The following is a 57,671-nucleotide window of genomic DNA, read 5'->3' on the forward strand; positions in this document are numbered from 1 at the left end:
CTCCCCCGTGGCACTGACCACTGTGCCGTCCTCGTTGATGGTGAGCACCGGGGCGTCCGGGGCATCTGTATTCAGCGTGAACGTCAGGCTGCCGGGCTCGGAGACATTACCTGCCTGATCAGTCTGACGAACAAGGAAGATATTCTCGCCTTCAACCGCAACAGGTGCTTCATTGGTCCAAGTGGTACCTCCATCGGTGCTGTGCTCTAGCGTGGCACCCTCTTCCACACCGCCTACGGTGTAGCTGCCATCGCTGGTTATACCGTCCACGTCACCGGTGTCGTTGTCCAGGCTGACCGTCGGGGCGTCCGGAGCGGTGGTGTCGACCGTGACCGCGCCGAGCGTGCCGTTGTCACTGGTGTTGCCGGCCGCGTCGGTTTGTCGGGCGACCACGTCGCCGTCGGCGTATTCGCCTTCGGGGAGTTCGAAGCTTTCGCCCTCACCGGCGGTCCAGGTGTCGCCACCGTCGGTGGAGTATTCCCAGCTGCCGTCGGCGATCAGATCGCCCACGTTGACGGTGCCATCGCTGGTCATGCCGTCCACGTCACCGGTGTCGTTATCCAGGCTGAGGGTCGGGGCGTCCGGGGCGCTCCCTTCGTCTGGCACATCGACTATGGTCACTTCAGCATTGATATTCGCGGACTGCTCTTCGTTGGTCACAGCATCCACGACATTTACGGTGAAGCTGTCTACACCCTCGTTTCCGGTCTCTGAATCCGGCGTGTATGTGTAAGAACCGCCGGTATTTATGATCAAAGTGCCATATTCACCAACGACCTCTATCTCTCCATTCACTGGCGTGAACTCAGTACCATTGAAGGTGATGGACTGAACTTCCAAGTTGCTGGTATCTCCGCTGGCCGCTTCATCGATAAAGTTACCTTCGGCAACCCCACCAACGGTGATATCTTCAACTTCCAGCAAGTCAGTAGCGGTGACTTCAAGCTCACGAGTGATGGCCACACCAACACTGATCAGGTTCGGATCGGGGACCAAGGTAGCGCGATATTCGCCCGCATCCAGATTCTCCAAAGTCACCTGCCCGGAGGTACCACCCAAGCCAAGCAGGCTCAGTGAAAGCAGACCTTCGTCGAGATTATTCTCACCATCCTCGACACGTACCCACTCCCCGCTTTCAAAGCTTTCAACGATCAGAACATAGTCGCTCAGCACACCAATCCCAAGAGCTCCAGAGATATCAGCGTTGAACGTGGTCTCGTTGGTATTCTCATCCAGACTGAATTCGACCAGAGGATGACTACCAGAGCCAATATCCAGGCTGGCGAGACCACCGACAAGATCGATACCAAGCAAGTTGAACTGGCTATCGCTGTCAGTATCCGGCGTTTCTTCCGGCTCATAGCTGACTTCACGCTCCAGATTCCCAGCAACATCGATATCAACTAGGTCGAAGTCGGCGTCAGCATCAGCGTCCGCATCCGCATCGGCATCTGCGTCCGCATCGGCGTCAGCATCGGCGTCTGCATCGGCATCGGCATCGGCATCGGCATCGGCATCGGCATCGGCGTCAGCGTCAGCGTCCGCATCGGCATCGGCATCGGCGTCCGCATCAGCATCGGCGTCCGCATCAGCATCAGCGTCCGCATCTGCATCCGCATCGGCGTCCGCATCTGCATCCGCATCTGCATCCGCATCTGCATCGGCATCCGCATCGGCGTCTGCATCCGCGTCCGCATCGGCATCGGCATCAGCATCCGCATCCGCATCCGCATCTGCATCGGCATCTGCATCGGCATCCGCATCGGCGTCCGCATCTGCATCCGCATCTGCATCCGCATCGGCGTCTGCATCCGCATCGGCGTCCGCATCCGCATCAGCGTCCGCATCTGCATCGGCGTCCGCATCCGCATCGGCGTCAGCATCCGCATCGGCGTCCGCATCGGCGTCTGCGTCCGCATCGGCGTCCGCATCGGCGTCTGCATCAGCATCCGCGTCAGCGTCAGCGTCCGCATCGGCATCGGCGTCCGCATCGGCATCGGCGTCCGCATCGGCATCTGCATCCGCGTCGGCGTCCGCATCGGCATCTGCATCCGCGTCGGCGTCCGCATCTGCATCGGCATCGGCATCCGCATCTGCATCCGCATCGGCGTCAGCATCGGCATCTGCGTCCGCATCGGCATCAGCATCAGCATCAGCGTCGGCATCCGCATCAGCATCCGCATCCGCATCAGCGTCCGCATCGGCATCGGCGTCGGCATCGGCATCTGCATCTGCATCCGCATCCGCATCTGCATCGGCGTCCGCATCGGCGTCAGCGTCCGCATCTGCATCGGCGTCCGCATCGGCGTCAGCGTCCGCATCTGCATCGGCGTCCGCATCTGCATCGGCGTCCGCATCGGCGTCCGCATCGGCGTCCGCATCGGCATCGGCGTCCGCATCAGCATCAGCGTCCGCATCAGCATCAGCATCAGCGTCCGCATCGGCATCGGCATCGGCGTCGGCATCGGCATCGGCGTCTGCATCCGCGTCGGCGTCCGCATCAGCGTCGGCATCGGCGTCCGCATCCGCATCCGCATCTGCATCGGCGTCCGCATCGGCATCCGCGTCTGCATCGGCGTCTGCGTCCGCATCGGCGTCCGCATCGGCGTCTGCATCTGCATCGGCATCTGCATCCGCGTCGGCGTCCGCATCTGCATCGGCGTCCGCATCGGCGTCCGCATCGGCGTCCGCATCTGCATCGGCGTCTGCATCAGCGTCTGCATCCGCATCGGCATCTGCGTCCGCATCAGCGTCGGCATCCGCATCAGCGTCCGCATCAGCATCCGCATCGGCGTCGGCATCCGCATCGGCGTCCGCATCTGCATCAGCGTCCGCATCTGCATCTGCATCAGCGTCCGCATCTGCATCTGCATCGGCGTCCGCATCTGCATCGGCGTCCGCATCTGCATCAGCGTCCGCATCTGCATCCGCATCGGCGTCTGCATCCGCATCGGCGTCCGCATCGGCGTCGGCATCCGCGTCTGCGTCCGCATCCGCGTCTGCGTCCGCATCGGCGTCAGCATCGGCGTCAGCATCGGCATCGGCGTCCGCATCAGCATCAGCATCAGCATCAGCATCAGCATCAGCGTCTGCATCGGCGTCCGCATCAGCGTCTGCGTCCGCATCGGCATCCGCGTCAGCATCGGCGTCCGCATCAGCATCCGCGTCAGCATCGGCATCGGCATCGGCGTCAGCATCGGCGTCAGCATCGGCGTCGGCATCCGCATCGGCGTCTGCATCCGCATCGGCGTCGGCGTCCGCATCCGCGTCGGCATCAGCATCAGCATCAGCATCAGCATCAGCGTCCGCATCGGCGTCTGCGTCAGCATCGGCGTCCGCATCAGCATCAGCATCAGCATCAGCATCAGCATCAGCATCAGCATCAGCGTCTGCATCGGCGTCCGCATCCGCATCCGCGTCCGCATCAGCATCAGCATCCGCGTCAGCATCGGCATCGGCATCGGCATCGGCATCGGCATCGGCGTCAGCATCTGCGTCGGCATCGGCATCTGCATCAGCGTCTGCATCAGCATCCGCATCCGCATCCGCGTCCGCATCCGCATCGGCATCGGCATCCGCATCGGCGTCTGCATCCGCATCGCTGTCGGAATCAGAGTCGCTGTCGGAGTCCGAATCACTATCGGAGTCCGAATCACTATCAGAGTCCGAATCGCTATCGGAGTCAGAGTCCGAATCACTATCGGAGTCCGAATCACTATCAGAGTCCGAATCACTATCGGAGTCCGAATCGCTGTCGGAGTCCGAATCGCTGTCGGAGTCCGAATCGCTGTCGGAGTCAGAGTCGCTGTCGGAGTCAGAGTCCGAATCACTATCAGAGTCTGAATCACTATCGGAGTCTGAATCACTGTCGGAGTCTGAATCACTATCAGAGTCTGAATCGCTGTCGGAGTCAGAGTCGCTGTCGGAGTCCGAATCACTATCAGAGTCTGAATCACTATCAGAGTCCGAATCGCTGTCGGAGTCAGAGTCCGAATCACTATCAGAGTCTGAATCACTATCAGAGTCCGAATCGCTGTCGGAGTCAGAGTCGCTGTCAGAGTCCGAATCACTATCAGAGTCCGAATCACTATCGGAGTCCGAATCGCTGTCGGAGTCAGAGTCCGAATCACTATCGGAGTCTGAATCGCTGTCGGAGTCAGAGTCCGAATCACTATCAGAGTCTGAATCACTATCGGAGTCTGAATCACTGTCGGAGTCTGAATCACTGTCGGAGTCTGAATCACTATCAGAGTCTGAATCACTATCAGAGTCTGAATCGCTGTCGGAGTCAGAGTCGCTGTCGGAGTCCGAATCACTATCAGAGTCCGAATCGCTATCGGAGTCAGAGTCCGAATCACTATCAGAGTCTGAATCGCTGTCGGAGTCAGAGTCGCTGTCGGAGTCCGAATCACTATCAGAGTCCGAATCGCTGTCGGAGTCAGAGTCGCTGTCAGAGTCCGAATCACTATCAGAGTCCGAATCACTATCGGAGTCTGAATCGCTGTCGGAGTCAGAGTCCGAATCACTATCGGAGTCTGAATCGCTATCGGAGTCAGAGTCCGAATCACTATCGGAGTCTGAATCACTGTCGGAGTCCGAATCGCTGTCGGAGTCCGAATCACTATCGGCGTCGGCATCCGCATCCGCATCGGCGTCTGCGTCCGCATCACTATCGTCACCAAAGTCACCGATTACCGTGGTCGACTCAGAGACATTGCCCATGTCGTCGATGGCGACGACGTCGTACTCTGCACCGTCGGCCAGTGGCTCATCCGTGGTGATGGCGTAGCTACCGTCCTCGTCGGCGTCACCTGACCCGACAACGTTGCCGTCGGCATCCCGGATTTCCACCGTGCTGCCTGGCTCTGCTGTACCGCTGATCGTGGTGCCATCGGGATCGCCGTTCTCATCCAGGGTGTTGGTCACACTGTCAACGCTGGGTGCGTCGGGTGCCGTGGTATCACCGGTCACCGTGGCTGGCTCAGAGACATTACCCATGTCGTCGATGGCGACGACGTCGTACTCTGCACCGTCGGCCAGTGGCTCATCCGTGGTGATGGCGTAGCTACCGTCCTCGTCGGCGTCACCTGACCCGACAACGTTGCCGTCGGCATCCCGGATTTCCACCGTGCTGCCTGGCTCTGCTGTACCGCTGATCGTGGTGCCATCGGGATCGCCGTTCTCATCCAGGGTGTTGGTCACACTGTCAACGGTGGGGGCGTCGGGTGCATCCGCATCGGCGTCCGCATCAGCATCGGCGTCAGCATCGGCATCGGCATCGGCATCGGCATCGGCATCGGCATCGGCGTCCGCATCAGCATCAGCATCAGCGTCCGCATCTGCATCAGCGTCTGCGTCCGCATCCGCGTCGGCATCTGCGTCGGTATCTGCATCTGCATCTGCATCCGCGTCGGCATCTGCATCTGCATCCGCGTCGGCATCTGCATCTGCATCCGCGTCGGCATCACTGTCAGAGTCTGAGTCACTGTCAGAGTCCGAATCACTATCGTCCCCCGACACAGCGGGGCTGGAGGATGAGTCCGATGCAGCAATAGCGGCGCCTAAAACACCGAGCGCACCAAGCGCAAATACCCACGGGGGAACACCACCTACAGGAGCCAACGTCTCTTCGTTAACTTCCGCAAAAGCAAAGCCCTCCCATGGCGACTGGTACTGGCCAAGCCAAAGAACGCCGTTAGCGTCCTCTAATATCAGCTCGCTGCGCGCGCCGTCCTCCTCAACGAAAAAGTTGGCAATAACGATCTGCTCACCTGATTTAAGAGTAATAACCAGATCCATTCCTGACTGGTTAAAAGCCTCAATTTCTTCAGGCCCTACTGGCAACTTCACCGTACTAGGGGACTGAAGACTTATCATTTCCCCCCAAGGCTGTTCTGCCACATTTCCATCAGCTTTATCTGTAATGGCAATCATTTCGTTATTCATAACTCACCCTTTTCGTTCTAGAGCCTAAGCGTTCACGCGCAGTCTCTGAGCCCTTAATTTACTCTCGACACTAATAAAAAGTGGCTGCAATATCTGCAACCACGTTGAAATAGCTACTAGAATCTTTCAGATAAGGATATGTACACTCGACGGTTAGGAGCCAAGCATGACTTAAGTTCATTGCCTTTTACGTCTTCACAGCTAATGACTGGGTCGCTCGCTCCTCGCCCTTCGTATTTAATCCAGCGAGGGTCAACTCCACTCTTGATTAGCGCTGTTGCTACTGCTTCAGCCCTACGTTCGGAAAGCTGCATATTATAATTAGAAGGCCCTATACGGTCTGTATATCCCAGTATAGAGATCGAGGGGCTCTCGAAATATTGACGAATTTCTGCGGCAACTTGGCTAATGGCGTTTTCACCCTCGGAAGATATGGAGGCACTATCAAAGGCAAAAAGAAGGTCAGCTGAGAGGTTATATTCTTGGGGCTCCGAAAGCTCCATATATAGACGTTCGCACTGAGGGCGCCTCCACTCAGTGCTGATCATGACATCTTGTTGAAATGATACTCGATACTGGCAAACCAAATAGTCAGATTCAGATAAAGGTAAATTGATATTATACAACCAGTTATCATCTTGAAAGGTCGACCTCATATCATTAGGGCTACCAAGAAGGCGTTCAACCTCTCTTTTATTTATACTTAACCCAGACCTTTGTTCGACACTGCGAACATCAGGTACTGGAATAAAAGCGCCATCGCGAATAAAGCTTTCGCTTAGCGTAGTAAAATCAGCGCTTACGTCTGAGAACTCTTGCGCTTTAGCTAAACCAACAGCTGAGGACAGCACCCCAATCATTGAGACAAGCGCTATTGCCTTTGGCCCTATTCCCATGATTCGCCCCTTACTTACAGTTAACGCCACCTTTTCAGGCCTGTTCCGCTACAAGCCTTACGGGCAGCATTGTTTTTTTATCCAAGCAAAGCCGGTCCTTTTAATCTCATAAAGCTAAAAGCTATAAACCCATAACCTTTTTTGCATGATTTCTATGTTATGTAACGTACATAAAACTAGCGATACTTCCTCAACCTGCATAAACCGTCAAGCAAAGTGCTTGCTGCTCTGTTTCCCTTTTCAGATCGAGCACCTACGCATAAGTAAGCGCTCACTAATGACTTCTTCTTAAAAACCAAGCCTATTGAGCAGAATTTCAAAATACAAAAGATATGTCTCAAGCCACATACTAGTACATTTCTCTTAAAATAACCTACTAAATGGATTATACAAGCACTCAAAAAAGTGCAGGGATGCCCACTAAGCAAAGCCATTATTTTTCTATAAGCATTCTAAACGTCAACCTACAATGAACGTATACATACTTAAAAAAACACTAACATGCTCAGCCTCACCTTACCACTCAAAAATAAATTATAATTAACCCATTATTTTAAATAAAAAGATCTGCGCAATAGAGAAGATGATAATAAAAACCATTGCCATCTACTCTTGACTAAAAAGTAGCCTGCTAAATATAAGTCTGGCTCAAAAGATGACTGACTTGTGGTCAACAACCGAATTAACGTACAAAAAAACACCTTGAGTTACATTACGCTTCAAAAATATGGCGTAAGTGCAACAAACAAAATTAATACTTTGCTTATGCAACATCCATTCTTCTAGCTGCGTCATTCACAACGTTTTTTGTAGAGTCACTTCACCGTAGCCAACTTCACCTAGTACAAGCATGACTAATGTAATAGGTAGCTACCATTGAAAAGAGGGTGACAGGCAGGAGGGGGCAGGCTACTGAGAAGTGTTTCTATAGTCCAAGGCCCCCTATAAATATAGCTTTAGCGGCGTTTAGGCTTGCGCATTGTTTGTACCGGACGACGCTTATTTTTGTCGCGACTCCAACGGTTCTTCTCGTCCGGCGTCAGCTCAGGCACCTTACGTGTTTCAAGGTTAGCGATCGTGGCGAGATCATCGACTTCGTCTTGCGAAAGCTCGATCCACTCTCCCGCTTTAGCACGCTTATCAATAAAGATGTTGCCGTAACGCACACGCTTCAGACGGCTAACCGTAAGCTCTTGAGACTCCCACAGGCGGCGCACCTCGCGGTTACGTCCCTCAAGAATGACGACGTGGAACCAGGTGTTGATACCTTCACCACCAAACTCTTGCACATCGGTAAAGCGCGCAGGGCCATCTTCCAGCATAACGCCATCCACCATCGCTACGATGTGTTCGCGCTTTACTTCGCCCATTACGCGCACGGCGTATTCACGCTCAACCTGGGTTGAGGGGTGCATTAACCGGTTGGCAAGCTCGCCATCGGTCGTGAAAAGCAGCAGACCGCTGGTATTGATATCCAGTCGGCCAATGGCAATCCAGCGCTCGCCTTTTAGCCGTGGCAAACGCTCAAATACGGTACGACGGCCTTCCGGGTCTTTACGGGTGCACAGCTCGCCTTCTGGCTTGTTGTACATGATGACGCGACGCGGCGCTTCGTTCTCGGGTCGCAGTGTAACGGGGCGGTCATCGAAACTTACTTTATCGCGCATTTCAACGCGGTCACCCAGCTTGGCGACCTGGCTGTTGACCTTTACTCGGCCATCAGAAATAGCGGTTTCCATTTCGCGCCGCGAACCCAGTCCCGCTCGGGCAAGCACTTTCTGGAGTTTTTCACTAACGGGAGGGGTGTGGTTACTCTGAGTCATGATCGTCTGACCTCATATCATTGGTCTGCGTGCGTGCGCTGTCATCATGTGGGCGCTGCGCACGTGCCGCAAGTCGAGCTTCTAAATCAGCAAAACTTAGCGGCTGGGTTAACGCCGTCTCGGCGTGGTCGTCGGCTCTCTCAGCCGTCTTGGGTGGCGCATCCTGCACGCTTTCTGGCGCTTCGTCCAGTGTTTCTTTGGGCCTTGATTCCTCGCTCTCCTCTTCAAGGAGAGCCTCTTGTGAAACCGGTAACTCAGCCTCTTCTCTTTCCTCCCAATTAACCAATTCATGCATGGGGGGAAGTGCATCCAGTGTTTTCAGGCCAAAATCGTCCAGAAAGCTTCGTGTAGTGGCATAGACGGCGGGCCGTCCGGGCACATCGCGGTGACCAACCACACGAACCCATCCACGCTCCATTAAGGTGCGCATGATCGAACTGCTCACGCTGACCCCGCGTACTTCTTCGATATCACCACGGGTAACGGGCTGCCGATAGGCAATCAACGACAGCGTTTCAAGCAGCGCACGCGAATAGCGCTGGGGGCGTTCGTCCCAGAGGCGTGACACCCAATGCGCAAGGCGTGGCTGAATACGCAGCTGAAACCCTGACGCGGTTTCCACCAACTCTAACGCGCCCTCTTTATGGCGCAGAGCAAGGCGCGCTAATGCGTCACGCAACTCTCGTCTCGGCGGGCACTCATCGTCGATAAACAGCGTTTCGAGCCGCTCGACATCCAACGGCTCGCCTGCGGCGAGCAGCGCGGCTTCTATAATGTTGTCTAAGGTGGTGTCCTTCACGGTGCCTCCTCATCAGGCTCAAAGGCAGGCTCTTCAAAGGCGCCGCCTGCTTCCTCTAAAGCAAGCGTTTCAAAAGCGGCTTCTTCATCGACTATCGCGCCGCTGCGCGCTCGAACATGGATAGGAGAAAGCGGTGCGTTCTGGACAATTTCGATCATTGCCTCCTTCGCTAGCTCCAAAATAGCCATAAAGGTGACGACCACGCCTGCCCGCCCCTCTTCCAGGGTAAACAGGGCTTCAAAAGGCGTGTAGCGTTGGTGCGCGCTGTCTTCGCTGAGCTGCTCCATGATCTTGAGCATACGCTCGCGGGTAGACAGTACCTCACGGCTAATCTGATGGGACTGCGTTAATTCGGCACGTTTCAGGATATCGGAAAGCGCACTCAGCAGTTCATCAAGCTCTACATCCGGGTGAATCACCCGCGACTCAAGCGGGGGCAAACCCGCCTGTACACTAAACCAATCCCGCCCTACACGAGGCAACGTATCCAGCGTTTCAGCAGCGGCTTTTAAACGCTCATACTCTTGCAGGCGACGAATCAGCTCTGCCCGAGGGTCCTCTTCATCTTCGCCCTCCGCTTTGGGCGGCCGAGGCAGTAGCGAGCGCGATTTAATTTCCGCCAACATCGCGGCCATCAGCAAGTACTCACCGGCAAGCTCGATCTCCATCGCCTGCATCAGCTCTACGTACTCAATGTACTGATGGGTAATCGCGGCCACGTTGATCGTCAAGATATCTAAGTTTTGCCGACGAATAAGGTAAAGCAAGAGATCCAGCGGTCCTTCAAAGGTTTCCAGAAAAACGCGCAGCGCCTCGGGAGGAATATACAAATCCTCCGGCAGTTGAGTAATCGGCTCATCGAACAGCCGCCCAAGCGCTTCGACGACGGGCTCTTGTGCCAACGTCGCCATGCGTTCAGGATCAGCGGTGGCGTTTTGTGTGTCGCTCACTCAGTCGGTATCTCTTGGTCAGTGGGCATTAGAAGGCAGTGTAACAAAGTCAGCACCTGACGTTGCGCCTGGCGCACGGTGCGTTAGCCTGCTTCGGCAGCTTTACGATAGCGTCCTTCGTAGTCGAAGAGCTTGTCGCGAATCTGGAAATGTCGGCCCACCTTGCGCCCAACCACAAAATCCGGATGGCGCAAGCGGCGCTGCTCGCTAATAACGTCCTCTGGCTTGAGGGGTTGCCAGGGCGTGCTCGGAGCGCGCAAATGCCGACGCAAAAAGGCGGCATAAAAGGCGCGGCGCTGGGCGGGGGTTTCCAGGGCAAACCACTCAGAAAGTGTTGTGCCATCCTCATCGTAATAGGTCACTTTCAGACGCGGCAGGCCACGGCCATTAAGGGTTGCATCCAATTGCATGCCACTTACCCGTAATACACGGGCATCTTTTAATTTGAGTGCATCTTTAAGCTTGTCATCCGCATCCACCAGCAGCTGTTCGCAACCGTGACAGCGACGCGCCGCAATATCATTTTCAGCGCCACAGCTATCGCACACCTTGAAACGAAAGCGAAAATCACACTGGTGGCGCTTGCCTTTATCATCGTCAAGCAGCCCTTGGCAGCGACGCCCAAAATGCTCAATGACCAGTTCGCCGTCGCGCTTGCCCCAAAACAGATTAGCGTGGCCGCAGGCCGGGCATTCAACCTGCACCGGCTCATTGTCGCCCGGCGGTTTTGGCTCGCCCACTTCTGGTGCGTAAAGGTCCCAGGGGTTGCCCGCGTAATCCAAAATAAGGCAATCCTGCTTCCCCGGTGAGAGCCGAAGCCCCCGGCCCGCAATCTGCTGGTAAAGGCTGACCGACTCCGTAGGCCGAAGCATCGCAATCAAATCCACATGCGGCGCATCAAAGCCGGTCGTCAGTACCGAGACATTCACCAGGTATTTAAGCTCACGCGCCTTAAAGGCATTAATCAGCTCAGTACGCTCCGCCGACGGAGTCGCTCCGGTAATCAGCGCTGCCTGGTCGGCAGGCAAATACCCCATGATCTCTTCAGCGTGGGCGACAGTTGCTGCAAATATCATCACCCCATGCCGCTCAGTGGCGCGCTCAACAATCTGGCTGATAATCATGGGAGTGGCGCGATTGCCTGCCACGACGCGATTTAGCTCGGCTTCACGGTAATGGCCGTTTTCTGCCGGCGCCAGCATGGAAAAATCATACCCTTCAATCGCCATATCCAGGCGTTTGGGTTCGGCAAGATAGCCTTGCTTTACCATCAAACGCAGCGGCTGTTCGAACACGCAGTCACGAAAAAAGCTTGCGTCACTGCCGCGCACCATGCCGTGGTAATGACGATGGTAGATAAACCCCTGGCCTAGCCGGTAAGGCGTCGCGGTCAGCCCTAACACTTTCAACTTCGCGTTTTGTGCCCGCAGGTGATCAATCACTTGGCGGTAGCTTGCGTCTTTATCAAGCGACACCCGGTGGCATTCATCAATGACCAGTAGAGTGAAGCCTTCGTCATTGAACGCCTCCAGATTACGCACTACCGACTGCACCGACCCAAACACGACCTGGCGCGACGCCTCCTTGCGCTTTAAACCCGCGCTGAAGATATCGGCTTTAAGCCCATAGGCCTGATACTTGGCGTGATTCTGCTCCACCAGCTCGCGTACATGCGCCAATATCAATACGCGACCTCTCGCCAAGCGGGCCAGTTCGGCAATCACCAACGACTTCCCGCTTCCCGTAGGTAATACCACCACCGCGGGTTCGCTGGACGCACGAAAATGCGTAACAACACGTTTCACCGCGTCCGTTTGGTAAGGGCGTAAAGCAGGTGGTGGCATATAACTCCAACAGCCAGAAAATTACTTTGCTGGATCAAGCGGGCAAGAGCAACCAGGAACAGCGTTAGCCATAACGGCGGCCCAAGGGCCGCCGTTATGTGTTACGTATGGCTTAACGGTGTGTGGTATTAACCGACCCAAACACGCGCGTTGCGGAACATGCGCAGCCAAGCACCATCTTCAGTCCACTCTGCCGGACGCCAGGAGTTGGTGACCGCGCGGGTAACGCGCTCCGGGTGAGGCATCATGATCGTGACGCGGCCATCCGAGGTGGTTAACCCGGTGATACCTGACGGCGAACCGTTAGGGTTAGCCGGATAGCGCGTGGTCACCTGCCCATAGTTATCAATGTAGCGAAGCGCAATCTGATTGCTGGATTGCATGCTACGCAGGTGCGCGGCATCGCGGAACTCAGCACGGCCTTCCCCATGGGCCACCGCAATAGGCAGCAGGGAACCTTCCATGCCAGCCAGTAGAACCGAGGGCGTTTTTTCAACGCGCAGCATGGCTACCCGCGCCTCAAACTGCTCGGACTCGTTACGCACAAAGCCTGGCCAATTTTCAGCCCCTGGAATCAATGACTTCAACTGCGAAAGCATCTGACATCCGTTACATACGCCCAGCGAGAAGCTGTCTTCGCGGGTAAAGAAGGCGGCAAACTGGTCGCGTGCCCGCTCGTTAAACAGCACGGATTTCGCCCAACCACCACCCGCGCCTAACACATCGCCGTAAGAGAAACCGCCACAGGCAACGAGCCCTTTGAACTCATCAAGCGCAACACGGCCTTCCAGAATGTCACTCATGTGAACATCAATGGCTTCAAAGCCGGCTTTATCAAATGCCCAGCCCATCTCGACCTGGCCATTAACGCCCTGCTCACGCAGTACCGCAACAGCGGGCTTGGCCATATTGATAAACGGCGCGCTGACATCCTCATTAATATCAAACGTGGGCGTCGCCGAGAGGCCAGGATCACGCGTATCGAGCAGGTTGTCGAACTCGTTTTTAGCGCACTCGGGATTATCGCGCAGTGCCTGCAGGCGATAGCTGGTTTCAGACCAGGTACGCTGTGTCAGTTGGCGCGTGGTTTCCAGCAGCGGCTCTTCAAACAGGGTTACCCGCACTTGGTCGTCGTAACGCGGCCGGGCGATGACGCCACAGGTTTCAATACCCGCGACTGCAAATTGCGCCAACACCTCTTCGGTGTGCTCACGGCTGACCTGAATCACCGCCCCCAACTCTTCCGAGAACAGCGCATTAAGCGCCTCAACGGGCTCGTCAATCATCCAGTCGAGTTTGATCTCAAGGCCGGCGTGCGCCACAAAGGCCATTTCCAACAGCGTGACCAACAAGCCGCCATCGCTACGGTCATGGTACGCCAACAGCTTACCGTCACGATTAAGCCCCTGAATCACCTCAAAGAAGGCTTTGATATCTTCTGGGTCGTCGACATCCGGGCAGGTATCGCCTACCTGACCATATACCTGCGCCAGCGCAGAGCCGCCCAAGCGATTTTGACCGCTCCCCAGGTCGATCAGAATAAGATCCGACTCATCTTGATCCAGGTTGATCTGTGGCGTCAGGGTCGCCATCGCATCAGTCACAGGCGCGAAGCCGGTAATCACTACCGACAGCGGTGATGTAACGCTTTTCTCTTCGCTATCCCCTTGGTCACTCACATCCTGCCAAGACGTACGCATCGACATGGAGTCTTTGCCGACCGGCACCGCAATCCCTAACGCCGGGCAAAGCTCCATCCCCACCGCGTGAACCGCATCATAAAGCGCCTGATTTTCGCCAGGGTGATCAGCGGCGCTCATCCAGTTAGCCGAAAGCTTGATATCGCTTAGCTTGGCAATGGGCGCTGCCGCGAGATTCGTAATCGCCTCGGCGACCGCCAGGCGTGCGCTGGCGGCGGGGTCAATCAAGGCAACCGGCGGACGCTCCCCCATCGCCATCGCTTCACCGGCATGAGTGTCATAGCTGGCCGTTGTGACAGCTACATCCGCAACCGGCACCTGCCAAGGGCCGACCATCTGGTCACGCGCCACCTGGCCTGTAATAGAGCGGTCGCCAATGGTAATCAAGAAGCTTTTGGAGGCCACGGCGGGCAGGCGTAGAACGCGATCAAGCGCCTCACGCAGGTCGAGATTATCCAGCATTACACCGGAAAGCTCTGGTGCATGGCGCTCAAAGCTGCGCTGCATTTTCGGCGCTTTACCGAACAGCACGCTCATGGGCAGGTCAATCGGCTTGCTGTTGAAGTGGCCATCGCGCACTTCAAGGTGGTGGTCAGCCTGCGCTTCACCCACCACCGCATAGGGGCAACGCTCGCGCTTACACAGCGCGTCAAACGTTGCCAGGTCTTCAGCCGCAACGGCCAGCACGTAACGTTCCTGCGCCTCGTTACACCAGATTTCAAGCGGGCTCATACCCGGCTCAGCATTAGGCACCGCCCGTAAATCGAACAGCCCTCCCCGGTTGCCGTCTTTAACAAGCTCCGGCAGCGCGTTGGAAAGACCGCCCGCCCCCACATCGTGGATAAAGCAGATCGGGTTTTTGTCTCCCATTGCCCAGCAGCGGTCAATCACTTCCTGAGCGCGTCGCTCGATTTCCGGGTTTTCACGCTGTACCGAAGCAAAGTCGAGGTCGGCACTTGAGGTGCCAGAAGACATGCTCGAGGCCGCGCCGCCGCCCAGGCCGATCAACATCGCCGGGCCCCCCATCACAATCAGCTTACCGCCGACAGGAATATCGCCCTTTTGAACATGCTGTGCGCGAATATTACCGTAACCACCCGCCAGCATGATCGGCTTGTGGAAACCGCGACGCTCAATACCGCCCTCGTTGAGGGTGTCCTGCTCATAGGTACGGAAGTAACCGGTAAGGTTCGGGCGGCCAAACTCGTTATTAAACGCCGCGCCACCAATCGGGCCTTCCAGCATGATGGCAAGGGCGGACTGCATGCGCTCGGGCTTGCCATAATCAAACGCTTCCCAAGGCTGTACAAACTCGGGGATACGCAGGTTGGAAACGGTAAAACCGGAAAGGCCCGCTTTCGGCTTGCCGCCGATACCGGTGGCGCCTTCATCGCGAATCTCACCACCCGAGCCTGTCGCCGCACCAGGGAACGGCGCAATCGCTGTCGGATGGTTATGGGTTTCCACCTTCATCAGAATATGAATCGGCTCCTGATGCGTTCCGTACAGCGCACGCTCTCCCTCAGCACCGGTCAGCGGCGTGGGATAAAAACGCCCCGCCTGGCTGCCTTTGATAACCGCAGCGTTATCGCTATAGGCCGACAAGACATTTTCAGGGGAGGTTGCAAAGGTGTTCTTGATCATCTTGAACAGCGAATGGGTCTGCGGCTCGCCGTCAATGATCCAGTCCGCGTTGAAGATTTTATGCCGGCAGTGCTCAGAGTTCGCCTGGGCGAACATCATCAGCTCAATGTCGGTGGGGTTGCGCTGAAGCTCGTTAAAGGCATCGACCAGATAGTCGACTTCGTCATCGGCAAGCGCCAGGCCCAATTCACGGTTAGCGGTTACCAGCGCCTCGCGCCCGCTGTTTAAAATGTCCACGCTACCCAGCGGTGCCGGGTCGTGGTGAGCAAATAGCGCCGCCGCTTCAGCCGCATCATTAAGCACGGTTTCGGTCATTCGGTCGTGCAACAGCGCCATCAGCGCAGCCAGGCTCTCTTCGCTGGGCGCACGGCTAAACCCTACCCGATAATCAACACCACGCTCTATCCGGCGAATGCCCGACAGCCCACAGTTATGTGCAATATCCGTCGCTTTGGATGACCAGGGCGACTGGGTGCCTAACCGCGGTACGACCAGAAAACGTTGAGCGTCGGCAGGTATCTCGGCATGGGTGGGGGTGCCGTAATCCAACAGTTGCGCCAAACGCTCGTGAGAGGCATCACTGAGTTCTTCACGGTGGTCAATCAAATGAACATAGTGGGCAGACAGCGCCTCCACCTCGGGAACACGTTCACGCAGCACCGTTAGCAACCGTGTATGACGGAAGGTAGAAAGGGCGGGCGCGCCTCGCAATTCGAGCATATCCTGAAGCCTCTAGAGCAGGGAGAATTCGTGCAGGGAAATAGCAGGCCGCCAAGCGGCCCCTTAAATGACACTCATTGGGCCCTATGATACTGGAAAGCGGCGGCCACACGAAATCAACAAGGTGACAGCATGACGATGGCTGGGTATTGTGGCTGCTTGTTTCATCCCGACAAGACCTTATGCCGACATTGATCCATGCCCATTTTTTAGCGCACACTCGCCTTTATTTAACCTTTATTATCATTATCTTATTGGTACTTGCGCCCACCTTGCCCAAGGTACCACCTGGCGAGCATTTAACGCATATCCAAGCAAAAGATTTTATCACGGCTCAGACGCGCAACACGCCCACGACTTACTACGAGGGCCGCCAGGGACCCACTGGGTTTGAGTACGAGCTGATGCATCAGTTTGCCGAGTATTTGGGAGTAAGCCTCAACCTCAACGCCAAACATCACCCTGAAAGCGTATTGTCGGCCGTGCGTGAACAAGGCGATTTTGGCGCTGCCGCCCTGCCGCTACTCCCTGACGTCTCCGATGTGCACTACACCCGCCCCATCATTCAAATGCAACCACTGCTGGTGTACCGGCGCGGTTTACACGGCATAAAGGCACCCAGCGACCTGGTAGGCCTTGAGATTGGCACGCTCAGCCAGGCAGGTACCAGCGAAGCGCTGCGCGAGTTGCAGCGCGACTACGCGGGCTTAAGCTGGAAAGAGTCTCACGCATTGGATGTCGATGAACTGCTTGTCCAGGTCGAGAGCGGCGTACTCGACGCAGCGGTTATTTTTGATCATCAGTTCCGGCTTAACCGACTCTTTTTCCCCAATGTAGAGCGCGGCTTTTTAATGGGCGACCCGCTTTCCATGGTATGGGCGCTTCCTCGCGGCCGCGGTTTAGGGCTGCTTGAAGCCGCCAATGACTTCCTGCAAACCCTTCAAGAAAATGGCACGCTCGACCACCTGGTTAACCGCTACTTTGGCCATGACGACTATTTGGAGTACGTGGGTACGCGCACCTTTTTGACGCATCTGGATGCGCGCCTACCCCAGTTTACTGACCTGTTTAAGCAGGCGGCACGTGACACAGGATTTGACTGGAAACTGCTGGCGGCAGTGGGTTATCAGGAATCCCACTGGGACGCGGAAGCGGTGTCCCCCACCGGCGTGCGAGGCGTTATGATGCTCACCCACCCTACCGCCAGCGAAATGGGTGTGGATAACCGCCGAGACGCGGCGCAAAGCATTGATGGTGGCGCCCGCTATTTGCGCAGCCTGAAAGACCGCCTGCCTGAAAGCATTACCGGAGATGATCGTCTTTATATGGCCATGGCGGCCTACAATGTTGGCCTTGGCCACCTTTACGATGCACGTAAAATTACCCAAGAGCTCGGTGGGGACCCCAACCGCTGGCAAGATGTTCGCGAGGCGCTTCCCCTGTTACAGCAACAGGAGTGGCATAGCCAAACGCGCCACGGCTATGCGCGTGGCGGTGAGCCGGTCATTTATGTGCGCAATATCCGGCGCTACTACGAGATGCTGGCGTACGTTGAGCACAGCCGTCAGCAATTTTTCCAGTTAGGTCAAACCGCAACCAGCGATTCTCTCCTACTGCCATTTGAGTTAATTCCGCCGTTGAATCAATAGCCTCGCTACAGAGCCCTCCCGCTCGATCCCACGTTGCCCTTCGTGGTTAAAGAAAATTTCTGGCGTTTGGATTACGCTTTTCAAATAGCAGGTAAAAACGTACTGGCGATTACAAGCGTTTATCCTGCGTCTGCGACCAGGGCATTGCACCTCAGCACTTTATGCCAACCTGGTTGGATAAGCAGTTGGCCATGTTTGGTTAGACCAATAGAAACGGGTTAGATAGATAAGAGTTGGTTACATCGAAAACCATTAATTACTTCGCCGGAAGGCATGCACAGCCATCAGCTAACCGACCACGTACTGTTTCCTACTTGGCAGACGGCTTCCGCCAGGTTCAGGTTGAAGGGAGTGACGATGAAAGACACCGAACTGACGCAGCGTAAGAACGACCATCTGGATATCGTGCTACACCCAAACCAGGCCGCCAGTACCCTTCGTCCAGGCTTTGAACACTGGCGCTTTGAGCATTGTGCGCTGCCGGAATTAAACCTGGATGATATTGATCTGGGGACCTACCTATTCGGACAACCTCTAAAAGCGCCCATCCTCATCAGCTCGATGACCGGCGGGGCGAGTCGGGCCAAGGATATCAACCGGCACTTGGCAGAGGCCGCTCAAACGCTGGGCCTTGCCATGGGCGTGGGTTCACAACGCGTAGCCATTGAAGGCGAAGCCAACTGGGGCCTCACGGGCGAACTGCGCCAAATTGCCCCGGATATCCCACTGCTGGCCAACCTGGGAGCCGCCCAAATTAAAGGCGAACGCGGGCTTGATTATGCCCGCCGCGCGGTCGATATGATCGAAGCTAACGCACTAATTATTCATATCAACCCGCTACAGGAAGCGCTGCAAACCGGTGGAGATCGCGACTGGCGTGGCATACTCACCGCCATTGAGCGCACCGTTGCCGCACTGGACGTGCCGGTGGTGGTCAAGGAAGTGGGGGCTGGGCTGTCTGTTTCTGTGGGTCGTCAACTTGCCGAAGCGGGCGTGGCGATGCTGGACGTTGCGGGCGCGGGTGGCACCAGTTGGGCAGCCGTTGAGGGTGAGCGCGCCAGCACGCCACATGCGCGTGCCATCGCCATGGCCTTCGCCGACTGGGGAATCCCCACCTCACAAGCACTGCACGATTTGCGCCAGGCACTGCCCGGTATGCCGCTGATCGCTTCAGGCGGGGTGGCCAGCGGTATTGATGCAGCTAAAGCACTCTGTTTAGGCGCTCATCTGGTAGGTCAGGCAGCGGCGGTACTGGACAGTGCCACCACCTCAAGCGATGCCGTTATCGAGCACTTTCAAACGCTCATTGAGCAGCTGCGCGTTGCCTGTTTTTGTACCGGCAGCGCGGACCTGGTGGCGTTAAAGCACGCGACGCTTACGCAGGTTGAGGCGGGGGCATGAGCCACTACGCGGTCATATCACCACCGTTATATAGCCACGTTAACGCACTCCAAGCCTTTGCTCTGCAACTTATTGTGCGTGGCCACCAGGTGACGTTTATCCCGCGGTTTCTTGACACGCCAGAGAGCTATAAAACACGCTAGCGCCTTGCCGCAAAAAACGCTTTTAATAATTTGCTGGCCGATGGCGCCAGCACGCCCGCCGTCACCTCCACATGGTGATTAAACCACGGCTGGGCCAGCAGGTTAGCCTTGGACTCCACCATACCGGTACGAGGCTCGGCAGCGCCATAAACCAAACGCTTTAGGCGTGCATGCACAATGGCGCCCGCGCACATCATGCACGGCTCCAGTGTGACATACAGCGTACACCCTTCCAGCCGGTAATTGGCACTCTGCTGCCCGGCTTCACGCAGGGCACGAATTTCCGCATGGCCGCTAGGGTCACAGCTCAGCACCGGCGCATTGTGGGCAGCGGCAAGAATCTCTCCTTCGCTATTCACCACGACGGCCCCTACCGGCACTTCACCCGCCTCAGCCGCCAAATGTGCCTGTTCAAGGGCACGGTGCATGTAAAATTCATCGCTGCGTATCAAGGCAAACTCCGCTAAGGTAGCAAAATGATGGTAGCAACGGCGGCCTCGCCGTATGTGATGTCCGCCACTATGGGCAACAATAGATAGCACCAAGGATACCTGGAATGACCGACGCGCTGAATACGTTAGTAAACCTGCTTGAGCTTGAAGTCCTCGAAGAGACGCTCTTTCGAGGGCAAAGCCAGGACCTGGGCTTTCCTCAGCTTTATGGCGGACAGGTGCTTGGTCAAGCGCTCGCGGCGGCCTCACGTACAGTACCCGCTGAGCGTCACCCACACTCTCAACACGGTTACTTTCTTCGCCCTGGCGACCCGCACCGCCCAGTGGTCTATCAGGTGGATAACGTACGCGATGGCGGGAGCTTTACCACGCGCCGCGTTACGGCGATTCAAAAAGGCCGACCGATCTTCTTCTGTAGCGCCTCGTTTCACAGCCCTGAAGAAGGTTTTCATCACCAGCGCGCCATGCCCCATGTCGAGTCGCCGGAAGCCTTGATTGAGAGCGGCGCCGCCAAGCACTCACGCTTTCCGGGTCACCCTATCGAGTTTTTGCATATTAAAGGCAATCCAGATGGCGGCGACCCGGCCGGGCAGTGTTTATGGTTCCGCTTTGCAGGCACGCTGCCCGATGCCCCCGCCCTGCACCGGCACTTGCTCTCCTACGCCTCTGATTTCAATCTGCTGACCACCAGCTTACTGCCCCATGGCATTCAGTTCACTGACCCGAAGCTGCGTATCGCAAGCCTTGACCACGCGCTATGGCTTCATGAAGACGCACGGCTGGATGAGTGGCTTTTATATGTCATTGACTCCCCCTGGGCAGGCAACTCGCGAGGCCTGGCACGCGGTCATATCTATCGCCGTAATGGCCGCTTGATTGCCTCTACCGCCCAGGAAGGGCTGACACGCGTGCATGACGCGCCGATTCGCTAAGCTTCGTACAAAAGCCTTTAGACGTCGCTCCTTAAAAGCACAACGCCCGCAGCAAGTGCGGGCGTTGAAAGAAGCCATCAAACCGGCGTGTCAAACATCCGAAACATCACTGGCCATAAGCCTCATCGATCGTTTTGAGCGGGTAGTGAGCCGGGTACGGTTTGCGCGCTACGCCTGAATCTACTGCCGCCTGAGCCACCGCAGAAGAAACGCGCTCCAGCAAGCGAATATCGACCGGCGTGGGGATAATGTACTCACGACCAAAGCTCATTTCCGTACGCTCATAGGCATTCAACACTTCCTCGGGAACCGGCTCGCGGGCCAGATCCTTAAGCGCATGCACAGCGGCAAGCTTCATGGCTTCGTTAATCCGTGTAGCGCGCACATCCAACGCCCCACGGAAAATAAACGGGAAGCCCAACACGTTGTTTACCTGGTTTGGGAAGTCTGAACGGCCGGTCGCCATAATCACATCCGGGCGCGCTTCACGGGCAACGTCAGGATGAATTTCCGGGTCCGGGTTGGTGCAGGCGAAAATCACCGGGTCAGCGGCCATTTTTTTAACCTGCTCAGCCGACAGCAAGCCCGGGCCAGAAAGTCCAATAAACACATCAGCGCCGTCGATAGCATCATCCAGAGTGCGCATGTCAGTATCCAGCGCAAACTCTGCCTTGTACTCATTGATACCCTCACGGCCGGTATGGATAACGCCACGGCGATCCAGCATCACCAGGTTCTCTTTTTTGGCGCCACACGAAACCAGCAGGCGCATGCAGGCAATAGCTGCCGCACCGGCCCCCATGCAAACGATCTTCACGCTATCTATCGTTTTACCAGCAATTTCCAAGGCGTTCAGCATACCCGCGGCCGTTACAATAGCCGTGCCGTGCTGGTCATCGTGGAAGACGGGGATAGTGCAGCGCTCAACCAGTGCTTTTTCAATCTCAAAGCACTCGGGCGCTTTGATATCTTCAAGGTTAATGCCGCCCCAGGTATCGGCAATGCGGGCAACGGTGTCGATAAACGCCTGCGGGCTTTCTGCGTCTACTTCAACATCTACCGAGTTGATCCCGGCAAAGCACTTGAACAATACGCCCTTGCCTTCCATCACCGGCTTGCTGGCCAGCGGGCCAAGATTCCCCAAGCCTAAAATGGCGCTGCCATCGGTAATAACGGCGACCAAATTACCCTTGCCCGTATAACGGTAAGCATTTTCAGGATCGCGGGCAATTTCGCGAACCGGCTCAGCAACGCCTGGGCTATATGCCAGTGCCAAGTCCCGGGCTGTTGCGGTGGGCTTGGTTAACTCCACCGATAGCTTGCCAGGAATCGGTTTCGCATGATAGTCCAGTGCTGCCTGCTTATTTGCATCCGTCATAATGAGGGTCCAATTAGCCTAAAATAGATATAAGTGCTTCCAGAATATAGAAAAACCCAAGACGCCTCAAGCGCGCCGTCAACTCAAAAAGAAAACGCTTTTTTTAGCGATTTTTCCTTCACGTTAATTACTTTTCCCAACCATTTGCTGAATCTTATGCAGAAGCATTTTAGCTATAACGCATTGCTTATTGCTGTATCGCAGCATTTATGAAAAACCCTTCCATCTCGCCATTTGTTCATCCAAACAGGCGTTTATAGAAATTCGCCCATAAAAAAACCCACGCCGTAGCGTGGGTTTTTCTTACAAGTACCTGGTATTTTACCCGCACTTGCAGTGTGGCTGATCCGTCAGGATTAGCCGCGCTTAACAGCAGCGCCGAAACGCTTGTTGAAGCGCTCTACACGGCCACCGGTGGTCGCTTGCTTCTGCTTACCTGTGTAGAACGGGTGGCAGTTGGAGCATACGTCTAGCGAGAAATCCTGGCCAGAAGTAGAGCCTACCTGGAAGCTAGCACCGCAAGAGCAGTTAGCGGTGACCGTATTGTAATTCGGGTGAATACCTTGTCTCATCGTGATGATCTCTCAAGCGGTATGCCGCCACCTGATCCGTTGCCAGGCACCGCATACGGGTTTGGAAAAACTACTAACCGGTTAACCGCCTGATCGTTTAGATTCAGAGCGGCCGCATATTTTAGCAAAACTTATCGCCGGAGGCCAATTGCCTGACACTGTTTCTTTGCAGGTGCTAAAAGTCGCCTTGCCGTCCCCACTCCGACGCCTGTTTGATTACCTGCCCGCCAGCCGCACTCCCCCTTGCGGCTGGCAAACTGGGCTTCGTGTACGCGTACCCTTTGGGCGGCGCGAAGTGGTGGGCGTGGTAGTTGAACTGGCTGCCACCAGTGAATTACCACGCAGCCAGTTACGTGCTGTCAGCGAAGCGCTGGATGATGCACCACTTCCCAATGACTGGCTGTGGCTATGCCGGTTTGCCGCACGCTACTACCAACACAGCCTGGGTGATACGCTCCATCATGCGCTGCCTGCACGGCTGCGCCAGGGCCATCCAATGGCTGGGCGCACGCAAACGCTGTGGTTTGCCGTAACGCATACCCAGCCGGATTTAAGCCGAGCACCCAAACAAGCCGAGCTGTATGCGCTTTTATGCCAGCATCCGCACGGCCTGCCTTCGCGGGCCGTCAGCGCCCACGGCTTTAGCCGCGACCAGTTGCTAGCACTGGGCAAGAAGGGGCTGGTCACCCACCAGGAAATCACCCTGACCGCCCCCGAGACGCCGAGTGGCAGCTTACTTGCCACACCGGCACTGCCGCTCAATCGTGAGCAGGCCACCGCCCTTGCGGTGCTACACGAAAAGCTTGAAAGCTACCACCCTTGCCTGCTGGAAGGCGTTACTGGCAGCGGCAAGACAGAAGTGTATCTGCAGCTTATTGAAGCGATTGCCGCCAAAGGCAAGCAGTCGCTGGTACTGGTGCCGGAAATCGGCCTGACGCCGCAAACCCTGGCGCGCTTTAGAAACCGTTTTCGAGTGCCCGTGGTGGCACTCCACTCCGGCCTAACCGACCCCGAACGACTGGACGTTTGGGAAGCCGCGGCAAACGGGCGGGCGCTAATTATCATCGGAACACGCTCGGCGATCTTTACCCCGCTTGCCAACCCAGGCGCGATCATTGTCGATGAAGAGCACGACGGCTCTTACAAGCAGCACGATGGGCTGCGTTACCACGCCCGCGACCTGGCCGTTGCACGCGCTCATTACCACGGCATTCCACTACTGCTGGGCAGCGCCACGCCTTCGCTTGAGAGCCTACAGCAGGCGCTTTCCGGTAGTTATCGCCACCTGCGCCTTACTCAGCGGCCCAGCCGCCATCAGCCTGCCAAGCTGGAGCTTCTTGATTTACGCCACCAGCGCCGCCAGGGGGGCCTGCTACCGGGTGCTATCAAAGCGATCAAAAGCACCTTGAGTGCGGGCAAGCAGGTGCTGATTTTCATCAACCGGCGCGGCTTTGCGCCGTCGCTTGCCTGCCACGCCTGCGGCTGGATGGCGGAATGCGGCCAGTGCGATTCACGCATGACGCTGCACCGCCAGCCGCCGCTACTTGCCTGCCACCACTGCGATAGCCGTCGCGCCCTGCCGGATGCCTGCCCCGAGTGCGGCAGCGGTGACTTACGCGCGCTGGGAAGCGGCACCGAGCGTACCGAAGAGACGCTCCAGGGCCTTTTCCCCAAGGTCACCGTGCACCGTATTGATCGCGACAGCACCCGCAAGAAAGACAGCTTTGAGCAGATCCTAAAGGAGATTCAGCGGGGTGAGCCTTGCCTGCTGGTGGGGACGCAGATGCTTGCCAAGGGGCACCATCTGCCTCACGTCACGCTGGTGGTTGTGGTGAATGCTGACGGCGGCCTTTACGCCGCCGACTTCCGTGCCCTGGAGCATAGCGCGCAGCTGCTGGAACAGGTGGCCGGGCGCGCAGGACGTGCAGCCGACCAAGGGCGGGTACTGGTGCAAACACTGCATCCGGATGACCCTCACTTAGGGCTGCTGGCCGAACAGGGCTACGGAGCATTGGCGAGAAACTTGCTGGAAGAGCGCCGCCAGGCACACCTGCCGCCGTTCACGTTTATGGCACTACTACGGATCGAAAGCCCCCAGGAACCGGCGGCCCTTGCCTTAGCGCAACAGGCAGGCCAAGCGCTGCGCGAGTGGCTGAAAACGTCGGGCCTTACCACTTACTGCCTGGGCCCCGTGCCTGCGCCCATGGAGCGACGCCAAAATCGCTACCACATGCACTTGATGCTGACCGCCAATAAGCGCAGTCAATTACACGTGGCGGCCAGTTGGCTGGTGCAATGGCTTGAGGCCAACCGCGAGGCGCGCAAGGTGCGCTGGTCGATTGATATCGACCCTCAAACGCTTGCCTAGCCTGCGGCGCCGCCGTTGAAAATAGCCAGGATTGCCAAGGGCACTTATGCAAGGATCGCATCAACACCTTTGAAACTGCGCGCCAAATGCTGATAATGGCCGCTTTGCTGATGCACTTCGTAAGTGCGCACTTGCACACGCCGCCACCGACGTTACCCGGATACCTAAATGAAAGACACGATTGTTTCCCTGCTCAACGGCGCCATTGATGCGCTTAAGCACCAAGGCGTGCTGCCTGATGACCTTCAGCCCAACATCAAAGTTGACCCTACCAAAGACAAGGCGCACGGCGATTACGCCACGAACCTGGCACTCATGCTGGCCAAGCCTGCTGGTAAAAACCCTCGTGAGCTGGCCGAGGCGCTGATTGCCGCGCTGCCAGAAAGCGATGCACTTCAAAAAACCGAAATTGCTGGGCCCGGGTTTATCAACTTTTTTGCCGCCGCAGATGCCGCCGCCCAAATTGTGGCGCAAGTGCTGGATAGCGGCGACGCCTTTGGCCGCAGCATGGTGGGTAAGGCGGAAAAAGTGCAGGTCGAATTTGTATCGGCCAACCCAACAGGCCCGTTACACGTAGGCCACGGCCGCGGCGCCGCGATTGGCGACTGCCTGTGCCGCCTGCTGGAAGCAACCGGTTACGACGTCACGCGTGAGTTTTACTACAACGATGCCGGCGCGCAAATTACCAACCTGGCCCGTTCGGTACAGGCGCGCGCCAAAAATCTGGGCCCTGATGATGAAAGCTGGCCGGAAGACGGCTATCGCGGCGAATACATTACCGATGTCGCTAACGACTACCTGGCGGGTAAAACGGTCACTGCCGATGACCGTGAAGTAACCGCCAAGGCAGACGCTGATGACCTGGAGGCCATTCAAGAGTTTGCCGTTGCCTGGCTGCGTCGCGAACAGGATCTGGACCTAAAGGCTTTCGGCGTTGAATTTGACGTGTACTTCCTGGAGTCATCGCTTTATCAGGACGGCAAGGTCAACGAAGCGGTTGAAAAACTCGTCGCCAACGGCCACACCTATGAAGAAGATGGCGCTATGTGGCTGCGTACCACTGACTTTGGCGATGACAAAGACCGCGTCATGCGCAAGCGTGAAGGCGGCTATACCTACTTCCTGCCCGACGTTGCTTACCACCTGGATAAATGGCAGCGCGGCTTTACCACCGTGATTAACGAGCAGGGGGCCGACCACCACTCGACCGTTACCCGTGTGCGTGCGGGCCTTCAAGCGCTGGAAGTGGGCATTCCCAAAGGCTGGCCCGACTACGTACTGCACCAGATGGTGATGGTCACGCGCTCTGGCGTTGAAGTAAAACTCTCCAAGCGGGCAGGCAGCTACGTTACGGTGCGCGACCTGATTGATGAAGTGGGCCGTGATGCCACGCGCTTCTTCCTCGCGGCACGCCGCGCCGACTCCCAGTTAACCTTCGATATTGACCTTGCGCGCTCACAGTCCAACGACAATCCGGTGTACTACATTCAGTACGCCCACGCGCGCGTAAGCAGCATGCTGCGTAAAACAGAGGCAGCGGGCCAGCCTTTTGATCATGCCTTGGCGCTTGCCAACCTCGCGCTGCTGGGAAGCGATCAGGAAAAAGCCGTGCTTAACCGCCTGGCGCGCTACCCAGAAGTGGTTCAAAACGCGGCGAAAAACCGCGAACCGCAGCAAGTAGCGCAGTACCTGCTGGACCTGGCGGGGGATTTCCATACCTGCTACAACGCGGTCAAAGTCATGGTCGAAGACGATACGCTTCGTAACGTGCGTCTCTCGCTGGGTCTGGCAACCCGTCAGGTACTGCGTAATGGCCTGGACTTGATGGGCGTTAGTGCCCCCGAGGAGATGTAAGCCATGGCCAGCCCGCGCAAAAAGCCTGCTCGCCCTCGCCAGGGCGCTACCTCGCAGCGTAAAGCCCCTCGCTCCTCCAAAGGCAGAGGATTTCGCCTGCCGGGGTGGGTATGGGGTCTTGCCGGTATGGCCGCAGGTTTTTTCCTTGCTCAGCACCAGCACGGCACGGCGCCCTGGCAGGACACGCCAAGTGACCAGCCGCAGGCAACGGTGCTCTCCAAACCCGAAAGTGCCGAGCGTGCCGCCGCCAGGGAAAACGAAACCGCAAGCGAACCCTCGATGCCCACGTTCGAGTTCTATACCTTGCTGCCTGAAACCGAGGTCATTGCCCCAGGCGTCACGCTTCCTTCAAGCGTTACCCGCCCAGAAGTTGCCGAGCAAGTTGATGTGCAAGCCGCCGAGAGCGCCTCACCCCAAACGTCATCAACTGACGACCCTATCGCTCAGGTGATTGCGGCCAACACGCGGCCGGAAGAGCAGGCAAGTACCGCGCAGCCGACAGCCCCCGCCAGTACCAGCGCGCCTAATCGCTACGTATTGCAGGCCGCTTCGTTTCGTGAGCTAAGCGATGCCGAGCAACTACGCAGCCGGTTACGTAATTTGAGCCTACTGGCGCAAATCAGCGAAGTGCAAGCGGGCGGCGATACGTGGCACCGTGTCCAAGTAGGCCCTTACGAAGACACACGCGAGTTGAACCGCGCCCAGGATTTAATGACCACGCAAGGCATTGAACCCTTGTTGATACAGTTGCAAAACTGATTTTAATAACCGGGCCTCAAACGAATAAAGCGGTAGGCGTTACCCAGCGGGCGGTTGATTTTTTATCAGCCGCCCGCATTTTATTGTTCATCGTCTTTTATAGGCGGTCGCTCTATCATCGTTTAAGCGGCCGTTCAGTTATCGGGAGCACGCCTCCCCCAAGGAGTTATCTCCATGACCACTATCGTATCCGTACGTCGCGGTAATCAGGTTGCCCTGGCAGGCGACGGCCAGGTATCACTTGGCAACACCGTGATGAAAGGCAACGCCAGCAAGGTGCGTCGCCTCTACCGTGGCAAGGTGCTCGCCGGCTTTGCAGGCGGCACCGCTGACGCATTTACGCTGTTTGAGCGCTTTGAAGCCCAGCTTGAAAAGTACCAGGGTCACTTGACCAAGGCGGCCGTTGAGCTAGCCAAAGACTGGCGCACCGACCGCGCCCTGCGCCGGTTGGAAGCGTTGCTTGCCGTCGCTGACCACAGCGCCTCGCTGATCATTACCGGCAACGGCGATGTGGTTGAGCCTGAACGCGGCATTATCGCGATTGGCTCAGGCGGCAACTTTGCCCAGGCAAGCGCCCGAGCGCTACTTGAGAATACCGAGCTTTCCGCGCGTGAAATCACCGAGAAATCGCTCCAAATTGCCGGTGACATCTGTGTATTCACCAACCATCACGTGACGCTCGAAGAGCTGAATATCAACGAACGTTGAGGCTGACTTAATGACTCAGATGACACCCCGCGAAATCGTCCACGCGCTTGATCAATACATCATCGGCCAGCAAGATGCCAAGCGCGCCGTTGCCATTGCGCTGCGCAATCGCTGGCGCCGCATGCAGCTTGACGATGACCTGCGTCCTGAAGTAACCCCGAAAAATATTTTGATGATCGGGCCGACCGGTGTGGGTAAAACCGAGATTGCGCGTCGTTTAGCGAAACTCGCCCGCGCGCCGTTTATCAAAGTAGAAGCCACTAAATTTACCGAGGTAGGCTACGTTGGCCGCGATGTGGAATCCATCATTCGTGATTTGATGGAATCGGCCATGAAAATGGTGCGCGAGCATGCCAAAGAGGAAGTCGGCCATCGTGCCGACGATGCCGCTGAAGATCGCGTGCTTGATGCGCTTCTGCCACCGCCCCGCGGCCAGGAAGACAAGCCTCGTGAAGACTCCAGCACGCGTCAAAGCTTTCGCAAAAAACTGCGCGAAGGCCAGCTGGATGATAAAGAGATCGATATAGAGGTCTCTTCCCAGAGCGCGGGTGTCGACATCATGACGCCGCCCGGCATGGAAGAGATGACCAATCAACTGCAGAGCCTGTTTTCCAACATGGGCCAGCAGAAACGCGAGCAGCGCCGCGTAACGGTCAAAGAAGCGCTGGTACTGCTGCGCGATGAAGAAGCCGGCAAGCTGGTGAATGAAGATGAAATCAAAGCGCGTGCCGTTGAGGCCGTAGAGCAGCACGGCATCGTGTTCCTGGATGAGATCGATAAAGTTGCCAAGGGCAGCGGACAGTCCAGCGGTGGTGAAGTGTCTCGTGAAGGCGTTCAGCGTGACCTACTACCGTTGATCGAAGGCTCTACGGTTTCCACCAAGTACGGCATGGTGAAAACTGACCATATCCTGTTCATCGCATCAGGCGCTTTCCACTTGGCGCGTCCGTCTGACTTGATCCCCGAGTTACAGGGCCGTCTGCCGATCCGCGTGGAGCTTGATGCGCTAACGCCGGGCGACTTCAAGCGCATTCTGACCGAGCCATCCGCATCATTGACCAAACAGTACCAGGCGCTGCTGGCAACCGAAGGGCTGGGTATTGAGTTCACCCCTGACGGGATTGAGCGTATCGCCGAGATCTCCTGGCAGGTTAACGAAGGCACCGAGAATATCGGCGCTCGCCGCTTGCACACCGTGATGGAGCGCTTGCTGGAAGAAGCCTCGTTCAAGGGCGGCGATATGGACAGCCCGCTGGTCATTGATGCCAATTATGTGAATGCCCAACTAGGTGAACTGGCTGTCGACGAAGACCTGTCGCGCTATATCCTGTAATGATCGCTTAAATCGCTTGCCCACTGATGCCTGTTTCAATGGGACGCAGAAGGTGGGCAAGCTATCTCGGCAATGAGCCAAGAGGTTTGTGCATGAACGCTCCCGCCCCCAACCGGGTTCACTATCATAAAAAGGCCCGCGAACTTGAGCTTGGCTATGCCAGCGGTGAGAGCTTCCGGTTGCCGATAGAGTTTTTGCGGGTTTACTCGCCCTCTGCGGAGGTACGTGGTCATGGCGGTGATACCGCTGTGCTTCAAGTCGGTAAAAAGGATGTTGGGCTACAAAACATCGTCCAGACAGGCAACTATGCGCTACAGCTTTACTTTGATGACGGGCATAGCAGCGGCATTTATAGCTGGGAATACCTGTTTGAACTCGCCACGCATCAAAAAGCCTATTGGGAGAACTACCTGCAGCGGCTAAAAGAAGCCGGTGCATCGCGCGAGTCGGCAGGTATCCAATTCAAGCAGCTGTGATTCGAGAAGCATGCTTCAAGAACCATAAGCCAAGAACCAAACTCAAAAACCATGACCCAGCGCATCCGACCAGGCGCAGACAAATTGGGACAGACAAGGCTACAATATCGCCAAACTTTTTATACGACGACCATCTGGTCGATTGTTACCGCCTCGAACTCGGGAGCTAAAGCCCCATGAGCCCCACGGAAAAGCGCACCACCGATTTTGGTTATCAAGAAGTCCCGGTCGACGAGAAAGCATCACGTGTAGCGGATGTATTCCACTCTGTCGCCGCCCGTTACGACGTTATGAACGACTTAATGTCGATGGGCATCCACCGTGTATGGAAACGCTTCACCATTGAGCGTGCAGGCGTTCGCCCCGGCCACCACGTTTTAGATATCGCGGGGGGCACCGGTGATTTAACCCTTAAGTTCTCACGTATTGTTGGCCCGCGCGGCAAAGTCGTGCTTGCCGACATCAACGCCTCCATGCTGAAGGTTGGCCGCGACAAGCTGATGGATAATGGCGTCGGTGGCAATGTTGAATATGTTCAGGCCAACGCTGAGTGCTTGCCCTTCCCTGACAATAGCTTTGACTGTATTACGATTGCGTTTGGCTTGCGTAATGTGACCAACAAAGACGCCGCGCTACGCTCCATGGCCCGCGTGCTAAAACCGGGTGGCCGCTTGCTGGTGCTGGAGTTCTCCAAGCCCAATAACCCGCTGCTTTCTAAAGCCTACGATGAGTACTCTTTCCGCCTGCTGCCTAAAATGGGCGAGCTTGTCGCCGGAGACGGCGAAAGCTACCGCTATTTAGCGGAGTCCATTCGCATGCACCCGAATCAGGAAACGCTTAAAGCGATGATGGAAGCAGCAGGCCTTGAGCGGGTGGAGTACACCAACCTGACGGGCGGCATTGTGGCCCTGCACCGTGGCATCAAGTTATGACGTTATCGTCGATAGTGGTATCAACGATCACGAGGTCAGCATGCTGTTAACCCCGACACTTGTGTTGGCCGGTTGTGAACGTACGCTTAATGCCCTGCTCGCTCGCGACCCTGCCGCACCGGCTCGCTTAGCGGCCCTGGCGGGCAGTCGGCTTTTGGTGCGTTTGGAAAAGCCGCATCTGCAACTGGTACTGCATTACCATTTGGCGGGTATTGACCTACTCCGTGGCGATGACGTAGACGAAGCCGATGTCGACGCAGTGGTAGAACTCACGCCTGAAACCCTCTCCGAATGGATCAGCGGCGCCTCCATTGAGCGGCTCATGTTTGACGGCAAGCTCGCGGTGCGCGGACGTCTTCATCTGCTGGAGGCTACCCGCGACCTGCTGTTTGACCTGGATATCGACTGGGAAGCCGAGCTTGCCAACTGGTTGGGCGATATCCCCGCTCACTCGTTGGCCGAAGGCGTGCGCCGCCTGACGCGCTGGGGGCTGCGTACCAAGAATGAGCTTCTTCAGGATGTCTCAGAGTATGTATTTGAAGAAGCGCGTTTACTGCCAGGCCGCCAGCAGCGTGATGTGCTGCGTGACCACTTAACCGAACTTGAAGTGGCAACTGACCGTTTGGAAGCCCGCTTTAACCGACTCCATCGCCGTCTGGTGCGTGACTCATCGCTTGCCTCACAGGAGCCGTCGGCATGAGCCTGCGTCTGTTCAAAATTCTTTGGATTATTGCGCGCCATCGGCTAGACACTCTGATCCCCATGGAGCGGCTGCCGTTTTGGCTGCGAGCGCTTTTATGGTTTTCGCCGCTGCGGCTTTTTTCGGTTGGTCACCGCAGTCGTGGCGAACGATTGCGCCTGGCGCTGGAAGCGCTGGGGCCTATTTTTATCAAATTTGGCCAGATGCTCTCCACGCGTCGAGACCTCTTGCCGGATGATGTCGCCAACGAACTTAGACGCCTACAGGATCAGGTGCCGCCCTTTCCGGGCGAACTTGCCGCCGCCCGGGTCGAAAAAGAGCTGGAGATGTCACTTGATGTAGCGTTCGCTGAATTCGAGCAGGCGCCGCTTGCCTCGGCATCCATCGCCCAGGTACATGCGGCCAAGCTACATACCGGCGAAGAGGTGGTGGTTAAAATTATCCGCCCCGGTATCGACCGCATCATGCGCCAGGACATGGCACTGATGTATCAGGTTGCCAAACTGTTTGCCAAGGTGCCTGAAGCCCGCCGACTGCGCCCGGTCGAAGTGATTCGCGACTATGAGGCCACGCTATTCGACGAACTGGACCTTTATAAAGAAGCGGCCAACACCTCACAGCTCAAGCGTAACTTCAAGGATTCACCGCTGCTGTTTGTACCGACTATTTATTGGCCTTTCACACGTCGACACGTGATGGTTCAGGAGCGTATTCGCGGTGTACCCGTCGCGGATATGGAGACGCTGACCGCCCGTGGGGTCAACTTAAAGAAACTCGCTGAGCGCGGCGTAGAACTCTTTTTTACCCAGGTATTTCGCGACAACTTCTTCCACGCGGATATGCACCCGGGTAATATTTTTGTTAATTGCGATAATCCCGAAGATCCTCAATACATTGCGATCGACTGTGGGATTGTGGGCAGTTTAACCCGCGAGGATCAGGACTATCTCGCGCGTAACCTTTTGGCATTTTTCCATCAAGACTATTATGAAGTCGCCGCGCTGCACATCGAATCTGGCTGGGTGGGCGAGAATACTCGCGCGAATGAGTTTGCCGCGGCCATCCGCACCGTTTGCGAGCCGATCCTTGAAAAGCCTTTAAAAGACATTTCCTTTGGCCAAGTACTGTTAGGGCTTTTTCAAACGGCTCGGCGCTTTAATATGGAAGTCCAGCCTCAGTTGGTACTGCTGCAAAAGACCCTGCTCAATATTGAAGGCCTTGGCCGCCAGCTCTATCCGGAACTTGATCTGTGGAGCACTGCCAAGCCCTATCTTGAGCAGTGGATGAAAGACCGCGCGGGCATTAGCGGGCTGTGGGAGTCGTTAAAGCGCCAAGCGCCTGAGCTTTCTCATCAGTTGCCTGAACTGCCCGTTCTTGCCCACCAGGCGCTGACCCGGATGGAAGTTGAACATCGCCAGCGTCACCAACAGGTCGACTCGATTCATCACATGCAGCGCCAAATGGCGGATCAAGGAAAACGCCATCACCGCTTACGGATTGGTCTGCTCCTGGTAGCAATTGCACTGGCCTGGCAGCCGCTTGTCAGTTGGGCCGCTACTCAGGATTGGCCGATTTTAGGCGCAGCCGCCATTGGCTTGCTGCTACTGTTATGGCAATAGCATTGTTATAACCGTGATTGGACGTTCGCACGTGGTGGGACTTTCACTAACGAATGATGATGCTCACTGTTGTAAAGGAGACTCATGAATACCCCTTTAACGTCTAATCACGCCCCCGTGCTGGACACCCTCGCCGAGGTACTAAAGCAGCGGCGCAGCGCTTCTTCTGAAGATTCTTACGTTGCCTCCTTGCATCATAAGGGTTTGAACAAGATACTCGAAAAAGTGGGTGAAGAAGCCACCGAGACGCTGCTTGCCGCAAAGGATGCAGAACACGGCAGCCACGAGCAGCGCCAGGCACTGGTCTCGGAAACCGCCGACCTCTGGTTCCATACGCTGGTTATGCTCTCTCACCTGGAGCTGGATCATCAGGATGTGTTAAACGAGTTGGCGCGGCGCTTTGGCATTTCCGGCCATGACGAAAAAGCCGCACGTACGCCATAATAAATAACACGCATTTGAATTAACGAGGATACGCATATGTTAGGTGGCATCAGTATTTGGCAGCTGCTAATTGTATTAGGCATCATTATTTTAATCTTCGGCACCAAAAAGCTACGCAATGTGGGCACCGACCTGGGCGGCGCGGTTAAAGGCTTTAAAAAAGCGGTGCATGAAGACGAGAAAGACGACGAAAAGAAAGACGCCGAGCCTCCGCATGCCAAGGTTAGCCACGAAGAACCTGGCAACACTTATGACGTTCAGGCCGAAGAAAATCGCAAGGCCCGTAACGAAGAGCCCAAATAATTTATGTTGGATATCGGCTTTCTTGAACTGATGCTTGTCGGTGTCGTGGGACTACTGGTACTTGGCCCTGAGCGCCTCCCTCGGGCGGCGCGTACGGCAGGCCTTTGGGTTGGTAAAATCAAGCGCACGATATCCGGCATGCAGCGCGAAATTAGCGCGCAGCTTGAAGCAGAAGAGCTGCGCCAAACGCTGAACGAACAGCAAAAGACCATTAACGATAGTCTGAAGAGTGCTAAAAAAGACGTTGAGAGCATTCTCGACACTCCCCCCTCGCGTAGCACTTCTTCATCGGCAAGCCAGAGTGAAACGGAGCAACGTGTAGCCCAGGCAAGTGCCCAGTTGGATGAAGCGCAGCGGGAAGTAAACGAAGCGGCGCCCCATACCTCCAACGAGCCCTTAAAGGCGACCTCTAAAAAGGATAGTCAGAACCCATGAGTACCTCTGGCGACGCTCGGGAACCCCAGAACGATCAGCAGCAGGCCCCATTGATTGAGCATTTGATTGAGCTTCGCATGCGCCTTGTCCGTGCGGTGGTGGTCATTTTAGTGGTTTTTCTGGGCCTTTATGCTTTTGCCAATGATATCTATGGCTTTGTGGCCGAGCCGCTGATGGCTCTGCTACCGCCGGGTTCGCAGATGATTGCGACCGAAGTAGCCTCGCCCTTTCTGGCGCCCTTTAAGCTAACCCTGGTGGTCGCCGTTTTTATCGCTATACCCTTTGTACTGCATCAGGCATGGGCGTTTATCGCGCCAGGGCTATACGATAATGAAAAAGCCTTAGCCATCCCTATTCTGGTCTCAAGCATTGGGCTTTTTTATGCGGGTGCGGCTTTTGCCTACTATGTGGTGTTTCCGCTGCTGTTTGCCTTTTTCACCCAGGCCGGGCCTGAAAATGTCACGGTCATGACCGATATTAACCAGTACCTGAACTTTGTACTGAAGCTCTTTTTCGCCTTTGGCGTGGCGTTTGAAATCCCCATTGCGACCTTTTTGTTAATCCTGTCGGGCGCCACCAGCGTAGAGAGCCTTTCCAAAAAGCGGCCCTATGTTTTTCTGGGCTGCTTTGTCATAGGGATGCTGCTAACGCCGCCAGATGTGGTATCACAAAGCCTGCTGGCACTGCCCATGTATCTGCTTTACGAGGTAGGCCTGCTGTTTGGTCGTCTGGTGCGCAAGCGGCGTGATGAGCAAGCCACCAAGGAGCAGGAGCCGTAAACAGCGCTTCTATCACCTGAAAGCCGCATCGTTATTGACGTTATCACCACGTTAAAAAGCCTCTGTCATTATTCATGACAGAGGCTTTTTTATAGCGCAGCTTCTACCGCTTATTAGCCCATCATTTCGTCAATGCGGTCTACCAGCTTAAAAATACCGGTGGCGGCTTCACTGATACGCGTTGCCAGCATATAGGCGGGCGTGGTGACCACTCGGTGCTCAAGGTCGACCACGATGTCATCCACTGCGCAGCTGCGATGCAGGCCACCCATGGCGCTGATAGCCCCCGACACACTTGGGTCATGGCCCACCGTAACCGCAACACCCTCACCCAAAAGCCGTGGTACCAATACCGGCGCAATACACATTAACCCAATCGGTTTTTCCTCTTCCCGAAAGCCGGAAAGCGCGTCTTTTAGTGCCTCCAACACCTGCATGCCGTCCCCTGCGCTTGCAAAGTCAGACAAGTTCTTCGCCACGCCAAACCCACCCGGCACAATGACCGCGTCAAACTCATCAGCCTTTAGCTCAGTCATCGGCTGGATGTCGCCACGCGCAAGGCGCGCTGACTCCTGAAGCACGTTGCGTGACTCACCTTCTACAGCTTCCTGAGTGAGGTGGTTAACAACATGATGTTGCTCAATATCGGGCGCAAAGCAGCGATAACCGATGCCCAACTGGTCCAAACGCAACAGCGTTAACGTGGTTTCATAAATTTCAGAACCATCAAAAACGCCACAACCCGCTAATACCACTGCCACCTGTTTGGTCATGCCTATCTCCCTTATCGCAGTGTCTGCCGAATGCAATACAGCAAAGCAATCGCTCACTTTAGTCAGTGTGGCGGTTTGCCACAAGACGGCTTTCGCCGTAAGACATGCCTGATATACTCAATCCAAGCCTATGGGCATCTTTATTTATGACCCTTTATTACGGAGAGATCTCTTGAGCACACTCACTCCCCGCCAGTTTCCCAACACTCGGCTGCGCCGCATGCGCCGCGATGATTTTTCCCGTAGGTTGATGCAGGAAGTGACCCTGACACCGTCTGATTTAATCTTGCCGGTGTTTGTTTTAGAGGGTGAAAATCAGCGTGAAGCCATCGCTTCCATGCCCGGCGTTGAGCGCCTGTCGATTGATTTATTGATTGCACAAGCCAGGGAAGCGTTTGCGTTAGGTATTCCCGCGCTGGCGCTCTTCCCAGTGGTAGGTACCGAGCAGAAAAGCGAGCTTGCCGAAGAGGCTTATAATGCCAACGGACTGGTTCAGCGCAGCGTGCGCGCGCTTAAAGAGGCGTTGCCTGAGCTGGGCATTATTACCGATGTCGCCCTGGACCCTTACACCAGTCACGGCCAGGACGGTATTTTAGATGAGCAAGGCTACGTTCAGAACGACCGCACGGTAGAAACACTGCTTAAGCAGGCGCTTTCCCATGCTGAAGCCGGGGCGGATGTTGTCGCGCCTTCAGACATGATGGATGGTCGCATTGGCGCTATCCGCCAAGTACTTGAGCAAGAGCTTCTGCACAATGTGCGGATCATGGCCTACAGCGCCAAGTACGCTTCCAAATACTACGGCCCATTTCGTGACGCGGTCGGCTCTGCGGCCAATCTAGGCAAAGCCGACAAACGTACCTACCAGATGGACCCGGCCAATAGCGATGAAGCGCTGCACGAAGTGGCCATGGATATCAGTGAAGGCGCTGACATGGTCATGGTGAAACCCGGCATGCCCTATCTGGACGTGGTGCATCGGGTTAAAACCGAGCTTAAAGTGCCCACCTTTGCCTATCAGGTAAGTGGTGAGTACGCCATGCACCGCGCCGCGTTCGATAACGGCTGGCTGGAAGCCGAGCCGGTGATCCTGGAATCACTGATGTGCTTTAAACGTGCCGGGGCCGACGGCATCTTGACGTATTTTGCACTGGAAGCCGCTCGACTATTGCAGAACCAACGCTAGAAGCCCGCCCTCAAGATGACAGATATATGACATTTTTCTGTCATCTTTCTCCCGCATACTGCTTTGCACGGCAGGTATCACGCTATGCTAGTTTGAAGCCATTAATGCGGGGGAGCCTTATATGGACGATCACGTTACACCATCTACAGCGCTATCACTTAGCGAACTACCCAACGTTGAAATGGATGGTTTACCGTTACGCATTAATCGTACGCCCAACGGTGTGCACGCCAAGGATACCCTTAGTGAAACCGATCTGGACGATCCCCAACTCTATTTAAACCGCGAGCTTTCCCACCTTCAATTTAATATTCGCGTTCTGGAACAGGCACTGGACGATGCGCATCCACTGCTTAATCGACTGATGTTCCTGCTTATTTTCTCATCCAACATGGATGAATTTTTTGAAATTCGCGTGGCGGGTTTAAAACACCAGATGGCCATGGGCGATGATACAACAGCGGCCGATGGCCGTTTGCCCAAGGCGGTGCTTGCTGAAATTTCCGAAATTGCCCACCAGCAGATCGCTCGTCAGTACAAAATTCTTAACGACACGCTGCTACCCGCCCTGGAGCAACAGGGCCTGCGTTTTCGGCGCCGCGCACAGTGGACCGAAGCGCAAAAGCAGTGGGTACATGAGATGTTTAATAACGAGATCATGCCCGTCATCAGCCCGATAGGTCTTGATCCTTCGCACCCCTTCCCACGGCTGGTCAATAAGAGCCTTAATTTTATTGTTGAGCTGGAAGGTAAAGATGCCTTTGGCCGCGCAGGCGGCATGGCAATTCTTCCTGCCCCTCGCTCGCTCCCGCGTTTAATGGCGCTTCCCAAAGCGCTCTGCGCCGAAGGCTACTCTGAATATATCTTCCTCTCCTCCATGATTCACGCCCATGCTGAGGAGCTATTTCCCGGTATGCGCGTGCGCGGCTGCTATCAATTCCGATTGACGCGCAACGCCGACATGACCGTCGACCCGGAAGAGGTTTCTGACCTGGCCTCGGCGCTGCGAGGCGAGCTACTGGCCCGCCGTTATGGAAGAGGCGTACGCCTGGAAGTCGCCGATAATTGCCCCGACGACTTGACCAACTTTTTAATGCGCCAGTTTGAGCTTGATGCCGAGGATCTCTATCGCGTTGAAGGGCCCGTTAACCTGACCCGCATGATGTCGGTGTTGGGAGACGTTGATCGCCCCGAACTGGTGTATCGCCCGTATACGCCGAGTGTGCCCAAGACGCTTAAAATCGGCTCCATGTTTGACTCGATTGCCAGAAACGATGTTTTGCTTCACCACCCCTTCCAGTCGTTCTCACCTATTGAGGAACTACTGCGTGAGGCGGCTCGCGACCCAAACGTTCTGGCCATTAAACAGACGCTTTACCGCACCGGCGCCGAATCGCCTATTGTGAGCGCGCTTGTGGATGCCGCGAGTCAAGGTAAGGAAGTCACCGTCGTTATCGAGCTACGCGCACGCTTTGACGAAGCGGATAACCTTCAGCTTGCCTCACGCCTACAGGAAGCCGGGGCCATCGTTATTTACGGCATTATGGCGTATAAAACCCACGCCAAGATGCTGCATATTGTCCGGCGTGAAAAGGGCGAGCTGCGCCACTACGCGCACATGGGCACGGGCAACTATCACTCTAAAACCGCCAAGCTTTACACCGACTACAGCCTGTTAACCGCCAACAAAGCGCTATGTGCCGATGTGCACAAGGTCTTCCAGCAGCTTTCAGGGATGGGCCGGGCGCGCAAAATTGATACGCTGCTGCACGCACCGTTTACGCTGCATGAGCGTTTGGTGGAGATGATTGACCGTGAAGCACAGCTGGCACAAAAGGGTAAACGCGGGCATATCATTATCAAGTGTAACTCACTCACCGAGCCCAGGCTGATTAAAGCGCTTTACCGTGCCTCCCAAGCGGGGGTTGAGTGCGATTTGATTATCCGTGGCATGTGCTGCCTAAAACCCAACCTTCCGGGCATTTCTGAAAACATTCGTGTGCGCTCGATTATTGGCCGTTTTCTGGAGCACACCCGGGTATTTCACTTCCATAACGACGGTAAATCGGAAACCTGGTGTTCAAGCGCTGACTTTATGTCGCGCAACATGTTCCACCGGGTAGAAACCTGCTTTCCGCTATTGGATAAAAAGCTCGCCGCCCGAGTGCGTAAAGACCTGGAAACCTACCTGGTCGATAATTGCCAGAGCTGGCTGCTGCAAAGCGATGGCTCCTATCGCTTACAGGACCCCGGTGATAGCGATGCGATCAGCGCTCAGGAGACCCTGCTTTACGCGTTCGCATCCAAAAGCTAGCACAATGTGCATGACTGGAAAAATCCAGTAAGCGCAGTAATGCCGTTAATAAACGGCTTTACTGCTGGCAAGCACGCTTCTCACACTTTTAAACTCATGCAAAGACGCCTACGCCAATAGCCAAGTACATGAGAGACTGTCATGATAAATCCTTTCAAATTGAAAGATATTATCCATGATTGAGTTACGCCACCTACGCACACTGCTTGCCCTACGTGAAACGGGTTCACTGGTGGAGGCCGCCGAACGCGTTCACCTTACCCAATCGGCCCTTTCGCACCAGCTCAAAGACCTGGAAGGCCGGGTTAACAGCCCGCTTTTTGTGCGTAAAACACGGCCCGTCGAGTTTACTCGGGCAGGTTTACGGCTATTAGCCCTGGCCGACCAGATACTTCCGGAAGTGCGCAAAGCCGAACGCGATGTGGCCCGGCTGGCGGGGAGCGAGCAGGGGCGGCTGCACATGGCCATTGAGTGCCACAGCTGCTTTCAATGGCTAATGCCTACCGTCGACTACTTTCGCGACCACTGGCCGGAAGTGGAAATTGATATTCCCAGCGGCCATCACTTTGACCCGCTACCAGCACTGGCACGCGAGCAGTTGGACTTGGTCATTACTGCCGACCCTCAGGCACTGGAGGGTGTTCACTATGCGCCGCTGTTTCGCTATGAAGGGCTTTTGGCCGTAGCGCGTCAGCACGCTTATGCAGGGAAGCTCTTTATCGAGCCTCAAGCCCTGGCAGACCAAACGCTGATCACCTACCCCGTAGAGCAGGCACGCCTGGATGTGTTTACGCAGTTTTTAGACCCGGCAAACGTACGTCCTCAGGAGATTCGCACCGCCGAACTTACCATCATGATGATGCAGTTGGTCGCCAGCGGCCGAGGCGTATGTGCCCTGCCCAACTGGGCGCTAACGGAGTATCTGGAGCGCGATTACGTCAGCGCCGTTAAGCTGGGTGAAAACGGCATTTGGAGCACGCTGTACGCGGCCGTTCGAGAAGAGACGCTGGAAGCGCCTTGGATGAAGGATTTTCTACGTACCGCACGTGAAACCTCGTTTGCGGTACTCACAGGCATTAAACCAGCGACTCACGACGAGGAATCAGCAACGTAAAGCGTGCGCCACCCAACGCAGGGCTGGTATCCACGGTGACGCTGCCGCCGTGGCCCGCCATAATCTTTTGCACGATAGAGAGGCCTAAACCGTAGCCTCCCAGGCTGCGGGCCCGACTATCGTCCAGCCGAGTAAACGGCTTAAAAATATCCACACGGGCATCTGCCGGAATGCCTGGACCGTCATCCTCAACATCAATACGCACTAGCTGATCTTCGCTCCAAAGCCGGATAATAAGGTGTTTTTTGCCATAGCGGCAGGCGTTACCCACCAGGTTTTGCAGCGCCCGCTGTAAATAGCGAGGCTCGGCTAAAAGCTCAATATCCGGCCCATCCGCCAGTTCAATAGTAAGCCCTTCATTGAGTGGCGCCAGCGTATCAATCACACGCTCGGCCATTGCCCGGCAGTCCACCAGCGCCATTTCAAGCTCGGCCCCGTTCACCGTTTCACCGCCCAAGCGAGCATAGGTAAGGATTTCATCCACCAACTCGTCAAGCTCCGAAATATCGGCATCAATTCCCTGCAACTGGCGCCGAATAGCGGGCTGATCAGTCATGTCCTCGACCATCTGTACGGCAAAGCGAATACGCGCCACCGGCGTGCGAAGCTCATGGGAGACCGCACGAATCATCTCTTGCTGGCCACGCAGCAGCGTTTGCACTTGGCTGGCCATGCCGTTAAACGCCATGCCTAACCGGCCCAGAAAGTCGTCACTTTCTATTTTTACGCGCGTTTCAAGACGGCCGCTGGCAATCCGGGTAGCCGCCAGTTCAAGGCGCGCCATACGTGCTTCGATGCTGCGCATAATCAGATAGATAATTAAACCCAGCACAGCCATGACACCAATCAACAGCGGCAATTGTAAATTCATGGGCAGCGTATCACCGCGCGAGACAGGACCAGCCATTAACCAGACGTCTTCATCGGGCAGTTGATAAAGCAGGCTAACGGCCAGTTTTTCGGATACGAGCAGCGTTAATACGTTGCCTAACACCAGTTGGCTTTGCTGCTGAGACGTTATGTTATCGGGCAGCGTATTAAGCAGAGTGAGCGGCCAGTTGCCGGAACGCAGCGACGTCAGGTTGGCTTCTCGCTCGTCACGTGGCAAGGCTTTTAGCCACTCGCCCAGCAGCAGCAGGCTGCCCTCCCATTGGCGTTCGCTCCAGGCAGGCAGGGTCGCTTCCAAAAACCATTGGCTTTCAGGCACTCGCTGACGAAGACGCCAAGGATCTTCAGTCACCAATACGCTACCACGCTCAATACGTTTATCAGCGAAGTAGCCAAGCTCTACCTCACTCATACGCCGCAAAGTAAGCTGCATACCCAGCCGCTCGGCAAAGTAATTAACCAGCGAATTTCTTTCTTCTTCGGAGGCATCGGCCAGTTGCTGGGTCATTAATGACATGGGCAGTGCTGCCAACTGCTCGTGGTAATCCTCACGTCGTACTTGTTCAATAAAAGAGCGGCCGCCGAGCGCGATGAGCAGTACGACACAAAGCGCCAAGCCTAGCAGTAGATAGAATTTTAAAAACGCGCTATGGCTAAGCAGCCGCTGCATAAATCCTTTTCCTTTCCTGTGTTGATCAGCTGTCCTTCACGAAAAGGTAGCCTTTGCTGCGCACTGTCTTGATTCGATGAGGCTGGTTGGGGTCATCGCCCACCTTGGGGCGAATACGCGATACGCGTACATCGATAGAACGATCCTGACCATCGTACTTAATGCCACGTAACTCATTGAAGATCTCTTCACGGGTCAATACCCGGCCCGCATTGCGGGCAAGTAACCACAACAGGTCGAACTCGGCGCTGGTTAAATCAATACGTTCACCGGCAAGCCACGCTTCTCGGGTCGCATTATCAATTTCCAAATTTTCAAACCGTAGGCGCATTTCGCCATTGGGCGCAGGGCCATCTGCACGCCGTAACAAGGCACGCATACGGGCGAGCAACACACGAGGCTGCACCGGTTTGGGCACATAGTCATCTGCCCCCATTTCCAACCCAAGGATTTGGTCCACGTCGTCAGTACGTGCCGTCAACATCATGATGGGGCCCGCAAAATTGGGCCGCACTCGGCGACAAATCGACAAACCATCCTCGCCGGGCAACATCAAATCCAAAATGACCAAGTCAGGCTGTAGCGTAAGAATGCGGTCCATCCCTTTCACCCCATCGGCCTCTAGCGTGACCTGGAAACCGTTGGCTTCCAGATAGTCGCGAGTCAGCTCAGCCAAGCGCTGATCATCCTCTATGATCAGAATATGATCCTGAACGGGATAGTCAGGCATAACGGTTTCTTGTGACCCAAGCGCCTGAAATTTCTGTTCCAAGTGATTATCCATCTTATCCTTCACTCCGCTTAGGCAGTTAGTCATTCATGTCGTCAGTCGTTCTCAAAAGGTAGCCGGTTACCTGTTCACAGGATACCTCAAAACCCAGCAAACACTTCTTCTGAGCAGTAGCCGCTTTTCTCTACTCGCCGTCGCACACCGCTTGATTCTTCCAAAACAGAGGACTAATGTAGACAGCGGACTGTCGACAATCTGGCTGGAGGAGTAAGCCATGAAAGATGGTAAAGCTAAAAGTGTTATCAAGCGTGTTTATGTTCCTACTCAAGTGCGCGATTTACCCAATGGGGAAAGAGTAACCATCCCTGGCCACTATAAAGCGCCGCCCAGTAATGGAAACAGTGCGTAATGGTACATACTTATAGAAAAGGCAGGCGCGATGCCTGCCTTTTTTAAAGCCGATATTTGCAGCGCCACCGCTAACCGGCAGCGCAGCCTTTAGCCCGCCTGGCTATCCTTTGGGCCCTAATAGTAGCCATGCAATCAGGCCTACCAGTGGGAAGATCAGCAGCGCTAATATCCACAGCACTTTAGCCAGACCGCCTGCTGAACTTTTAGCAACTTTGACAATGGCCCAAATAATAATAATGAGCCAAATCAGACCGAGTAATCCACCGACTTCAATACCCATAGCCACTCCTTGCCTATTTGTTTCCGTGGGCTTTTAGCTAAGCACACCAATACACTATTCACAAGTATCGCTTATGCATCGGGTAGGCTCAGAACCATTTCGCCACTGCGTATTTCAATATTCAGCAGATGCAAAAAACTCATCCCCAGCAGCACGACATGGTTCTCCATGCCGGGGCTGATGGAGCCTTGTACATTGCGGATATTGATCCCCCCCAGCGTTACTTCATCAAGCTGAGTAAGGTTTCCTTGTACGCGACCGTTGGCCGTATTAAACCAGGCGCTGCGCCCACGTTCGAGCCCCAACCGATTGGCCAGCTCATCTGAAACGGCCACATAGGTAGCGCCGGTATCCAGTAAAAACGTCACCGGCTCACCATTAATTTCGCCCGGTGCTTCAAAGTGCCCCGAACGGTTACGCTGTAAAGTAACGGGGCCGCCGTCAGTCGCAGTCTGCACGATATGGGCATTAGGGTTCAGTATTTTTTCCATCCCCCCATCCAGCCACCAGGTACCCAAGCCGATTAACAGTACCCAGAAAAGCAGCATCATCACGATGCTGCCACGCTGTGCTGTCTGCATTATGTGCTCCCCGTTTGCGGTATATTAAGCGCTCTGCCACGCGATGGCGGCATCACGCCCTCGTCGCTCATTAACGTTTGCACAAATCAGCATTGCGATAACAAACAGGCCTGCACATAAAAGGATAGACGCTTGTAGGCCAACCATCGTTTGCAGTACACCCAGCATCACGATGCCCATCACGCCTGCCAATTTATTCGCCAGACCCCAAAAGCCAAAAAATTCAGCCGATTTTTCAAGCGGTGAAAACACACCTACCAAGGCGCGGCTTGCCGACTGACTAGACCCTAAACTGAGCCCCGCCAGGCAACCAACCGCTAGAAAGACATGCTGTGCCTGCCACTGCCAACCAAAACGCACATTGGCCCAAGCGGTTATTTCGGGCGTTGCCCAAATGGCAATAATCGCAATCACCCACAGGCCAAGCGTTATTTGATAGGTGTGTTTCGCGCCTAACCGATCCTGAAGCCAGCCAAACCCGAGCGCTCCGGCCGCCGCGGTTATCTGAACGATAATAAACATGATATTACGTACGCTTTCATCCCAGCCAATCACCTGGGCGCCATAGATAAACGCAAACGCAATAATGATGTAGACCCCCGCCATGGAAAACAGCAGCGAGACCAGGAACACACTCAAGTCTTTGAAATAGCGCAACTCATGCAGGGTTGAACGTACGCGCTGTTGAGCAATATCCCAATACGCCACCCCAGAAGGTTTGGGCGTGCCGCGCTCTTTAAGCCACAGGAAGGTGGGAATAGCGGTAATCAAGAAAAAACCGGCCGCGAAGGGCCCCACCCAGCGGATACGCTCATAGTTTTCAACGGTTGCCTCCCCCAGTACGACGAGGGTAAAGCCCGCCGCAAACAGTCCGCCAATATACCCAAGCGACCAGCCAAACCCGGAAATCTTGCCAAGCTTTTCAGGCGGCCCAAGCTCCGGTAGAAAGGCCGCAATAAAGGACTCCCCCATGGAGTAGGCGTAATTGGACAGCACAATCAGGACAAGCCCCAGCACGACATAGCCGGGAGATACAAAGTAAAGCATCGCGGTGGTGACGACCGTGGCCAGATAGCTAAAAAACAGAAAGCGTTTTTTCTCGGCCCGATAATCCATAATCGCACCGCAAAGTGGGGCCGTTACGACCACCATTAAATAGCTGACCGCTAGCGCCAAGCTCCATAGAAAGTTGGCCAGCCGAAAACCATCGCCTCGATCCCCTACAATCACGGTGGTAAACAACTCACCAAACACCACCGTAATGATCAGCAAGGTGTACGCCTGATTAGCGAAATCAAACATGGCCCAGCCGAATATTTCGCGGCGTGAAGCGTAGGAAGAAGCAGCCTTGGCAGCATCATTTAGCAACATCGGGAGTCTCTCTTTAGGGGCAGTGGCAAGCCTGCACATTAGCGCCTGTAAGGTATGACAAAACGCTTAAAGCTTACTGTATAAGCAAACGCCCGGCTTATCGCCGGGCGCTTTGACTGCATTTCAATCAGGACTGCGTTACACCAGGTTGGCCTACAAAAGCCAATGTGCCAGGACAGCCGACAGACCAATCACCAGTGCCGTTACAACGGCGACCGTAACGACGCGGTCCAGCCAGCGATCCAACCAACGCTCAAGCGCCTGCCCCTTGGGCTGGCGTCGTGTTGCACCGTGGCGTCCTCGCCGAGCCATCAGCATCCTCGCTCCATGTGTTTGCTCCTGAAGACCTGATTAAGTTCACCTAGCTATTAATACGCCGATTGATAACATTCGGTGCACGGCGTAAGCGCTCCTCTTCGCCCATCTGCTCAGCTTCAAAGGCATCGGCGCCAACAGGCGTTTCACCGTGGCGACGATAAAGCTGGGTCAACATAGCCTTACGGTCTGCGCGTAGCTCACGTACCAGCACAATGACCATCATATACAGAATAAAGGTAAACGGTAGTGCCGACAGCACCGCTGCTGACTGAAGCCCGGAAAGGCCTCCCGCCACAATCAACGTTAAACAAATTGCCGCAATCAGCACCCCCCAGATAATACGTTTATAAAGCGGGGGATTAATAGAGCCGTTGTCGGTCATCTGCGCCACGATATAAGAAGCAGAGTCGGCCGATGTTACCAAAAAGATAAAGATGAGCATCATGGCAACAACAGAAAGTACGTTAGAGAACGGCATCAGCTCGAACATTTTAAACAGCGCCACGGTGATATTTTCCTGAGTGGCGGCCGCTAAGCCTACATTTGTGCCGTTAAGCTCCATGTTTAGCGCTGCTCCCCCAAATACGCCAATCCAGAGACAAGCCAACAGCGGCGGAACCAGCAATACACCAAACACATACTCTTTAATCGTACGGCCACGGGACACGCGCGCAATAAACGTACCTACAAACGGTGACCATGCAATGACCCAGGCCCAATAGAAAATCGTCCAGCTACTGGCCCACTCATTATCACTATACGGGGAGATACGTAGGCTCATCCCAATAAAGTTCTGAAGGTAGTCACCAATGCCTAGCGTAATCGTTTCAAGGATCGCAATGGTCGGGCCGGTCACCAACACATACACCATTAGCCCGATGCACAGCACCATGTTCAGGTTTGAAAGGCGCTTAATACCTTTATCAAGCCCGGACCAGGTCGACGCCATATAGGCGCAGAACATCACCAACAGAATAATAAACTGCCAAAACCCATTTTCAGGCAGGCCAAAAACAGCGTTCAAGCCGCCGTTCATCTGTAATACCCCAAGCCCTAGCGAGGTAGCCACCCCCATCACGGTCGCGACAACCGCAAACACATCAAGCCACGAGGCATACGGGCGAAGCCGTGGCCTTTTAGCGGTAACGGATGAGAGCACCGATGACACAAGCCCTGCCTGACCTTTACGGAACTGAAAATAGGCAATGATCAGGCCCACCACCGAAAAGGCCGCCCATTGATGAATACCCCAGTTGAAGTAGCTGTATTGAATGGCATAGCGGGCGGCGGCTTCTGTTTCGGCGGGCACATCGCCGTAGGGCGGCTCAATATAGTGCGACATGGGTTCGGCCATGCCATAAAACACAAGCCCTACGCCAAACCCGGCCGCCAGCAGCATGCTTATCCATGAGAAAAAAGTGTAGTTGGGCGTACTGTCCTGAGGCCCTAAACGTACCTTGCCATACTTGCTAAAGGCCAGTGAAAACAGGAACACAACAAACCCAAATACAGAGAACAGATAAAACCAACCAAAAAGCCGTGTTACCGATGCGAGAGCCGACTCGGCTGCACTTCCGAACCCTTCGGGAAAGGCTGCGCCCACTACTACCAAGCTGAAAATGATGACAGCCGATGCAATAAACACCGACTTTCCTCCATGATTTGCCATACAACCACCTTGTTAGATAAGCAATTGAATGAAAGAAACTATACATAGACGTTGTAACCCTAGCGGGTTAACGATGTTTATGTACAGTCTTCGTTTATTCATGAAGGACATGCGCATTTAACGCCGTTATCTAAATGGGCAAGCAATTGTTTTCATTCATCTTCTTTAGTGCGCTCACTGCACCAAAACAGAACAACAAATGTCCCCTTTTAGCCAAGTCGCATTATTTCGGCGCTAGCGATCCTATCCAACAGGGTCTTCTATCGCGTGTTAATGGATACCGGTCGCCAACGCTATTTTGTTGCGTATCGGCAATGATGTGATTATTGGCGGCGCCATTACTCTTAATGTAGCAAGATATAGGCCAGCCTTCAGTGAACTTGGCTAACGAACTATGTTCCAATAAGGCACACGACGATGGAGGCTTTTATGCCACAGATGAATCGCGATCAACGTAACGCTGCTTGGCAAGCTGCTCAACAATGGCGTACACGCGCAGCGCAGTCGCAGCCCGGCGGGCTAATGGGTAGCTTAAAATTGCTGCTAACGTGGCTGGCGTTTGGCGTGCTAATGGTGGTTGGCGTCATACTAGGCCTGTTCTTTCTTTTAATAGGCTGGGCCATGATGCCTTTTGTACGCCATAAAATGAAAAAGCGGATGGAGCAAATGCGCGCCGAGCAAGCTCAGGATATTGGCGGCGGTTACGCAGAGCCTCATACGCGGTCACGTCAGCAGGATGTTCTGGAAGGAAGTTATGAGGTAAAAACACACGAAGATAACAAGGCAACGCCGCGTGATTAACGGCGCTAATCATCGGCATGAGGCTTCCCAAAGCAATCAGGAAGCCTTTATGACGGCTCCGCTGTTCTGAATAGCGGCGTTTGACTGAAAGACGCAAAGCTAATTGCCCAGAACAAATGACCCTAGCCCCACCAACCCAAGCCTGGTTTAGGGTTCAAGAAAGCGCTGCCAAAGGGCTTCGACGGCAGCGCGATGCTCCTTAAAGTCATCGACCTCACCAATGAGTTTCTCGCCCGTTAGTGCTGCGCGGTGTGTTCTGCTGCGGTAGGCCAGATAAGCTTCTTTTAACTGCTCAGCCTCCTCTGAAGGTAAGTGCCCACTCTCGGCAAGCATCTCTAAAATACGCATATTATCGCTGTAGGTAGCCAGCGAGGGTGTTTGGTGAGCCAGCGCTAACACCGCGTACTGACAGAGAAATTCAATGTCCACCATGCCACCAGCATCGTGCTTTAAGTTAAAGCGCGGTTCCTGGGTTTTACTGCCCAAGTGGTCACGCATTTTGTGGCGCATGTTGACTACATCATCACGCAGGGCGTGTTTATCACGTTGCCTGCCCAGGATGTCTCCACGAATCTGGTTAAACCGTTCGGCAAGCGCACTGCTTCCGGCGACGACCCGTGCGCGCACTAGCGCCTGATGCTCCCAGGTCCAGGCATTTTGCTGTTGATAGTCGGCAAAGGCATCAAGCGAGGTCACCAATAGCCCCGCATTGCCTGAGGGGCGCAAGCGCATATCGACGTCGTACAAGCTGCCTGCGGGCGTCACCGCGGTTAGCAGGTGGATAATGCGTTGACCCAAACGGGTAAAAAACAGCGGCGTATCAATGGGTCGATGACCGTCGGTAGCCCCTTTACCGTCGCTATCATGCAGAAAAACCAGATCAAGATCAGAGCCATAACCCAGCTCGATACCGCCCAACTTTCCATAGCCAATAATCAGAAAAGCCGGTTCATGGTCGTTAAGCCCCTTGGGCACTCCGTGCTTACGGGTCACATGTTTCCAGGCCATCGCCAAAACGGCGTCCAGAATCACTTCAGCGATATAGGTTAAGTAATCACTTACTTTCATTAAATGCCGTGTACCAGCGACATCAGAGGCGGCAACATGAAGCATTTTGGCATGTTTAAATACCCGCAATGCTTCAAGCTGGGCTTCTTCATCATCTTCAGGCAGCCGGTTTAACGTTTGACGCAACTCATCGGCCAAGCGTGCTTTATCCGCTGGGGTGTAAAGAGTTTCTGGCGTTAACAGCTCATCCAGCAGAATCGGATAGCGAGAAAGGCGCTCGGCAATCCATGGGCTGGCAACGCATAAGCGCATAAGATGCTCAAGCGCCTGAGGATTTTCACGCAGCAGCGCTAAATAGGCGGTTCGCCTTAGTACCGCCTCAATCAAAGGCTGCACGCGGGCAAGCGCGATATCCGGTGTCTCATTTTCAGCCACGGCGGCCAGCAGTAGCGGCATTAGCGCATCAAGACGCTCAAAACCGATTCGCTGCATACTTTGCACCTGGCGCGATTGATAGAAACTCTGCAGACGCTTCAATACCTTATCGGGCTCGGCAAACCCTGCGCTGTGTAAGTAAGCGGTTGCTTCGTCCGCTTCCAGCTCGTTGCGCCAGATCAAACGCCACTGCGCAGGCGCCAAGCAGCTTGCGTCGTTGGTTTCTTCCGCACCCTCCTCGGGGTCAGCAATCACGGCATCAAAATGGCGCCGAACACGCTCTCGAACATCATCAAGCGCCGCCATCAGTAGTGCCCAGTCTTGATAGCCCATGGCAAAAGCAATCCGGGCCTGGTCGGTCTCATCTGTTGGCAGCATTTGCGTCTGGCGATCTTCAAGCGCTTGGATGACGTGCTCCAGGTCGCGCAGAAATGCATAATCAGGCATTAGTTCATCGACCACCGCTTGGGGCAGTAGCCCCAGCTCGGGCAAGCGATTCAAGGCCGTGTTCAACGACGTTACCTGCAGCTCCGTATCCCGCCCGCCACGAATCAGTTGGAACGCCTGCACCACAAATTCCACTTCGCGAATGCCGCCAGGGCCGAGCTTGATATTGCTCTGCATCCCTTTGCGCTTTACTTCACGGTTAATCATGGCTTTTAGCTCGCGCAGCGACTCAATGGCGCCAAAATCCAGGTAACGGCGATATACAAACGGGCGCAGGCCAGCCAATAACTCAACCCCCGCCTCTATATCTCCCGCCACCGGGCGCGCCTTGAGCAGGGCGTAACGCTCCCACTCGCGTCCCTGGTCCTGATAGTAGCTTGAGAGCATGGCAAAACTGCCTACCAGCGGTCCGCCATCGCCTAACGGCCGCAAGCGCATATCCACCCGAAAGACAAAGCCATCTGCGGTCATGGCATCCAGCGCGGCAATCAGCTTTTGGCCCAGCTTGGTAAAGTATTCCTGATGCTCCAGCGGCTTGCGCCCGCCCTGCGTCTCGCCTTTTTCAGGGAAGGCAAAAATCAGGTCGATATCAGAGGAGAGATTCAGTTCGCCTGCGCCCAGCTTCCCCATCCCAAGAACGACCAAGCGCTGGGCAGCGCCATCGGCACGGGGCGCTGGCATACCCCAACGAGGCGCATAAAAACCTTCAAGCCAACGTAAAGCGGCTTCAAGACACAACTCAGCCAGTTGAGAAACCGCGTGAGCGGTATCCCACATGGTATAACCATCAGGCCGATTTAGATCCCGCCAGATGATGCCCACCATTCGTGCACGCCGAAAACGCCGCAACACACGCTGCATGGCCGCTTCATCTTCTGCGCGTTCCAGTGCGTCGTGCAGCCACTGTTGTTGATCATGGCGGGCCGGTGCCGTATCCAATTCGCCGTTGGCTTCAAGCGTTGCAAGCCAGCCCGGGTAGCGGGTGAACGTATCCAGCACAAAGGTAGATACGCTTAGCACCTTGGCCAGCGCCTCGCGGCGTGGTTGAGTAAGCGCTTGCCAACCTTCCGAGGGCAGCGGCTGCTGGGTCAATGAGGCAGTATTATCCGCTTGACCAAGCGCATCGTTCAGCCGCTGGCCCACCTTTTGGCCCTCTTGCTGAAGCACCTCAGGCAGAGTGTTTAAAGGTATAAACGAATTATCCTGTTGCATAGCTACCTCACCGCCAAGCGCTTACACGCTAGCCAAAGATTTTTTGCCAACCCAAGAGCCCCCAGGTAAGCCCAGCCATTATTAACGACAGCATGACGGCGGCGGACCCAATATCCTTGGCCCGCCCGGAAAGTTCGTGATGCTCTGTACCAATGCGGTCGACCACGTTTTCAATCGCACTGTTTAACAGCTCAACAATGAGCACGAGAAACAAGCTGCCCACCAGCAGTAACCAGCTTAGCGAGTCATTACTGATCCACCAGGCAAAAGGCAACAACACGGCGGTAATACACACTTCCTGGCGAAAGGCCGTTTCGTTACGAAAGGCAGCCTTTAATCCTTTCCAGGAGTAGCGTGTTGAGTACACCAAATGGGTTAGACCGGTATGCTCTGGTTTCATGCAAGTCGTCTCACTTTAAGCGTCGAGGAAATTAATTAGCCAGAATCATTGCGTCCAAATCGAGCGACAACGGATCAAGCACCTCAGACCAGCTTATATAAGGAGTGTTACCACTTCCGTTCACCAATACACTAAAAACACCCCAACGCCCGGAGGCCGTACGAAAGTAACCTGCTACAGCGCGTACGGCAAAAGGCTGATTCAGCGTACCGGTTTTGAGCATGACGTTATCTTGAAACGTGGATGAGCCGCGTCGAATAAATCGCATGACGCCGTTGGCAGGCGACTGAAAGGTGGCCACGAAGCTTGGAAACAGCGAACTCTTCAGATACATGTCCTCCAGCATTACATTAACGCCATGAGCCGAGGTACGGTTTTCTGTCGTCAGTCCACTACCGCTATATAAGGTGACAGGACCGTGGCCTGATAAGCTCTCGGCATAAACCTCCAGCGCTGAACCCGCCTGACGCAGCTGGGCTTGCGGCGTTTCCACCAGGTTTAAGGCCAGCACATCAGCCATATAGTTATTGGAGTAGTTCATGGTGCGCAGCAGGAGTTCTTGTAGCGGCTGGCTATCCACCGCCGCCAAGCGCTTCGCACTGGCAAGAGGCTGAGTGGAAGTGACACGCCATGGGTCCCTGACAGCAATGCCCGCCTGGTTTAGCATGCCAAGCAGTATCTGCGCGGTCTCTTCAGCGGCGTCGCCGGCTCCTCGATAAATATCCCGAGCCATGGCGTTGGTCGAAATTTGCCCACTCAGGCGCATTACATCGCCACGCTCATCGGTGACGCGCTCGGCGCTAATTTCGGTTCCGCTATTGGCCGGACGTGTGATGACCTGGTTATCGATATCAATTAATGGTAACTGGCTATCACAAAGCGTGGTACGAGCGGGTTCACCCGCCACTTGAGAAGGGGCTACGTTGACACACCAGCTGCCGAAATTAACCCCCGCGGAGGTAAGCGGCGCGCTATAAGCATTGGTCACACGGGTGCGGGCGTTGCAGCGGTCGTTGGTAGTACAGTCGACAGGGCCAAAACGCCACTGGCTTACGACGAGCGCACCATCCACTTCATTAACACCGGCCATTTGTAAGCGCTGTACCAGGCGCCACAGATTTTCTGTCGTAAGCCCGGGGTCGCCGCCGCCTTCAAACACCAGGTCCCCACGCAAAATGCCGTTATCGATAGCGCCACTGCTTACCAGCTGGCTGGTAAAGCGATGCTGAGGGCCAAAGCGATTTAACAGGGCGGCCGCCATATAGGCCTTGGTAACAGAGGCGGGCGCCATCTGGCGCTCTGGGTTGATGCTTCCCAGCAATTCAGGCGCATCAGTATCAAGCAGACGCGCCTCCGCGCTTATCGAAAACCCCTTATCCTGCAACTGCCCCAAACGGCTAAAATCGGCAAATAGCGCAGGGCTCGCCAGTAGTGAAGCGGCGGCTACCCCGGCGGTCATCGTCACGCGCCACTTGCGCACCGTTGCTTTAAAGAAGTACGTCACTGTTATCGGCCTCAATGTCTATTCATTTTGAAAACACGTGCATCACCACCACACCTACCACTATCAGGGCGATATCCATCCGCGCGGACAGGCCAGGTTTTTCACCTAACACAAACGTTATAAGCGCTCGAGTTGAACCTGTAAGCGCCAAAGCGTTTGGCCGCTTTTATCGTATTTAGCTTCAAAGGGGGTTAAGTACTCACTATCGGGCGTCCATACGCCGATGTCTGCTTGCCTTCCCGTTACTTGCGCGACTGCCAAGGCAAACTCCTCAATATAAAGCGGCCAGTTGGAGCGCACCTCAAGCTGGCCACCAAGTGCCAACAGTGTGGGTAAAACCGGGTGCCCATGCCAGCGCATCTTTAAATGAGCGGCCTTGGGGTACGGATTGGGGTACAACAAATAGTGGCGTTCAGGTTGCCACCGCGCCTGATCCGCCAAGCGCCAAAAGTCAACCAGGTCCGCCCGGACCAGCAACGCATTATCCGGTAGCGCGCCATGATCACGCCCTAGCCTATCTTCACTGCGGTCGACCCCGATCACGGCATGGTCAGGGAACTGTGCAGCCAATTGGCGGGTCGAAATTCCAACACCGCACCCGGCATCGATGATCAGCGGAGCATGACGCGCTTGATACCAGCGGCTAGCCTGCTCAAATGCTTCCAGAGTATGAGCCGCAATAGGTTTACGTAGTGGCGTCGCCAACGCTCGATCGACCCGGCGCGCTAGATCATGGTGAGGGCCTGGCTGATTGGATATAACGGGGCGAGAAGTGTTCTGCATGCCATCCCTCAGACTTAAAAAGAGGTGATTCTATCAGTCTCCTGCGCTTGCAGCATGACGTCATAAGGTGCCCGGTGCTATGATCACGCCCGAGATATTTATTAAGCTCAATGGCCGCGTACTTTTTACCCTGCCATTGGCGATAACTGTTATTAAAAACCACCGCACCACGAGGAACCCGGCTTGTCACACTTACCGGTGATTGTCGGCATGGGCGGCATCAATCCCGCCGGCAGGACCTCAGGCCATCAGGCCTTCCGTCGTACCGTGCTTGATGCCCTTCCCGCTGACCAGCAGCGCCAGACCCTGGAGGGCCTGGCGGCCCTTATGCAGCTTGTCGAGCACTCCGAAAAAGGGTGGCACGATCGCGCAGGCCAGCCCGTAAACTCGCCTGCTCAGTCGTTACGTGATCAGGTGCTTAACCACACATTGGTTCGCCGCAACGAGGACCCCAGGTTCCTGGAGCCGGGGCTGCCTGCCAATCGTCAGGCCAGCCTTCAGTTGAGCGAGCCGCTGCGCTTTACGCTGCGCCGCCGCCAGCTTCCGGAAAATTTACCGGAAAACTGGCAGGTCCGCGAACTGGGCGCCCGTGAAGTAGAGGTCACTGTACCGGCAGGCGTTTTTGAGACGCTGCTGCCCGACGCTCAGCGCCCCAAGGTATGTGCAGCCGCGCAGCTTCCTCACGGTTTTGAACCGGCAAGCCTGTACCGCAGCGTGCATCACCCTCGCGGACTCTCGATGGCGATTTTTGGCGCCAGCGACTGCCTGGGTGCCAGCGGTTTATCCTGGGAGACGCTGCGCCAAACGCTTAATCCTGACCACATCGCAGTTTATGCAGGCAACTCCATTGGTCAGTTGGATGATGCTGGCTGGGGCGGCTTGATGAAGAGCCTGGTGAGCGGTCAACGCGCCACCTCAAAACAGATGCCGTTAGGGTACGGGCAAATGCCCGCCGACTTTTTAAATGCCTATGTGCTGGGTAGCGTTGGCAGTACCGGGGCGGTATTAGGCGCCTGCGCCAGTTTTCTCTATAACCTGCGCTTGGGTACTGAAGATATTCGTTCGGGGCGACGCAGAGTGGTCATGGTAGGCACCGCTGATGCGCCGATCACCCCGGAAATTATTGAAGGCTTTCGCGCGATGGGCGCCCTGGCAGACGACGCTAGCTTAAAAGCGCTGGATGCTCTGGAGCTATTAACAGATGCGGATTACCAGCGCGCCAGCCGACCGTTTGCGCTTAACTGTGGTTTTACCATGGCAGAAGCCAGCCAGTTTATCCTGTTAATGGATGACTCGTTGGCGCTTGAGCTGGGCGCAGACATTCTGGGCTCGGTACCGGATGTCTTTGTCAACGCAGACGGCTTTAAACGCTCGATTTCCGCACCAGGTATTGGCAATTACATTACCCTGGGCAAGGCCGCATCGCTGGTGCGTGACCTGTTAGGCGAAAAAGCACTAAGAGAGCGCAGTTTTCTGCATGCCCACGGCACCAGCACGCCGAAAAACCGCACGACTGAGTCCCATGTGCTGGATGAAATTGCCCGTGCGAATGGCATTACCGACTGGCCAGTCGTCGCCATCAAGTCATTTATTGGCCACTCCCAAGGCTCGGCAGCGGGCGACCAGCTGGTAAGCGCGCTCGGCAGTTTTGCCCATGACATATTGCCCGGCATCCCCACGCTTAATGAAGTGGCTGACGATGTCTACGCCGACCGGCTGCGTTTTTTCCAACCCCCTATCGCCTTTAAGGCAGATGCTGCCTTTATTAATGCCAAGGGCTTTGGCGGCAATAACGCCACCGGCGTGGTGCTTTCACCCGATGTTACTGAGCGCCTGTTGCTCCAGCGCCATGGCGCCGATGCCATCAATGCTTGGAAAACGCGTCGTGAAACCGTACGCGCCCAGGCAGATGCCTATCTGGCTCAAGCGGATAGAGGCCACTATGCGCCGCGCTATCAGTTTGGCGAAGAGGTGCTGGAAGGGCCGGAGCTGGATATTCACGCTGACCGCATTCATATTCCAGGCTATGCCCAGGCGGTATCACTTACCAGTGATAACCCCTTTGGTAGCATCAACGAGGAGCCCTCGGAATGAACACGCCACGCGTCAATATTGCCGTGTACCCTGGCACTTTTGATCCGATTACCAACGGTCACATGGACCTTATAGCGCGTGGCGCGAGGATGTTCGAGAAGGTCATCATTGCCGTAGCAGCCAGCCCCGGCAAGCGGCCAAGCCTTGATTTAGAAGCCCGCATGTCCTTGGCTAAAGACGTCTGTGCGTCGCTTTCCAACGTTGAAGTAGTGGGTTTTTCCAATCTGCTGACGACCTTTATGCACGAGCAAGGCGCCACCATCATTTTACGTGGTCTGCGTGGCGCATCCGATTTTGAGTACGAACTTCAGCTTGCCAACATGAATCGCGCTCAAAACCCGGAGCTGGAAAGCGTTTTTCTAACGCCTGGCGTAGAAAACTCGTATATTTCCTCCACGATTGTGCGTGAAATTGCCAAATTGGGCGGCGATATTTCACCACTGGTACCTTCCCAGGTCGCAGAAGCCTTGCGTAAGCACTACACTACGTAACCACTAACATTGTTGAGTAAAACACTCGGGTATTTCTTGCCGCTATTCCCGGGTGTGCCAGCCATTTGCGAGGTATGCCCATGGCACTGATGATCACCGATGAATGCATTAATTGTGACGTCTGCGAGCCCGAATGTCCGAACGATGCTATCTCGCCCGGCGAAGAGATTTACATCATCAATCCAAACCTGTGCACCGAGTGCGTTGGCCATTTCGATGAGCCACAGTGCCAGCAGGTTTGCCCGGTAGACTGTATTCCGCTTGACCCGGCACGCAAGGAAACGCAGCAGCAGCTGTTAGAGAAGTACCGCATTATTACTGCTGCCTAAGCGACGATCGCGTGCGTATATGGGCCATCGCATGGCCAATTATCCTTTCCAATATTACCGTCCCGCTGCTGGGTCTGGTCGATACTGCGGTGGTTGGGCATCTGCCCGATTCACGTTATCTGGCGGCGGTGACGCTGGGCGCCACTCTTTTCAGCTTTCTTTACTGGGGCTTTGGTTTCTTGCGCATGGGCACCACCGGGCTGGTCGCTCAGGCTATCGGCCGTGAAAGTGATAGCGATGTGCGCCTGTTACTGGGCCAATCGCTGATCATTGCTGGGGCGATTGGTGCACTGCTGATTCTTT

Annotated in this window: 47 protein-coding genes (1 of these 47 running past the window's edge); 25 read left to right on the forward strand and 22 right to left on the reverse strand. The window is 55.4% G+C overall.

Going from position 1 to position 57,671, the window contains the following annotated elements:
* The 7 genes from ACT3TC_RS11465 to purL all read right to left on the reverse strand — a co-directional run.
* Positions 1-5,946: BapA/Bap/LapF family prefix-like domain-containing protein (locus ACT3TC_RS11465; RefSeq protein WP_444640163.1), on the reverse strand; the 5,946-nt coding region annotated here is incomplete at its 3' end.
* Positions 5,947-6,062: 116 nt separating this feature from the next.
* Positions 6,063-6,842, reverse strand: coding sequence for an OmpA family protein (locus tag ACT3TC_RS11470; protein WP_444640164.1), 780 nt, complete (start codon positions 6,840-6,842; stop codon positions 6,063-6,065).
* A 956-nt stretch (positions 6,843-7,798) separates the two neighbouring features.
* Positions 7,799-8,665: a 23S rRNA pseudouridine(2605) synthase RluB gene (gene rluB, locus ACT3TC_RS11475; RefSeq protein WP_172117399.1), complete on the reverse strand. Its 867-nt coding sequence runs from the start codon at positions 8,663-8,665 to the stop codon at positions 7,799-7,801.
* Positions 8,652-9,464: an SMC-Scp complex subunit ScpB gene (scpB, locus tag ACT3TC_RS11480; RefSeq protein WP_172117398.1), complete on the reverse strand. Its 813-nt coding sequence runs from the start codon at positions 9,462-9,464 to the stop codon at positions 8,652-8,654. Before scpB ends, rluB begins: the two co-directional genes overlap by 14 nt.
* On the reverse strand, positions 9,461-10,375 hold the full coding sequence (locus tag ACT3TC_RS11485; RefSeq protein WP_444640202.1) for a segregation and condensation protein A: 915 nt from the start codon (positions 10,373-10,375) through the stop codon (positions 9,461-9,463). The genes scpB and ACT3TC_RS11485 overlap by 4 nt, the downstream gene beginning before the upstream one ends.
* A 122-nt stretch (positions 10,376-10,497) precedes the next feature.
* Positions 10,498-12,258 (reverse strand): DEAD/DEAH box helicase, encoded by a 1,761-nt coding sequence (locus tag ACT3TC_RS11490; protein ID WP_444640165.1) that lies wholly within the window; start codon positions 12,256-12,258, stop codon positions 10,498-10,500.
* Between the two features lie 128 nt (positions 12,259-12,386).
* Complete coding sequence (gene purL, locus ACT3TC_RS11495; protein ID WP_444640166.1) at positions 12,387-16,322, reverse strand: phosphoribosylformylglycinamidine synthase; 3,936 nt, start codon at positions 16,320-16,322, stop codon at positions 12,387-12,389.
* Positions 16,323-16,504: 182 nt separating this feature from the next.
* Here purL and mltF point away from each other — a divergent pair, with 182 nt between their 5' ends.
* Both mltF and fni read left to right on the forward strand, forming a co-directional pair.
* The gene (gene mltF / locus ACT3TC_RS11500; protein ID WP_444640167.1) at positions 16,505-17,971 is read left to right on the forward strand and encodes a membrane-bound lytic murein transglycosylase MltF; all 1,467 of its coding nucleotides are present in this window, start codon (positions 16,505-16,507) and stop codon (positions 17,969-17,971) included.
* Between the two features lie 357 nt (positions 17,972-18,328).
* Positions 18,329-19,372 carry a type 2 isopentenyl-diphosphate Delta-isomerase gene (gene fni / locus ACT3TC_RS11505; protein WP_444640168.1) on the forward strand — a complete coding sequence of 348 codons (1,044 nt, stop codon included), beginning with the start codon at positions 18,329-18,331 and terminating at the stop codon, positions 19,370-19,372.
* A gap of 139 nt (positions 19,373-19,511) precedes the next feature.
* On the opposite strand, the gene tadA is transcribed toward fni, so the two are convergent.
* A complete protein-coding gene (gene tadA / locus ACT3TC_RS11510) occupies positions 19,512-19,964 on the reverse strand; it encodes a tRNA adenosine(34) deaminase TadA (protein ID WP_217883834.1) in 453 nt (150 codons plus the stop codon).
* A 107-nt stretch (positions 19,965-20,071) separates the two neighbouring features.
* On the opposite strand from tadA, the gene ACT3TC_RS11515 reads away from it, so the two are divergent.
* Positions 20,072-20,899, forward strand: a complete 828-nt coding sequence (locus ACT3TC_RS11515) for an acyl-CoA thioesterase (RefSeq protein ID WP_444640169.1) — start codon at positions 20,072-20,074, stop codon at positions 20,897-20,899.
* Between the two features lie 106 nt (positions 20,900-21,005).
* On the opposite strand, the gene ACT3TC_RS11520 is transcribed toward ACT3TC_RS11515, so the two are convergent.
* Positions 21,006-22,277 carry a malic enzyme-like NAD(P)-binding protein gene (locus tag ACT3TC_RS11520; RefSeq protein ID WP_444640170.1) on the reverse strand — a complete coding sequence of 424 codons (1,272 nt, stop codon included), beginning with the start codon at positions 22,275-22,277 and terminating at the stop codon, positions 21,006-21,008.
* Between the two features lie 356 nt (positions 22,278-22,633).
* Entirely contained in the window at positions 22,634-22,849 is a 216-nt protein-coding gene (rpmE, locus tag ACT3TC_RS11525; protein WP_087105934.1) for a 50S ribosomal protein L31, read from the reverse strand.
* 148 nt (positions 22,850-22,997) lie between these two features.
* Here rpmE and ACT3TC_RS11530 point away from each other — a divergent pair, with 148 nt between their 5' ends.
* From ACT3TC_RS11530 to tatC, 13 genes are all read left to right on the forward strand, one after another.
* Positions 22,998-25,217 carry a primosomal protein N' gene (locus tag ACT3TC_RS11530; RefSeq protein WP_444640171.1) on the forward strand — a complete coding sequence of 740 codons (2,220 nt, stop codon included), beginning with the start codon at positions 22,998-23,000 and terminating at the stop codon, positions 25,215-25,217.
* A 168-nt stretch (positions 25,218-25,385) separates the two neighbouring features.
* Positions 25,386-27,071: an arginine--tRNA ligase gene (argS, locus tag ACT3TC_RS11535; RefSeq protein WP_444640172.1), complete on the forward strand. Its 1,686-nt coding sequence runs from the start codon at positions 25,386-25,388 to the stop codon at positions 27,069-27,071.
* A 3-nt stretch (positions 27,072-27,074) separates the two neighbouring features.
* Positions 27,075-27,830: an SPOR domain-containing protein gene (locus ACT3TC_RS11540; RefSeq protein WP_444631199.1), complete on the forward strand. Its 756-nt coding sequence runs from the start codon at positions 27,075-27,077 to the stop codon at positions 27,828-27,830.
* A 174-nt stretch (positions 27,831-28,004) separates the two neighbouring features.
* Positions 28,005-28,538 carry an ATP-dependent protease subunit HslV gene (gene hslV / locus ACT3TC_RS11545; protein ID WP_018918810.1) on the forward strand — a complete coding sequence of 178 codons (534 nt, stop codon included), beginning with the start codon at positions 28,005-28,007 and terminating at the stop codon, positions 28,536-28,538.
* Positions 28,539-28,548: 10 nt separating this feature from the next.
* Positions 28,549-29,871: an ATP-dependent protease ATPase subunit HslU gene (hslU, locus tag ACT3TC_RS11550; RefSeq protein ID WP_172117388.1), complete on the forward strand. Its 1,323-nt coding sequence runs from the start codon at positions 28,549-28,551 to the stop codon at positions 29,869-29,871.
* A gap of 92 nt (positions 29,872-29,963) precedes the next feature.
* Positions 29,964-30,347 (forward strand): gamma-butyrobetaine hydroxylase-like domain-containing protein, encoded by a 384-nt coding sequence (locus tag ACT3TC_RS11555; protein ID WP_444640173.1) that lies wholly within the window; start codon positions 29,964-29,966, stop codon positions 30,345-30,347.
* 176 nt (positions 30,348-30,523) lie between these two features.
* The gene (gene ubiE, locus ACT3TC_RS11560) at positions 30,524-31,279 is read left to right on the forward strand and encodes a bifunctional demethylmenaquinone methyltransferase/2-methoxy-6-polyprenyl-1,4-benzoquinol methylase UbiE (RefSeq protein WP_172117386.1); all 756 of its coding nucleotides are present in this window, start codon (positions 30,524-30,526) and stop codon (positions 31,277-31,279) included.
* A 40-nt stretch (positions 31,280-31,319) separates the two neighbouring features.
* Complete coding sequence (locus ACT3TC_RS11565) at positions 31,320-31,979, forward strand: ubiquinone biosynthesis accessory factor UbiJ (RefSeq protein WP_444640203.1); 660 nt, start codon at positions 31,320-31,322, stop codon at positions 31,977-31,979.
* Complete coding sequence (gene ubiB, locus ACT3TC_RS11570; RefSeq protein ID WP_193053295.1) at positions 31,976-33,598, forward strand: ubiquinone biosynthesis regulatory protein kinase UbiB; 1,623 nt, start codon at positions 31,976-31,978, stop codon at positions 33,596-33,598. The genes ACT3TC_RS11565 and ubiB overlap by 4 nt, the downstream gene beginning before the upstream one ends.
* A gap of 84 nt (positions 33,599-33,682) precedes the next feature.
* On the forward strand, positions 33,683-34,042 hold the full coding sequence (locus ACT3TC_RS11575) for a phosphoribosyl-ATP diphosphatase (RefSeq protein ID WP_441677263.1): 360 nt from the start codon (positions 33,683-33,685) through the stop codon (positions 34,040-34,042).
* 36 nt (positions 34,043-34,078) lie between these two features.
* Positions 34,079-34,345 carry a Sec-independent protein translocase subunit TatA gene (gene tatA, locus ACT3TC_RS11580; protein WP_193053297.1) on the forward strand — a complete coding sequence of 89 codons (267 nt, stop codon included), beginning with the start codon at positions 34,079-34,081 and terminating at the stop codon, positions 34,343-34,345.
* A gap of 3 nt (positions 34,346-34,348) precedes the next feature.
* A complete protein-coding gene (tatB, locus tag ACT3TC_RS11585) occupies positions 34,349-34,780 on the forward strand; it encodes a Sec-independent protein translocase protein TatB (protein WP_444640174.1) in 432 nt (143 codons plus the stop codon).
* Complete coding sequence (gene tatC / locus ACT3TC_RS11590; RefSeq protein ID WP_172117381.1) at positions 34,777-35,559, forward strand: twin-arginine translocase subunit TatC; 783 nt, start codon at positions 34,777-34,779, stop codon at positions 35,557-35,559. Before tatB ends, tatC begins: the two co-directional genes overlap by 4 nt.
* A 113-nt stretch (positions 35,560-35,672) precedes the next feature.
* Here tatC and elbB read toward each other — a convergent pair whose 3' ends face one another.
* On the reverse strand, positions 35,673-36,332 hold the full coding sequence (gene elbB, locus ACT3TC_RS11595) for an isoprenoid biosynthesis glyoxalase ElbB (RefSeq protein ID WP_444640175.1): 660 nt from the start codon (positions 36,330-36,332) through the stop codon (positions 35,673-35,675).
* Between the two features lie 172 nt (positions 36,333-36,504).
* On the opposite strand from elbB, the gene hemB reads away from it, so the two are divergent.
* The 3 genes from hemB (at position 36,505) to ACT3TC_RS11610 (ending at position 40,946) form a co-directional block, all read left to right on the forward strand.
* Positions 36,505-37,518, forward strand: coding sequence for a porphobilinogen synthase (hemB, locus tag ACT3TC_RS11600; protein ID WP_444640176.1), 1,014 nt, complete (start codon positions 36,505-36,507; stop codon positions 37,516-37,518).
* A gap of 121 nt (positions 37,519-37,639) precedes the next feature.
* Positions 37,640-39,832, forward strand: a complete 2,193-nt coding sequence (ppk1, locus tag ACT3TC_RS11605; RefSeq protein WP_444640177.1) for a polyphosphate kinase 1 — start codon at positions 37,640-37,642, stop codon at positions 39,830-39,832.
* A 175-nt stretch (positions 39,833-40,007) separates the two neighbouring features.
* Positions 40,008-40,946: a LysR family transcriptional regulator gene (locus tag ACT3TC_RS11610; RefSeq protein WP_172117377.1), complete on the forward strand. Its 939-nt coding sequence runs from the start codon at positions 40,008-40,010 to the stop codon at positions 40,944-40,946.
* Here ACT3TC_RS11610 and ACT3TC_RS11615 read toward each other — a convergent pair.
* Both ACT3TC_RS11615 and ACT3TC_RS11620 read right to left on the reverse strand, forming a co-directional pair.
* On the reverse strand, positions 40,909-42,504 hold the full coding sequence (locus ACT3TC_RS11615) for an ATP-binding protein (RefSeq protein ID WP_172117376.1): 1,596 nt from the start codon (positions 42,502-42,504) through the stop codon (positions 40,909-40,911). The two genes, ACT3TC_RS11610 and ACT3TC_RS11615, sit on opposite strands and share 38 nt — an antisense overlap.
* 25 nt (positions 42,505-42,529) lie before the next feature.
* The gene (locus ACT3TC_RS11620) at positions 42,530-43,288 is read right to left on the reverse strand and encodes a winged helix-turn-helix domain-containing protein (RefSeq protein WP_319941254.1); all 759 of its coding nucleotides are present in this window, start codon (positions 43,286-43,288) and stop codon (positions 42,530-42,532) included.
* A 220-nt stretch (positions 43,289-43,508) separates the two neighbouring features.
* Here ACT3TC_RS11620 and ACT3TC_RS11625 point away from each other — a divergent pair, with 220 nt between their 5' ends.
* Entirely contained in the window at positions 43,509-43,643 is a 135-nt protein-coding gene (locus ACT3TC_RS11625; RefSeq protein WP_254908543.1) for a hypothetical protein, read from the forward strand.
* A 102-nt stretch (positions 43,644-43,745) separates the two neighbouring features.
* On the opposite strand, the gene ACT3TC_RS11630 is transcribed toward ACT3TC_RS11625, so the two are convergent.
* From ACT3TC_RS11630 to ACT3TC_RS11650, 5 genes are all read right to left on the reverse strand, one after another.
* Positions 43,746-43,925 carry a PLDc N-terminal domain-containing protein gene (locus tag ACT3TC_RS11630; RefSeq protein ID WP_172117375.1) on the reverse strand — a complete coding sequence of 60 codons (180 nt, stop codon included), beginning with the start codon at positions 43,923-43,925 and terminating at the stop codon, positions 43,746-43,748.
* A 71-nt stretch (positions 43,926-43,996) separates the two neighbouring features.
* Complete coding sequence (locus ACT3TC_RS11635; protein WP_172117374.1) at positions 43,997-44,506, reverse strand: retropepsin-like aspartic protease family protein; 510 nt, start codon at positions 44,504-44,506, stop codon at positions 43,997-43,999.
* A gap of 24 nt (positions 44,507-44,530) precedes the next feature.
* Positions 44,531-45,877 carry an MFS transporter gene (locus ACT3TC_RS11640; RefSeq protein ID WP_444640178.1) on the reverse strand — a complete coding sequence of 449 codons (1,347 nt, stop codon included), beginning with the start codon at positions 45,875-45,877 and terminating at the stop codon, positions 44,531-44,533.
* Positions 45,878-46,030: 153 nt separating this feature from the next.
* Entirely contained in the window at positions 46,031-46,189 is a 159-nt protein-coding gene (locus tag ACT3TC_RS11645) for a hypothetical protein (protein WP_193056840.1), read from the reverse strand.
* 49 nt (positions 46,190-46,238) lie between these two features.
* On the reverse strand, positions 46,239-47,864 hold the full coding sequence (locus ACT3TC_RS11650; RefSeq protein WP_444640179.1) for a BCCT family transporter: 1,626 nt from the start codon (positions 47,862-47,864) through the stop codon (positions 46,239-46,241).
* Positions 47,865-48,293: 429 nt separating this feature from the next.
* On the opposite strand from ACT3TC_RS11650, the gene ACT3TC_RS11655 reads away from it, so the two are divergent.
* Complete coding sequence (locus ACT3TC_RS11655; protein WP_193056837.1) at positions 48,294-48,665, forward strand: hypothetical protein; 372 nt, start codon at positions 48,294-48,296, stop codon at positions 48,663-48,665.
* Positions 48,666-48,812: 147 nt separating this feature from the next.
* Here ACT3TC_RS11655 and glnE read toward each other — a convergent pair whose 3' ends face one another.
* From glnE to trmB, 4 genes are all read right to left on the reverse strand, one after another.
* Positions 48,813-51,767: a bifunctional [glutamate--ammonia ligase]-adenylyl-L-tyrosine phosphorylase/[glutamate--ammonia-ligase] adenylyltransferase gene (gene glnE / locus ACT3TC_RS11660; RefSeq protein ID WP_444640180.1), complete on the reverse strand. Its 2,955-nt coding sequence runs from the start codon at positions 51,765-51,767 to the stop codon at positions 48,813-48,815.
* Between the two features lie 28 nt (positions 51,768-51,795).
* Positions 51,796-52,167 carry a diacylglycerol kinase gene (locus ACT3TC_RS11665; protein WP_193053309.1) on the reverse strand — a complete coding sequence of 124 codons (372 nt, stop codon included), beginning with the start codon at positions 52,165-52,167 and terminating at the stop codon, positions 51,796-51,798.
* 31 nt (positions 52,168-52,198) lie between these two features.
* Entirely contained in the window at positions 52,199-53,626 is a 1,428-nt protein-coding gene (gene dacB / locus ACT3TC_RS11670; RefSeq protein WP_444640204.1) for a D-alanyl-D-alanine carboxypeptidase/D-alanyl-D-alanine endopeptidase, read from the reverse strand.
* A 162-nt stretch (positions 53,627-53,788) separates the two neighbouring features.
* The gene (gene trmB, locus ACT3TC_RS11675; RefSeq protein WP_444640181.1) at positions 53,789-54,454 is read right to left on the reverse strand and encodes a tRNA (guanine(46)-N(7))-methyltransferase TrmB; all 666 of its coding nucleotides are present in this window, start codon (positions 54,452-54,454) and stop codon (positions 53,789-53,791) included.
* A 210-nt stretch (positions 54,455-54,664) separates the two neighbouring features.
* Here trmB and ACT3TC_RS11680 point away from each other — a divergent pair, with 210 nt between their 5' ends.
* The 4 genes from ACT3TC_RS11680 to ACT3TC_RS11695 all read left to right on the forward strand — a co-directional run.
* Positions 54,665-56,548: a beta-ketoacyl synthase gene (locus tag ACT3TC_RS11680; protein WP_444640205.1), complete on the forward strand. Its 1,884-nt coding sequence runs from the start codon at positions 54,665-54,667 to the stop codon at positions 56,546-56,548.
* Positions 56,545-57,039, forward strand: a complete 495-nt coding sequence (coaD, locus tag ACT3TC_RS11685; RefSeq protein ID WP_193053311.1) for a pantetheine-phosphate adenylyltransferase — start codon at positions 56,545-56,547, stop codon at positions 57,037-57,039. The genes ACT3TC_RS11680 and coaD overlap by 4 nt, the downstream gene beginning before the upstream one ends.
* A gap of 80 nt (positions 57,040-57,119) precedes the next feature.
* Positions 57,120-57,368 (forward strand): YfhL family 4Fe-4S dicluster ferredoxin, encoded by a 249-nt coding sequence (locus tag ACT3TC_RS11690; RefSeq protein WP_087105869.1) that lies wholly within the window; start codon positions 57,120-57,122, stop codon positions 57,366-57,368.
* A gap of 11 nt (positions 57,369-57,379) precedes the next feature.
* Positions 57,380-57,671, forward strand: the start of a protein-coding gene (locus ACT3TC_RS11695; protein WP_193053312.1) for an MATE family efflux transporter. 998 nt of this gene lie beyond the right edge of the window; 292 of the gene's 1,290 nt are visible here — the first part of the coding sequence; the start codon lies at positions 57,380-57,382; the stop codon falls past the right edge of the window.

Origin of the sequence: Halomonas sp. AOP27-A1-41 (genome assembly GCF_052378605.1) — a bacterium.
Lineage (GTDB): Bacteria > Pseudomonadota > Gammaproteobacteria > Pseudomonadales > Halomonadaceae > Vreelandella > Vreelandella citrativorans.

What these genes read in the sequence shown, in the direction of transcription:
- elbB (WP_444640175.1), bottom strand. Translation starts at nt 36,332, where the DNA reads ATGACCAAACAGGTGGCAGTGGTATTAGCGGGTTGTGGCGTTTTTGAT.
- ACT3TC_RS11565 (WP_444640203.1), top strand. Translation starts at nt 31,320, where the DNA reads ATGCTGTTAACCCCGACACTTGTGTTGGCCGGTTGTGAACGTACGCTT.
- ACT3TC_RS11630 (WP_172117375.1), bottom strand. Translation starts at nt 43,925, where the DNA reads ATGGGTATTGAAGTCGGTGGATTACTCGGTCTGATTTGGCTCATTATT.
- ACT3TC_RS11625 (WP_254908543.1), top strand. Translation starts at nt 43,509, where the DNA reads ATGAAAGATGGTAAAGCTAAAAGTGTTATCAAGCGTGTTTATGTTCCT.
- ACT3TC_RS11485 (WP_444640202.1), bottom strand. Translation starts at nt 10,375, where the DNA reads ATGGCGACGTTGGCACAAGAGCCCGTCGTCGAAGCGCTTGGGCGGCTG.
- trmB (WP_444640181.1), bottom strand. Translation starts at nt 54,454, where the DNA reads ATGCAGAACACTTCTCGCCCCGTTATATCCAATCAGCCAGGCCCTCAC.
- ACT3TC_RS11650 (WP_444640179.1), bottom strand. Translation starts at nt 47,864, where the DNA reads ATGGCAAATCATGGAGGAAAGTCGGTGTTTATTGCATCGGCTGTCATC.
- ubiE (WP_172117386.1), top strand. Translation starts at nt 30,524, where the DNA reads ATGAGCCCCACGGAAAAGCGCACCACCGATTTTGGTTATCAAGAAGTC.
- hslV (WP_018918810.1), top strand. Translation starts at nt 28,005, where the DNA reads ATGACCACTATCGTATCCGTACGTCGCGGTAATCAGGTTGCCCTGGCA.
- ACT3TC_RS11655 (WP_193056837.1), top strand. Translation starts at nt 48,294, where the DNA reads ATGCCACAGATGAATCGCGATCAACGTAACGCTGCTTGGCAAGCTGCT.
- dacB (WP_444640204.1), bottom strand. Translation starts at nt 53,626, where the DNA reads ATGACCGCCGGGGTAGCCGCCGCTTCACTACTGGCGAGCCCTGCGCTA.
- tatA (WP_193053297.1), top strand. Translation starts at nt 34,079, where the DNA reads ATGTTAGGTGGCATCAGTATTTGGCAGCTGCTAATTGTATTAGGCATC.
- ACT3TC_RS11615 (WP_172117376.1), bottom strand. Translation starts at nt 42,504, where the DNA reads ATGCAGCGGCTGCTTAGCCATAGCGCGTTTTTAAAATTCTATCTACTG.
- ACT3TC_RS11635 (WP_172117374.1), bottom strand. Translation starts at nt 44,506, where the DNA reads ATGCAGACAGCACAGCGTGGCAGCATCGTGATGATGCTGCTTTTCTGG.
- ACT3TC_RS11610 (WP_172117377.1), top strand. Translation starts at nt 40,008, where the DNA reads ATGATTGAGTTACGCCACCTACGCACACTGCTTGCCCTACGTGAAACG.
- argS (WP_444640172.1), top strand. Translation starts at nt 25,386, where the DNA reads ATGAAAGACACGATTGTTTCCCTGCTCAACGGCGCCATTGATGCGCTT.
- ACT3TC_RS11555 (WP_444640173.1), top strand. Translation starts at nt 29,964, where the DNA reads ATGAACGCTCCCGCCCCCAACCGGGTTCACTATCATAAAAAGGCCCGC.
- ACT3TC_RS11470 (WP_444640164.1), bottom strand. Translation starts at nt 6,842, where the DNA reads ATGGGAATAGGGCCAAAGGCAATAGCGCTTGTCTCAATGATTGGGGTG.
- ACT3TC_RS11490 (WP_444640165.1), bottom strand. Translation starts at nt 12,258, where the DNA reads ATGCCACCACCTGCTTTACGCCCTTACCAAACGGACGCGGTGAAACGT.
- glnE (WP_444640180.1), bottom strand. Translation starts at nt 51,767, where the DNA reads ATGCAACAGGATAATTCGTTTATACCTTTAAACACTCTGCCTGAGGTG.
- tatC (WP_172117381.1), top strand. Translation starts at nt 34,777, where the DNA reads ATGAGTACCTCTGGCGACGCTCGGGAACCCCAGAACGATCAGCAGCAG.
- ubiB (WP_193053295.1), top strand. Translation starts at nt 31,976, where the DNA reads ATGAGCCTGCGTCTGTTCAAAATTCTTTGGATTATTGCGCGCCATCGG.
- ppk1 (WP_444640177.1), top strand. Translation starts at nt 37,640, where the DNA reads ATGGACGATCACGTTACACCATCTACAGCGCTATCACTTAGCGAACTA.
- rluB (WP_172117399.1), bottom strand. Translation starts at nt 8,665, where the DNA reads ATGACTCAGAGTAACCACACCCCTCCCGTTAGTGAAAAACTCCAGAAA.
- purL (WP_444640166.1), bottom strand. Translation starts at nt 16,322, where the DNA reads ATGCTCGAATTGCGAGGCGCGCCCGCCCTTTCTACCTTCCGTCATACA.
- fni (WP_444640168.1), top strand. Translation starts at nt 18,329, where the DNA reads ATGAAAGACACCGAACTGACGCAGCGTAAGAACGACCATCTGGATATC.
- coaD (WP_193053311.1), top strand. Translation starts at nt 56,545, where the DNA reads ATGAACACGCCACGCGTCAATATTGCCGTGTACCCTGGCACTTTTGAT.
- mltF (WP_444640167.1), top strand. Translation starts at nt 16,505, where the DNA reads ATGCCGACATTGATCCATGCCCATTTTTTAGCGCACACTCGCCTTTAT.
- hslU (WP_172117388.1), top strand. Translation starts at nt 28,549, where the DNA reads ATGACTCAGATGACACCCCGCGAAATCGTCCACGCGCTTGATCAATAC.
- ACT3TC_RS11620 (WP_319941254.1), bottom strand. Translation starts at nt 43,288, where the DNA reads ATGGATAATCACTTGGAACAGAAATTTCAGGCGCTTGGGTCACAAGAA.
- ACT3TC_RS11575 (WP_441677263.1), top strand. Translation starts at nt 33,683, where the DNA reads ATGAATACCCCTTTAACGTCTAATCACGCCCCCGTGCTGGACACCCTC.
- ACT3TC_RS11540 (WP_444631199.1), top strand. Translation starts at nt 27,075, where the DNA reads ATGGCCAGCCCGCGCAAAAAGCCTGCTCGCCCTCGCCAGGGCGCTACC.
- ACT3TC_RS11665 (WP_193053309.1), bottom strand. Translation starts at nt 52,167, where the DNA reads ATGAAACCAGAGCATACCGGTCTAACCCATTTGGTGTACTCAACACGC.
- ACT3TC_RS11520 (WP_444640170.1), bottom strand. Translation starts at nt 22,277, where the DNA reads ATGACGGATGCAAATAAGCAGGCAGCACTGGACTATCATGCGAAACCG.
- ACT3TC_RS11680 (WP_444640205.1), top strand. Translation starts at nt 54,665, where the DNA reads ATGGGCGGCATCAATCCCGCCGGCAGGACCTCAGGCCATCAGGCCTTC.
- ACT3TC_RS11640 (WP_444640178.1), bottom strand. Translation starts at nt 45,877, where the DNA reads ATGTTGCTAAATGATGCTGCCAAGGCTGCTTCTTCCTACGCTTCACGC.
- ACT3TC_RS11645 (WP_193056840.1), bottom strand. Translation starts at nt 46,189, where the DNA reads ATGGCTCGGCGAGGACGCCACGGTGCAACACGACGCCAGCCCAAGGGG.
- rpmE (WP_087105934.1), bottom strand. Translation starts at nt 22,849, where the DNA reads ATGAGACAAGGTATTCACCCGAATTACAATACGGTCACCGCTAACTGC.
- ACT3TC_RS11515 (WP_444640169.1), top strand. Translation starts at nt 20,072, where the DNA reads ATGACCGACGCGCTGAATACGTTAGTAAACCTGCTTGAGCTTGAAGTC.
- tatB (WP_444640174.1), top strand. Translation starts at nt 34,349, where the DNA reads ATGTTGGATATCGGCTTTCTTGAACTGATGCTTGTCGGTGTCGTGGGA.
- ACT3TC_RS11690 (WP_087105869.1), top strand. Translation starts at nt 57,120, where the DNA reads ATGGCACTGATGATCACCGATGAATGCATTAATTGTGACGTCTGCGAG.